This window comes from Neochlamydia sp. AcF65 (assembly GCF_018342435.1).
Classification (GTDB): Bacteria; Chlamydiota; Chlamydiia; order Chlamydiales; family Parachlamydiaceae; genus Neochlamydia.
The window spans coordinates 1-57,671 of the sequence record NZ_JAEMUE010000046.1 but is presented as its reverse complement, the minus strand read 5'-3'; the positions used below and the strand labels follow the sequence as shown (position 1 = coordinate 57,671).

Annotated in this window: 41 protein-coding genes, 2 tRNA genes and 3 pseudogenes; 16 read left to right on the top strand and 30 right to left on the bottom strand. The window is 38.1% G+C overall.

What is annotated here, in order from left to right; genetic code table 11:
* Positions 1-408: 408 nt before the first annotated feature.
* From NEOC65_RS05970 to NEOC65_RS05945, 6 genes are all read right to left on the bottom strand, one after another.
* On the bottom strand, positions 409-4,758 hold the full coding sequence (locus NEOC65_RS05970) for a HEAT repeat domain-containing protein (RefSeq protein ID WP_166157458.1): 4,350 nt from the start codon (positions 4,756-4,758) through the stop codon (positions 409-411).
* A gap of 62 nt (positions 4,759-4,820) precedes the next feature.
* A complete protein-coding gene (locus NEOC65_RS05965) occupies positions 4,821-7,094 on the bottom strand; it encodes a hypothetical protein (RefSeq protein WP_166157455.1) in 2,274 nt (757 codons plus the stop codon).
* Positions 7,095-7,848: 754 nt separating this feature from the next.
* Positions 7,849-8,199: an RNA recognition motif domain-containing protein gene (locus NEOC65_RS05960; RefSeq protein ID WP_166157452.1), complete on the bottom strand. Its 351-nt coding sequence runs from the start codon at positions 8,197-8,199 to the stop codon at positions 7,849-7,851.
* 405 nt (positions 8,200-8,604) lie between these two features.
* Positions 8,605-8,961 (bottom strand): RNA recognition motif domain-containing protein, encoded by a 357-nt coding sequence (locus tag NEOC65_RS05955; protein WP_166157449.1) that lies wholly within the window; start codon positions 8,959-8,961, stop codon positions 8,605-8,607.
* A 386-nt stretch (positions 8,962-9,347) separates the two neighbouring features.
* Entirely contained in the window at positions 9,348-10,037 is a 690-nt protein-coding gene (locus NEOC65_RS05950; RefSeq protein WP_166157446.1) for a hypothetical protein, read from the bottom strand.
* 15 nt (positions 10,038-10,052) lie between these two features.
* Entirely contained in the window at positions 10,053-10,697 is a 645-nt protein-coding gene (locus NEOC65_RS05945) for a DEAD/DEAH box helicase family protein (protein ID WP_213156029.1), read from the bottom strand.
* Between the two features lie 306 nt (positions 10,698-11,003).
* On the opposite strand from NEOC65_RS05945, the gene NEOC65_RS05940 reads away from it, so the two are divergent.
* Positions 11,004-12,593, top strand: a complete 1,590-nt coding sequence (locus NEOC65_RS05940; protein ID WP_213150892.1) for a peptide ABC transporter substrate-binding protein — start codon at positions 11,004-11,006, stop codon at positions 12,591-12,593.
* Positions 12,594-12,733: 140 nt separating this feature from the next.
* Here the strand turns inward: NEOC65_RS05940 and NEOC65_RS05935 are convergent, their stop codons facing one another.
* The 5 genes from NEOC65_RS05935 to NEOC65_RS05915 form a co-directional block, all read right to left on the bottom strand.
* On the bottom strand, positions 12,734-14,380 hold the full coding sequence (locus tag NEOC65_RS05935; RefSeq protein WP_166157437.1) for a diphosphate--fructose-6-phosphate 1-phosphotransferase: 1,647 nt from the start codon (positions 14,378-14,380) through the stop codon (positions 12,734-12,736).
* Between the two features lie 35 nt (positions 14,381-14,415).
* Complete coding sequence (locus tag NEOC65_RS05930) at positions 14,416-15,210, bottom strand: alpha/beta hydrolase family protein (protein WP_166157433.1); 795 nt, start codon at positions 15,208-15,210, stop codon at positions 14,416-14,418.
* Positions 15,211-16,098: 888 nt separating this feature from the next.
* Positions 16,099-16,275, bottom strand: coding sequence for a hypothetical protein (locus NEOC65_RS05925; protein WP_166157430.1), 177 nt, complete (start codon positions 16,273-16,275; stop codon positions 16,099-16,101).
* 16 nt (positions 16,276-16,291) lie between these two features.
* The gene (locus NEOC65_RS05920; protein ID WP_213156028.1) at positions 16,292-17,713 is read right to left on the bottom strand and encodes a lipase maturation factor family protein; all 1,422 of its coding nucleotides are present in this window, start codon (positions 17,711-17,713) and stop codon (positions 16,292-16,294) included.
* Between the two features lie 1,387 nt (positions 17,714-19,100).
* Positions 19,101-19,385: a DUF167 domain-containing protein gene (locus NEOC65_RS05915; RefSeq protein WP_166157424.1), complete on the bottom strand. Its 285-nt coding sequence runs from the start codon at positions 19,383-19,385 to the stop codon at positions 19,101-19,103.
* 95 nt (positions 19,386-19,480) lie between these two features.
* Between NEOC65_RS05915 and NEOC65_RS05910 the strand changes: the two genes are divergently transcribed.
* The 7 genes and pseudogenes from NEOC65_RS05910 to NEOC65_RS05880 form a co-directional block, all read left to right on the top strand.
* Entirely contained in the window at positions 19,481-20,008 is a 528-nt protein-coding gene (locus NEOC65_RS05910; RefSeq protein ID WP_213156027.1) for an HdeD family acid-resistance protein, read from the top strand.
* Between the two features lie 486 nt (positions 20,009-20,494).
* Complete coding sequence (gene mutM / locus NEOC65_RS05905; protein WP_166157418.1) at positions 20,495-21,349, top strand: DNA-formamidopyrimidine glycosylase; 855 nt, start codon at positions 20,495-20,497, stop codon at positions 21,347-21,349.
* Positions 21,330-21,938, top strand: a complete 609-nt coding sequence (locus tag NEOC65_RS05900) for an HAD family hydrolase (RefSeq protein WP_166157415.1) — start codon at positions 21,330-21,332, stop codon at positions 21,936-21,938. Before mutM ends, NEOC65_RS05900 begins: the two co-directional genes overlap by 20 nt.
* Before the next feature lie 201 nt (positions 21,939-22,139).
* Positions 22,140-22,679, top strand: coding sequence for a carboxymuconolactone decarboxylase family protein (locus NEOC65_RS05895; protein WP_166157412.1), 540 nt, complete (start codon positions 22,140-22,142; stop codon positions 22,677-22,679).
* A gap of 631 nt (positions 22,680-23,310) precedes the next feature.
* A complete protein-coding gene (locus tag NEOC65_RS05890; RefSeq protein ID WP_213150899.1) occupies positions 23,311-24,498 on the top strand; it encodes a glycine C-acetyltransferase in 1,188 nt (395 codons plus the stop codon).
* 37 nt (positions 24,499-24,535) lie between these two features.
* Entirely contained in the window at positions 24,536-25,558 is a 1,023-nt protein-coding gene (gene tdh / locus NEOC65_RS05885) for an L-threonine 3-dehydrogenase (protein ID WP_166157406.1), read from the top strand.
* A 444-nt stretch (positions 25,559-26,002) separates the two neighbouring features.
* A pseudogene (locus NEOC65_RS05880) lies at positions 26,003-26,353 on the top strand (IS630 transposase-related protein); the annotation flags it as partial.
* A 281-nt stretch (positions 26,354-26,634) separates the two neighbouring features.
* Here NEOC65_RS05880 and NEOC65_RS05875 read toward each other — a convergent pair.
* The 5 genes and pseudogenes from NEOC65_RS05875 to NEOC65_RS05855 form a co-directional block, all read right to left on the bottom strand.
* A pseudogene (locus tag NEOC65_RS05875) lies at positions 26,635-26,892 on the bottom strand (IS630 transposase-related protein); the annotation flags it as partial.
* A 127-nt stretch (positions 26,893-27,019) separates the two neighbouring features.
* A complete protein-coding gene (locus NEOC65_RS05870) occupies positions 27,020-29,167 on the bottom strand; it encodes a leucine-rich repeat domain-containing protein (RefSeq protein ID WP_213156026.1) in 2,148 nt (715 codons plus the stop codon).
* A gap of 541 nt (positions 29,168-29,708) precedes the next feature.
* Positions 29,709-29,781, bottom strand: a tRNA-Met gene (locus tag NEOC65_RS05865).
* Positions 29,782-29,787: 6 nt separating this feature from the next.
* Positions 29,788-29,860, bottom strand: a tRNA-Met gene (locus tag NEOC65_RS05860).
* A 96-nt stretch (positions 29,861-29,956) separates the two neighbouring features.
* Entirely contained in the window at positions 29,957-31,225 is a 1,269-nt protein-coding gene (locus tag NEOC65_RS05855; protein WP_283248276.1) for a 3-deoxy-D-manno-octulosonic acid transferase, read from the bottom strand.
* 315 nt (positions 31,226-31,540) lie between these two features.
* Here NEOC65_RS05855 and NEOC65_RS05850 point away from each other — a divergent pair, with 315 nt between their 5' ends.
* On the top strand, positions 31,541-31,801 hold the full coding sequence (locus NEOC65_RS05850) for a hypothetical protein (RefSeq protein ID WP_213156025.1): 261 nt from the start codon (positions 31,541-31,543) through the stop codon (positions 31,799-31,801).
* Positions 31,802-32,006: 205 nt separating this feature from the next.
* A pseudogene (locus tag NEOC65_RS05845) lies at positions 32,007-32,210 on the top strand (hypothetical protein); the annotation flags it as partial.
* 283 nt (positions 32,211-32,493) lie between these two features.
* Here NEOC65_RS05845 and NEOC65_RS05840 read toward each other — a convergent pair.
* Both NEOC65_RS05840 and NEOC65_RS05835 read right to left on the bottom strand, forming a co-directional pair.
* On the bottom strand, positions 32,494-34,722 hold the full coding sequence (locus NEOC65_RS05840) for a Tex family protein (RefSeq protein ID WP_213150926.1): 2,229 nt from the start codon (positions 34,720-34,722) through the stop codon (positions 32,494-32,496).
* A 365-nt stretch (positions 34,723-35,087) separates the two neighbouring features.
* A complete protein-coding gene (locus NEOC65_RS05835) occupies positions 35,088-35,444 on the bottom strand; it encodes a globin domain-containing protein (protein ID WP_278248319.1) in 357 nt (118 codons plus the stop codon).
* Between the two features lie 614 nt (positions 35,445-36,058).
* Here NEOC65_RS05835 and NEOC65_RS05830 point away from each other — a divergent pair.
* The 4 genes from NEOC65_RS05830 to NEOC65_RS05815 all read left to right on the top strand — a co-directional run bounded on the left by NEOC65_RS05830 (position 36,059) and on the right by NEOC65_RS05815 (position 39,301).
* The gene (locus NEOC65_RS05830; protein WP_213150924.1) at positions 36,059-36,775 is read left to right on the top strand and encodes a dienelactone hydrolase family protein; all 717 of its coding nucleotides are present in this window, start codon (positions 36,059-36,061) and stop codon (positions 36,773-36,775) included.
* Between the two features lie 5 nt (positions 36,776-36,780).
* Positions 36,781-37,110 (top strand): TMEM14 family protein, encoded by a 330-nt coding sequence (locus NEOC65_RS05825; protein WP_166157375.1) that lies wholly within the window; start codon positions 36,781-36,783, stop codon positions 37,108-37,110.
* Between the two features lie 231 nt (positions 37,111-37,341).
* Positions 37,342-38,760 carry an ATP-binding cassette domain-containing protein gene (locus tag NEOC65_RS05820; RefSeq protein WP_213150922.1) on the top strand — a complete coding sequence of 473 codons (1,419 nt, stop codon included), beginning with the start codon at positions 37,342-37,344 and terminating at the stop codon, positions 38,758-38,760.
* A 46-nt stretch (positions 38,761-38,806) separates the two neighbouring features.
* Positions 38,807-39,301 (top strand): peptidylprolyl isomerase, encoded by a 495-nt coding sequence (locus tag NEOC65_RS05815; protein ID WP_349305233.1) that lies wholly within the window; start codon positions 38,807-38,809, stop codon positions 39,299-39,301.
* Between the two features lie 312 nt (positions 39,302-39,613).
* On the opposite strand, the gene NEOC65_RS05810 is transcribed toward NEOC65_RS05815, so the two are convergent.
* The gene (locus NEOC65_RS05810; protein WP_213150918.1) at positions 39,614-41,650 is read right to left on the bottom strand and encodes an F-box/LRR-repeat protein; all 2,037 of its coding nucleotides are present in this window, start codon (positions 41,648-41,650) and stop codon (positions 39,614-39,616) included.
* A 218-nt stretch (positions 41,651-41,868) separates the two neighbouring features.
* Between NEOC65_RS05810 and acs the strand changes: the two genes are divergently transcribed.
* Complete coding sequence (gene acs, locus NEOC65_RS05805) at positions 41,869-43,851, top strand: acetate--CoA ligase (protein WP_213150916.1); 1,983 nt, start codon at positions 41,869-41,871, stop codon at positions 43,849-43,851.
* A 57-nt stretch (positions 43,852-43,908) separates the two neighbouring features.
* On the opposite strand, the gene NEOC65_RS05800 is transcribed toward acs, so the two are convergent.
* The 11 genes from NEOC65_RS05800 to NEOC65_RS05750 all read right to left on the bottom strand — a co-directional run bounded on the left by NEOC65_RS05800 (position 43,909) and on the right by NEOC65_RS05750 (position 57,042).
* The gene (locus NEOC65_RS05800) at positions 43,909-44,355 is read right to left on the bottom strand and encodes a YtxH domain-containing protein (RefSeq protein WP_213150914.1); all 447 of its coding nucleotides are present in this window, start codon (positions 44,353-44,355) and stop codon (positions 43,909-43,911) included.
* A 3-nt stretch (positions 44,356-44,358) separates the two neighbouring features.
* On the bottom strand, positions 44,359-44,961 hold the full coding sequence (locus NEOC65_RS05795) for a YtxH domain-containing protein (RefSeq protein ID WP_166157360.1): 603 nt from the start codon (positions 44,959-44,961) through the stop codon (positions 44,359-44,361).
* A 2-nt stretch (positions 44,962-44,963) separates the two neighbouring features.
* Positions 44,964-45,398 (bottom strand): DUF948 domain-containing protein, encoded by a 435-nt coding sequence (locus tag NEOC65_RS05790; RefSeq protein ID WP_166157357.1) that lies wholly within the window; start codon positions 45,396-45,398, stop codon positions 44,964-44,966.
* A gap of 73 nt (positions 45,399-45,471) precedes the next feature.
* Positions 45,472-45,981: a BON domain-containing protein gene (locus NEOC65_RS05785; protein WP_213150913.1), complete on the bottom strand. Its 510-nt coding sequence runs from the start codon at positions 45,979-45,981 to the stop codon at positions 45,472-45,474.
* A 135-nt stretch (positions 45,982-46,116) separates the two neighbouring features.
* Positions 46,117-47,187, bottom strand: coding sequence for an AI-2E family transporter (locus tag NEOC65_RS05780; protein ID WP_249270127.1), 1,071 nt, complete (start codon positions 47,185-47,187; stop codon positions 46,117-46,119).
* Positions 47,188-47,600: 413 nt separating this feature from the next.
* Positions 47,601-48,767: a class I SAM-dependent rRNA methyltransferase gene (locus tag NEOC65_RS05775; protein ID WP_213150910.1), complete on the bottom strand. Its 1,167-nt coding sequence runs from the start codon at positions 48,765-48,767 to the stop codon at positions 47,601-47,603.
* Positions 48,768-48,799: 32 nt separating this feature from the next.
* Positions 48,800-49,168, bottom strand: a complete 369-nt coding sequence (locus NEOC65_RS05770) for a DUF423 domain-containing protein (protein WP_166157345.1) — start codon at positions 49,166-49,168, stop codon at positions 48,800-48,802.
* Positions 49,169-49,670: 502 nt separating this feature from the next.
* Positions 49,671-51,068 carry a dihydrolipoyl dehydrogenase gene (lpdA, locus tag NEOC65_RS05765; protein WP_213150909.1) on the bottom strand — a complete coding sequence of 466 codons (1,398 nt, stop codon included), beginning with the start codon at positions 51,066-51,068 and terminating at the stop codon, positions 49,671-49,673.
* Positions 51,069-51,297: 229 nt separating this feature from the next.
* Positions 51,298-52,440 (bottom strand): 2-oxo acid dehydrogenase subunit E2, encoded by a 1,143-nt coding sequence (locus NEOC65_RS05760; RefSeq protein WP_213150908.1) that lies wholly within the window; start codon positions 52,438-52,440, stop codon positions 51,298-51,300.
* Positions 52,441-53,517: 1,077 nt separating this feature from the next.
* Positions 53,518-54,885 (bottom strand): leucine-rich repeat domain-containing protein, encoded by a 1,368-nt coding sequence (locus tag NEOC65_RS05755; protein WP_213150907.1) that lies wholly within the window; start codon positions 54,883-54,885, stop codon positions 53,518-53,520.
* Positions 54,886-55,422: 537 nt separating this feature from the next.
* The gene (locus tag NEOC65_RS05750; RefSeq protein ID WP_213156024.1) at positions 55,423-57,042 is read right to left on the bottom strand and encodes an F-box/LRR-repeat protein; all 1,620 of its coding nucleotides are present in this window, start codon (positions 57,040-57,042) and stop codon (positions 55,423-55,425) included.
* A gap of 440 nt (positions 57,043-57,482) precedes the next feature.
* Here NEOC65_RS05750 and NEOC65_RS05745 point away from each other — a divergent pair.
* Positions 57,483-57,671 (top strand): transposase family protein (locus NEOC65_RS05745; RefSeq protein ID WP_213156023.1); only part of this gene is annotated, 189 nt, incomplete at its 3' end.

The following is a 57,671-nucleotide window of genomic DNA, read 5'->3' as shown; positions in this document are numbered from 1 at the left end:
AGAATTTTTGGTAAGGGGGCGCTAAGCATCTAAGAATGATTGTATGGCGTTCTCTCAAATTTATAAGGGGATATTTTAAAATTCCTCTTTTACTTTCTCAACGCCATCAATCTAATCATCGATAGATGTAATAGCTCAGACGTATAGATCTTACAAAAAGAGTCATCAATAAAATATTAAGTCCTTTTGGCATGCTAGATTTGCTATTGTAAAGCCATGAATGCAGATAACCCACATGCCCTACCATCTATTTCCGGTAAAGAGTTTAGTTCTTTTCCAGCTTCCATTCACATTTGACCTATCCAAAAACCTGTTAAACTAAACGTAAAAAATCCTGGCCATTATCCTTTCAAGGGCACTATATCCTCTAAAGTCTTTCTTGCCTGGCTTCAGCAGCCCTGTTTGATATTAGATTTGATTGGTAAGTCCTGAAGAGCCCTCAATTTGGCTGAGGCTATCTAATCGCCTCCGCCATATAGCAACTTCTGTGGGTAGCTTTTCTTTTAATTCTTCGTAGTTAAGCTTTATTGTTTGTTCGGAGGAATAAATTGTTCTTTTATCAGAAATTTGAAATTGCTGGCTCTTAACTGAAAAACTGCTCTCAGTAAAAAAACAAATTTTAGCAATTAAAGGAAATGCTTGAATGTTCATTTTCAATAAAGCATTTTTATCGATTTCTTTCAAAGCAGCGGCAGCAGACATTTTGGCATCTCGGTCGCCCTTCTCTAGAATTTGGATGAGATCATCTAGCACTCCTTTGGAGAGCTCGCCTCCCTGCTGTACCACTGTGCCTAGGGCACTGATAGCAAAACTTTTGGCACTGTAGTCGCCCTCTAGGAGAATTTGGAAGAGAGCATCTACAACCCTCTTAGTAAGCTTACATTCATACTTTGTCCCTGCTCCTAAGGTCCTGGCAATAAACATTTGCGCCTCAAAATCAACCTCCTGCTCTTGGAAAATTTGGATAAAAGAGTCTAGTGCTTTTTTAGGGAGCTTTCCTCTTCGCTGTGCCACTATTCCTAGGACGTGGGCAGCAGAACTTATGGCAGCAGAATCGCCTTTTTTAAGGATCAGGATGAGAGCATTTATCGCTTTTTTAGGAAGCTTGCTTCCTTGCCATGCCACTGCTCCTAAAACGTGGGCAGCAGAATTTATGGCGACAGAATCGTCCTCGTTGAGGATTCGGCTGAGAGCATCTAGTACTTCTTTCGGAAGCTCGCCTCCTTGATGTACCACTTTTTCTAGAACGTGGGCAGCAGAATTTATAGCGGCAGAATCGCCTTCTTTGAGAATTCGGCTGAGAGCATCTAGTGTTTCTTCAGCAAGCTCGCCTCCTTGGTGTGTCACTTTTCTTAGAGCTTCAACAGCAGACGTTTTAGTATATAAATCGCCTTTTGTGAGAATTTGGATGAGAGCATCTATCGCTTTTTTAGGAAGCTTGCCTCTTTGCTCTGCCACTACTCCTAGAACATAGGCAGCAGAACTTATGGCAGCAGAATCGCCTTGGTGAAAAATCAGGATAAGAGCATCTATAGCTTCTGCAGAAAGCTCGCCTCCATGCTCTACTACTTTTCTTAGTGCATCACTAGCCAACGTTTTAGCATATGAATCGCCTTTATGAAGAATTTGGATGAGAGCATCTATAGCTTCTGCAGAAAGCTCACCTTCATGCTTTACCACTTCTTTTAGAGCCCAGCAAGCAGACCTTTTGGCATCAGTATCGCCTTCTTTGAGGATTTGGCTGAGAGCACTCAGTAACTCCTTAGCAAGCTCGCCTTCTTGCTGCGCGACTTTTCTTAGAGCCCAACAAGCAGACATCTTGACAGCAGAGTCACCTTTTCTGAAAAGTTGAATGAGAGCACTTATCGCTTCTGTAGGAAGCTCGCCTCCATGCTCCACCACTTCCCTTAAAGCATTACTAGCAGACATTTTGGCATCACGCTCGCCATGCTTGAGAAGTTGGGTGAAAGCATTTATTGCTTCTCCAGGAAGCTCGCCTCCATGCTGTGCAATTTCTATTAGAGCCATATCAGCAAACAATTTATGATGTAAATCGCCTTCCTGGAGAATTTGGATGAGGGCATCTAGTGCTTTCTTGAGAAGCCCGCCTCCAAATTTTACATCTTTTCCTAGTCCTTCGATAGCAGACATTTTGGTATCACAATCGCCTTCTTTGAGAATTCGGCTGAGAGCATCTAGCGCTTTTTTAGAAAGCTCACCTTCATGCTGTGAAACTGCTCCTAGGACACCTGCAGCAGACCTTATGGCATCACGATCGTCTCCATGGAGAAGTTGGATGAAAACATTTATTGCTTCTTCATTAAGCTCACCTTTATGATTTACCGCTGCGCATAGAACATAGGTAGCGTAAACTTTGGCATCACGATCGTCTTCCTGGAGAAGTTGGGTGAGAGCTTTTACCGCTTCTCTAGGAAGCTTGCCTCCTTGCTCTACCTCATCTCTTAGAGTCTTAATAGCAGACATTTTTACATCATAATCGCGTTCTTGTAGAAGTTGGGTGAGAGCATCTAGTGCTTCTTCTGGAAGCCTATCTCCTTGCTGTGCCCCTGCTCTTAGAACATAGATAGCGGTATCTTTGGTATCACGATCGCCTTCTTGGAGATCTATGATGAGAGCATTTAGCGATCCCTTAGCAAGCTTGGCTCCTTCTTGTATCACTTCTCTTAAAGCCCTACTAGCAGATACTTTGGCAGCACGATCGCCCTCCTTAATAATTTGAATGAGAGCCTCTACTGCTTTCTTAGCAACCTCGCCTCCTTGTCCTGCCACTTTTTTTAAAAGATAGATAGCGTCTTTAGCACCATAATATTTAACGTGGTCCTTAACAACCCCAGCAATAAATCTCACTATTTCTGGAACTAACCTTTGTCCTGCCCTAATGAGGTTTTCCACGTTCGCTAGCGTATTTTCCGTGGCCTGTGGGTCGGATAATAATCTTTCGATAGTATAAGTTATTTTAGGATGAGTAAGAAGATTTTTATTTCTAAGCAACATTTCAAAGTTTAAGCCTGATAAGGAGAAATGTGTAATATAGTCTTTCACAAGCTCAACGAAGCCTTCGTATTGCCTTACCTGAGCAGGATTTTGGCACTCTTCAAAACAATTTGCAATTAAATTGAGCTCACTTCTGGCAGCTAGATCGCGAGGATCAGCAAAAAGATCATCAAAAAAAGATTGTAGCGGGTTTGAATCTAAATAACGTCGATTACGTGAAGTAGACAAAGAAAGATAGCCGGCAATCATGCGCATAACTAAATTATAACGAGGCTCAAACTTATAATTATGCACAAAATCCTGGCATGCTTGTCGATTTTCTCCTCGTAGATATTGATTGGCAACTTTTGAAGCGGTTAAAAATTCTTGAAAAGTTAAGTGAATAAAGTACCCTTTTTCTTCTGGAATGCGAAGCAGCCCACAATCTATAAGCTCGTTGGCTGTGATTTCTTTACCTCTAAAGTGATCAATTTCTTCCTCCTCCAAATAAAGGGTATTTGTTTTCATGGCAAAATTAGCCATTTCTTCAAAAGCTATGGCTATTTTGGCTACTTCTTGATTATAACGCAGGTTTTTCTCTGCAAGAATTTTCTCCTTGGTTTGATTGGATTTGCCTTGATCAATTCTCCTCAAAAGAAACCATTTATACATCCAATTAACAATCCGTTCGTAAATAGCCGTCATCGTAATGGATTGAGTAGAATCAAAAACCTCTGGATCTTCGTTAAAGAGGCAGCAAAGAAGAGTCAAGTTGATGGGAATTTGCGCAAGACTTAAGACCTGGGGAGAGCTTTGAAATAAGTGGTAAAGTTTTTGTTTTTTATCTTCTGATTGAACTTGTTTGAAAAATCTATCGATATAACGTTCGACCCCTTCTTTATCAAAGCCTAAAAGCTCTAGCTCACAAGAACGGTTAAAAGAGCAGCTTCCAGGTCTTGAGGTAATTAGAATATGGGGAAATAACTCTTTTAGCTCCTTAAAGGCTGTAGCCAGGCTTGTATTTCCTTGAGCTTCTGCAGAAAGCTCGTCATAACCATCTAAAACAAGAAGAGTTTTTTCTCGCAAAGTGGCATCGTTTATACAAGCCTCAATTGCTTTTGAATCAATTTTGCCTGCATATTCCCTAGCAATAAGATCAGCGGGAGTATACTCTTTATCAGCAGGATATTTCTTTAAAGTAAGGTTTCTTAAAGGAATCCAAAAAAGATAAGAAAAAACGCCTTGCCAAAGCTCTTCTTTTGCCCAGCGATAGGCAATATAGTGGCATAAAGTGCTCTTACCAATTCCTGCCGCGCCTTGAATGTAAATTCTTTTAGCGTTTTCTTTTTCAAGGCTTTTGTGCTCGAAAAGCTTTTCAATTTCAATATTCTCTTTAGACTCATAGATAGTTTCAGAAGTTGGGAGGCGTTCATCTTGTATTTGCTCGGAATGTTTATCAAGTGCTTGATCACGCACTCTTCTTTCTTTGCTTTCAATGATCCCTAAGCGCACATAAATTTCTTCTAAAGGAACTTTAAATTCCCACTCTTGCTCTGCTTTGATCCTAAAAATAGAAAGGGTCTTCTGAGAAAGGTAAAGGCTTTGAAGAGAGTTAATGAAAGTTTGTGGATTTAGGGGTACTTGAGACAAAGGCTGCAATGCATGGTATTGAATAGTAGAGCTAATAAGCAGCCTTGCATTCTGCTCTAAGTGGATTTGACTAGCGTTAGCCTGGACATTAAAATGTCCAGGCGTGGCTTGCAAAGCGTTAAGACTGTGCTCACAACCATCTAACCCATCAGCGGAGCGTGGTTCTGATGGGCTGCTTACTTTGGGTGGCTTCCAAACACCCCCTCGGCTAGCACTTGAGCCGTTTTGTCAGAAGGATTTGCCACCACTGCTGAGTAAGAACGAGCTTCTTGATTCACCTGGCTCACCCTTGCTTTTCCTCCTTCTGCACCCATTACTAAGCTTTTTGCATCTTCGCCTATCTGATGATGTTCATCTATAGCGCTCCCTTCCCGGGTTGTTTCCAAAGGTTCAGGAGGCTGCAGAGGGGCTGGAGCGGAAATAACGGAAACTGAACCTTCTAGCTGTTCTTCCTCATCGGCATCTCGCAACGGGCTCAGCAGATTTTGTCCCCATAAATACCCCTTTTGCTCTAATCTAGAAGCGCAAACCAGGCCGATTAATTTAGCACTAATCGATAAATAAAGCTCTTTCTCCTGTTCAAAATAACGCGTTTTTTCTTCTTCGGTAGAAAGAGCACGTAATTGTTGTATTAATTCAAGTGTTTTTCTAGGTTTTTCAGCATCTAAAATCGTAGGGTTTGATTTAATACGCTGGATAATTTTTGCTTGATCATTTAGAAGAGCTAACTCTTTCCGTTTAAAAGTGCTATAAGCATTGTCTCTTACCTGTTTAGCTTTAAGATAGGTAAATTTGGGCAAATCCTTTCCTTTTTTACCTTGGGCTAAACGTTTTATGATCCCATCATCTAATTCTGCATTGCGTCCACTAAAAATAAGGTTAAAAAGTCGCTGTCCATACTTGGCTGTATAATAAGCGATCTCTTCAGGCAAATAATTTTTATGAGTTAATTCTTTACTATGTAAAAGTTTAAAGCCTACTTGCTGGAGAGCCGAGCCTAATAAAGTTTGTTGCGAGATAGGAAGGTCTGCGGCACCGCTTTGCCCATTAACGACATGATACACAGCGGACCGACACACATAAGCTTCATTAGCAAATGTGCTAGCTAGAATTTGACGAAATTGATGCTCTGTTTGCAGCTGAGCTGTTTTTATAATGTTTTGGCGTAGTGAATCTTTTAACTTACGACAACTTTCTTCCAACATAGCGCAGTTCTTTTGCTTTTTTTCAATGATCTCTTGGATATCTGGATCATCACTGCTATCACCTAATCTTTTTAAGGCGGCCAACTCTTTATCTAATGCTTGCTTTTTTGCCTCTAATTCATCCATTAAAGGCTTTCTTTTACTCTTTAAAGCTAGGATTTGTTCATAGCAATCTGTACATTGTTCTAAATGTTCGACATAGAGTCTGTTAAGGGCCGCAATGATAATATCTTGTGCTCGTACTGGTAAAGGATCTAATTGGCTTAGCTGTTGTATTTTAGCATTAAGGGCTTTTAAATGATGGCCGCGTATGTTTTCTACCCCTTGAAAAATGGTATCATAATCCTGCTGGCAAAGTGAGATGTGAGTTCCTTGGGCCTCATTAGGCAATTCTGCCTCAAGAATTTTACCTAACCTTTTTTTAACAAGATCTTTAAATACTTGCCATTCCTCTTGCTCCAAGCTAGCATGCAGGGAGAATAAACTTGCCGCCATTTCTTGAACATGTTTTTGATATTTATATTCTTTAAATATTTTGGTAAATTCTTCTTCAGAAAAAAGCCTCTCCCCTTGAATTAAGGGATTATTTTCTTCATCGTGAAGAAATTTGGGATAGATTTCTTTATCTTTGGCTATGGTATCTGTATAAGCATTAGAATCTCGTTGGGAAGCAGAGGTCATCTTAAATAGCTCTTCCGAGATGCTATAAAAACCATTAATAATAGCGTTGGTAATGTGTCCTTCATAATCGAGCCCTTCCCTTTTAATCCTTGCTTTTGCATGCTCAAAAAAAGAGTTTTCTCCTATAAACGTGGTCAGAATAGAAGTATCAATATCGGAGGTTAATTTGCGACTGCCAGGAGCTTTAATAGCAATCTTGCACTTTTGCGACTTCTCTAATCCTGTAGGCACATGAGCTGTTTTTTGCGTGACTATAAATTCGTACCATTTCGCTGTAAAGGTATACCCATCAGTAGCTGTTCCCGCTATCCTACCTTCTATTCCTGCTGCTAGATTAAAATAAGAAGAAGGAAATATTCTTAAAATGGCTTCTCGGTAGCTGGCATAGTCGACTATATCGCGGTCTTCTATGTGGGCTTGCATCATTTGAGCAGCTTGCTCCTGAGCGCCCGCCTCTAAGCGTAAAGTTGTAACGTAGTGTTTTTTAAGGGTTTCCCAATCGGTGTCTCCTAGTTGTTGAAACCGTTGGATTGCAGAAAAATCTTGTTGAATAGACATAGACATAGTGACCTCTTTGGTTAATTTAATACTATGTTATGAAAAAAATGAGCCTCCTAATAAACTGAGAAGGGGTAATTAATTTCTTCCCATCCTTTGATTTATCCATATTCAAGGGTAGTTAAGAGTTTTAGTTTCATGCAAGTTTTTTTTAATTTGAGCATAGGTCGTAAGTATTAAAAATATTTTTATCGAAGACTTTGATGATCTAGCCACCATCCGGCAAGTTAATTTCATGGAGTATATAATTTTTGAAAAAGGGTCCTCCAACTTGTAACATATGTTTTAAATCAGAATTTAAATTAAGGATTAACCTTTCATACCTTCAGGGGTACATTTTATCAAAAGATAAACAACTCCAAGAACTCGGAAGAGCCGGCACAGGGTAGGCATCTTGGGAGGCTGCCCTAATTGATTAACAATAAAGGTAGATAATCTTTGTAATTGTTGACGCAAGTGACGGTGAGTAAAGATATAGGCCAGCAAGCAAAGACATATAATTACGGCTAAAGCTATAATCCTTTGCTCATTTTTAAATAATGCCCAATAGATTTAGTGACGAGCAGATGCCCTTGCTGCCATCTACAAACACGCCTTGAACTTAAAAAAATGAGCCATTCTTGCTCGGCGGCCCTAGACTGGAAGGTTTTATTAATCTGCTGATGGGCCAATTTTTCTTTTAACTAGGTTTAAAAAATTAAAAACCATGATTTAAACAATCATGGTTTATAAAATTTCTAGTTAGAAATAAGGGCGTCTATTAATCGTAATTTCTATCACGATTAGAACGCTGTCCTCCTCTAGAATAGGAATCTCCACCGTTGCCACGAGGGCTTCTATTATCACGGCCACCACCTGCACCTGGCTGGCGCTCTTGGGCGGGACTTAAATGAAGGTTACGCTCTAAGAAAGGCTTTTCATTAAGCTCGTGAATGCATTTTGCAGCTTCATCATCAGCTTCCATTTCTACAAATCCAAAACCTTTAGATTTGCCTGTATACTGATCTTTAATAATTTTAATGGAGACAACAGTTCCAAAAGCTTCGAAAAGAGGCTTTAAAGTCTCTTCACTTGCTTTCCAGGATAAATTGCCTACAAAAATTTTCTTCATATGGACTCCGTTTTGAAATATTATATTAGTTTTTTACTGTAATTTTTTATTTTTTAAAAGCAAGTATTTAATAAGAAGAGTTAGCATTAGGGTGGTAAGTAACCGCTCTCCTTTGCTAACTTTTACTTAAATGCTTAATTTATAAATTTTTAGATCCTTGTGGCTTACAATCGTAAGGATGTGAAAGAATATTAAAAAAATTTAGCATGAATTCTAGTAATTTAATAAAGTAAGATTATTTTATGTAATTGATAATGCTTTTATTTACCTGTATTTCTAGCTTCTATACTTTATTTAGTAACTAAATCTGCCTACATCATTTTATTCAAGCTGCGAAGTTAAAAAATTGGAAAACCATGGCTTAAAACCATGGTTTTTAGAAATCGTTTAAGATCGATAATCTTATTACTCAGATGCAAAAGATCTATCTCGATTAGAACGTTGACCACCCCGGTGATAGGAGTCCCCACCGTTGCCACGATGACTTCTACCGCCCTGAGGGCTGCCTGCGCCAGCTTGACGTTCTTGGGCGGGGCTCAAGCGCAAATTACGTTCTAAGAAAGGCTTTTCATTAAGCTCATGAATGCATTTTGCAGCTTCATCATCAGTTTCCATCTCAACAAATCCAAAACCTTTAGATTTGCCTGTATACTGATCTTTAATAATTTTGATGGAGACAACAGTTCCAAAAGCTTCGAAAAGAGGCTTTAAAGTCTCTTCACTTGCTTTCCAGGATAAGTTGCCTACAAAAATTTTCTTCATATGGACTCCATTTTGGGTTGGTTAACAACTGCAATATTTAAGTAGAAAAAGAGAGATCTAAAAGAAGTTCTTAAGCGCTAGGAAAGAATGATTTATAAGATAAAGGCTAATTGAAACGAGCCTTTAGACCTTATAAGTAAACTCTGTTGGGAAATCTTGAAAATTTGACATCTAATGAAGCCCAAACATAGTCCCAGAGAAAATTAAAAGATTTAAAATTCTCTAGTTTCATAATTTTTCTTACGACTTTAAATACTTATTAGATACTAGCTCGCCTCATTAAATTGCAGATACTCAAATTATCAGCTTTCTTTAGATTAATGTCTACTGATTTGTAAAATTATAATTTTTAGCCAAGCTGATTTTTTTATAAAAGTTTTATCAGCCTACTGAATTTTATACTTTAATTTTTGAAAATAAAGAAATCTATTCACAAAAGCTTCTGTTAAACCATTAAGGGTTTTAGTTAATAAATCGGAAAAATCTTTTTTTGGTGAAGTAATCAGCTCTTGCTTTTCCCAGGTAATTGCTTGATAAATAATTCCTTTTTCCAAAGAGACACGCTTTAGAATAACAGGTTCAAATAAGCGACATGAACAGCTAGCAGTATAGAACTGGTCGATAGAATCAACTAAAACTAGGACATGAAAGAGAGGTAAGAAAGGCTCGTTAGCTTCAGGCAGGAGTGTTGAGCTAATCCCAATTTTGGCAAGTTTTTCTTGAATATGCGCTTTAACTTCTTCTTCATTAATGTCAAAATTCTTATTTTCACCCTTCACTAGCTCTAAAATTATGTGAATATTAGGTTTTAAGTTATATAAATTATCGCTTCCCACCCACTGATTGTCTTTCCAGCTTACGATCCCTGGCAAGGTAAAAGGGAAGCCCTGACTTAAAATAGGATTTAAAGGCTTTTTAAAAGAAAGAAGAGAAGTTCTTAATGATTCAGAGGCTTGAGCAGTAGAAATAGCCGAAGGAGGATGATTGACTTCAGAAGAAAGGCTTGGTAGATCTGCATAGACCATACTAGCTTTCAACAACACCGCTAAAATAAAAGCATAAGCTATCTTTATCATAGACTTCCTTAAATATTAGTTTTTCATAGAAAAAGACAACAGATTAGAAGAGTTGTCATTATTTATTTTAAAGGATTTAAAGAAATATTCGAATTCTGCGCTAGGCTCCGCCACCGATTTAGACAATACTGATAAAACATACAGTTTATTTTTATCTAAAAAGGCATGTCCCTTAATAGTATAAGACTCATTAGTAATTAAAAATTCTACATTTTTAATGTCCTCTAGGCTTCCTTGCTGAAACTTCTCTAATCTGTTTCCTGGGTTTGATACCACCATATCATCGACAACCTTTTTCAAAACCTTTTCACCATCTCGTATTTTGTTAACGTCTAAAAAGGATATCACGCTAATCATAAAGACATGATCATTATTCTCTGAGACATACATCTCATATTGCTTAGATTCTTTAGTTTTACTATCTAAGGCTCGATCGGTAGCGTGCTGGGGTAAGGTGGGAAACTTTGAAATAAAGCTTTTGGAAGCTGGTATATAATCTATCCACCCTTCAAAGATAGGCTCGGAAACACTGCTATTTTCGTTATAGGAATTTTTCGAAGCTAAAAACATGTGGTCTACAGTATTTTTTCCATATCCATACAAAGTAAAAGCTCCTATTAAACTTACAATAATACTACCCACTAGAAAACTTTTAAACATAGACCATCCCATCCACTTGTTGTACAATTAAATTTTTTTTATAACGGATCCCTCATAATGCTACAACAAAAATTAAGAAAGGAAAAATTTTTGCTATTCTTATCAGCAAGAAATGCTCGCTAAATCTACTTTACGCCTTTAAAAATATTTCATTAGCTTTGAATGAGAAGCAGATAGATTTAAATAAATTAATTAATTGAAAAACAAGATTTTTACCTTTAATTTTAAGCTTGCTAGAAAGAATAGGCGCTTGGCTTGTATTTTAATAAATCTTACATACCGTCACGGAGGAAGAGGACGATCCATATGAAGGAAAATTTTTCTTTAATCACCCTCCTTATATTTTTACTTACAGCTTGCCAGAATGAAAAAGTGCCTATAAAACAAGAAGCTATCCTTAGATTAGCTTGCGAAGAGTCTGCTTCCAGCATGGATCCACGCTATCCAGCCAACCTGATCACTAGAAATCTTTTGCATATGCTTTATGAAGGTTTGATGAAGATAGATCATCAAGGCAAGGTTATCCCCGCGCTAGCTCTATCTGTAGAAGTATCTGCTGATTTAAAAACTTATACTTTTGCCCTCAAAGATACAAAATGGAGTGACGGTACTCCATTAACAGCAAAAGATTTTGAACAATCATGGATGAGTGTTTTACTCCCTTCTTTTCCAAGCAAAAACCTTGACTTACTCTATATAATTAAAGGGGCAAGAGCATTTAAAGAAGGAAATGGCTCTGCAGAAGCAGTAGGCATTCAAGCATTAGATGCTAAGCATCTAAGGATACAGCTAGAAAATCCTACTCCTTATTTTTTAAAGGTAGTAACCACCCATTTATATTTTCCCGTTCACTCTTCTATAAGATGCATGCAGAAAAAGGAAAATTATCCCCTAGTAACTAATGGCCCTTTTAAAGTTAAAGAATGGAAATCTTCAGCAGAAATTATTCTCGCAAAAAATTCCTGTTATTGGGATGCAAAAGTAGTTGCCCTTGACGCGGTTATCCTTTCGAGGATGAATGCAAACCATGCTTACAAAATGTTTGAAAGAGGAAAGGTAGATTACGTAGGCTCTCCTTTAAGCCATTTACCCTCACAGGCTATGCCAGCCTTAAAACACCAAGAATTATTAAAGATTAAGCCTGCAACAATTATGCATGGGCTGCAATTCAATGCCAAAAATACCTTTCTGAGCAATATCAAAATACGTAAAGCTTTTAACATGGCCCTCAATAGAAAAGTTATTGCTGCGCTAGCTACCCAAGGAGCTAACTCACCTGCCACTGGGATACTTCCACCCCTAGCAGATTGGGAAGCTATAAACTACTATCAAGACAATGATCTTCCAGCAGCTTGGCAATTATTCCAAGAAGCTTTGCAAGAAATGAAAATGGATAAAGATTCTCTTCCCCAGCTTACCTTAACTTATGCTAATACGGACACCCAACGCGCAATTGCTCAAGCTGTGCAGCAGCAGTGGAATCATGCATTTGGTTTTACCATTCAACTACAAAAGCAAGAACCTGAAGTTTTCGCCCGAACTACTGATAAAGGAGATTACCAAATTGCTCTAAATTCATGGTATGCAAGGTTTAGTGATCCTCTAAGCTTTTTAGAAAGCTTTAAAGTTTATAATCCCGCTTTTAGCCAGGAAGAACATACCAAATATTTGGGTTTATTAACTTTTTCTTCCATTGAGAATGATAAGGATCAACGTAGAAAATATTTAGAAAAAGCTGAAAGACTTCTTATGAACGCCATGCCTATCGCTCCTTTGCTTTTTGGGTCTTATACTTATGCAGAAAGCGAGAATTTAGGAGGAATAGGCCTATCAGACCTAGGAATTTTAGACATTAAATATGCCTTTTTGAAAGATATAAATGAAGGTCCCCCTTAATTTTTAAGCCCATTTATTAATTGCGTGAACAAAAGGAAAAGACTTTTCCGTCCACTCCCCCTCCATTAAAAGGAGTGGCTTCAAGATGCTTACACAAGCGATTGTTTAAAAACATAAGAGCAATGAAGCTTGCCTATCTGTTATTTTTGGTTCATTAGAGTAAAAGGCTTGCTAGGGGTTATTTCCTCAGGGCCAAAAAACTGCATAGGGCCAGGACTAATATAATCATCATTTAAGCGCCATTTGACTCTCTCTTGCTTAAAATAATTAAATATAGGGCTTGTTAACTCAACTAATGCTTTTTTAATCACCGGCTTAGCTTTGCCATGGCGTTCTTCTAAGTGAATCATAGAAACAAGAGGCACACCAGAAAGTTCCCAATTTTCTATAGGCTCATTCAATTTTTGTATGCATGCCATATAGCCAGTTGCCCCCGCCTGAATCAATAATGTGGCTAGATGACCTAAAGTATAACAATATTGGCTATCAAAATTAGAAGGTAAGCAAGCGCGACCTTCATAACCACAAAAGAGAGGCTGAGGATTAAATTTTACCACGAAAGAATCTTGGGCTAAGCGTTTAGTTAGCTCTTGGCGGACAGTTTCAATAAGAAGACGTTCGGTATCAATTTTAGTTACTTGTACATTGCCATGAGGGTCACGATCCAACAATAGCTGCATTTGAATATCTTCGGGTAAAGTTTGTAAGCTTTGCTGGGCTTTTAAAGAAAGAAAAGATTTAATATAATTAATTTTTTCTTGATTAGGTATTAAAGCTTCAATTTTTTTAGCATATGTTTGCTCTGCGCTTAAAAGTGCATTCAATTCTTTGATTAGGATCTTGCATTCGGGGATAAATTCAATAAGCCCTTCAGGAATCAATATGGCGCCATAGTTTTTACCTATTCTAGCCCGTTCCATTATTAAGTTCGCTATTAGGTGAGTAATATCTTGAAGAGTCCATCCTTGCGCTTCAACTTCTTCTCCAATAAGAGCCAAATTGGGGTGGGTGTTCAGGGCCACTTCCAGCACAATATGGGAAGCTGTTCGCCCCATAAGCTTGATAAAAAATGTATATTTTTCTGCCGATAAAGCATCGATAAGAATATTTCCTACAAATTCAGAATATGTTTTAGTGGCCGAATCAAATCCAAAAGAAAGTTCAATAAATTCATTCTTTAGATCTCCATCAATTGTCTTGGGTACCCCAATTACTTTAGTAGCCATTCCCTGGCTTAAAAAATACTCTGCAAGCAAAGCTGCATTGGTATTAGAGTCATCACCACCCACGATAACCAAACCATCAAGCTTTAACTCTTTTACAGTTTGGGCAGCCGCTAAAAATTGCTCGGAAGTTTCTATCTTTGTTCTACCTGCTCCAATTAAATTAAAGCCTCCTTGATTACGATAAGAAGCTAACATTTCTGCATTAATTTCTATATATTTATTTTTAATAATACCTGCTGGTCCCCCTAAAAAACCAAAGAGCTGGCTATCGACATGTAATTTTTTTAAAGAATCGAATAACCCAGAGGCAATATTATGCCCCCCGGCTGCTTGCCCTCCAGAAAACACAAAGCCTATACGCATAGGAAATTGTTTTTGAATTTGGCTCTTTACGACTTTTAAGGGAGGTTGCTGGTAAGTATGAGGAAAGAGATTAACTAGGGCTGAATCTTTCCCCACTAAATTGCCTGTAGAAACAAGAGCAAGCGAATGGAGGTCATCTAATAAAGGGGGTAACAAAGGTTGATATTCCATGCGGACTTTCTGTAAGGTGCTAGGCATAAAATCTCCTGCTCTATAGATTGCTATTTGTTTCTTCACAAGGTGGCTTTAAACCAATTGACTGTCTCAGCAATAACTGACTCTTGATCATTTTTACGGGTAAAATGATGGTCCCCTTCTGGTATTTTTATAAATTTAGAGGTTGCTCGCGCAGTTGAACGTTTATTTTCGTATAGGCTTGCATGATCTATTTTAACCACGCTATCTTTTAGTCCATGGATATGCAGCAAAGGCACATCGGCTAAGGCCTCTAAGGTAGATGCTAGATTAACATTGAAAAACTCCTCAAAAAATATGGGGCTACCTTGCTGCCCCTCAATGCTTAGCAATTGCTCACGCACCTTTGCAGGTGTATGAACATCATGGAAAATGCGCCAGGCCTCTTGCCACTGTTCGGTGTTATATAGAGGAGCCCATAAAGCAAGGCTTTTAATGTTTTTATGCGAGTGCGCTGCCATGAGAGCTATAGCCGCGCCGAAAGAGCGGCCCAGAACACCTAGACGATAAGGATCAATACGAACATGCTTTTGTAAATAGCTTAAACTTGTGCATGCATCTTTCAACAATCCTTTCACGCTCGCTTCGCAAAAATCTCCATCGCTATCCCCACAACCCCGAAAGTCTATACGAAGGGATGCTATTCCCCTCTTTGCTAATTCTTTAGCTAAAGTGACAGCGGTCCGAAAACGTCCTATCTTATTCCCTGCTAAGCCATGACACATTAAAACACCAGGAACTTTCTCTTCCTGTAAAGGAAGGTGTAAAACACCAAAGAGCTTGTATCCTTCCACTTCAAGAACGATAGCTTCTTTCTCCTCAACTCTTTCCATCGAAATCTTTCCTTTACACTTAAGTCTGTTAAAAGCTAAGCTCCAAAAGCTATGGCTTATATTTCAATTAACTAATTACAGTGCATAGCCCCTATAATAATTTCCTAGCGATATTGGCAGGCAAGATGCAGATGCATAGCCTACCTGTCTATTAGATAGCTTTAGTAAGGCCCCTAACATATTGCCTTTAATGCGTACCAAAGTAATGAAAGGTAGATATGCTTTAGAAGCTAAACCTCTTGCTTCTTCTTAAGCAATCTGATTTAATTTTAATTGCGCGCTTCAACAGCTAGTTCTTTTTCTTTTCTATTCACTTTGGCAATTAAATTGTCTTCAAATGTTTTATATATTACGTCTATAAACCGTGCTGTCAACAAAAAGTTGCAATTATGATCTCTAGCGGATCAAATGGAGAGCTAGAAGCTCTATAAATAAGCATGATAAAAAACTTTGCTGTAACTAGATTTCTTCATTTTAACTATAGATGAGGCCTTAAATCTAGCGAGCTAGAAATAGAAATTGCTTTATTATACGCTTTGAAAAAACTTAGTCTGCATAATCACCCTCTGAAGCATGCCTCTCTACTTAGTTCGAGGGGTTTTTATAAAGTACAGGGCTGCATAAGGAGTATCTCAAAAGCGTATTATTTTTTGTTGTCAATAGAGCACGCTCATCTATAGATATCAGCAAAATCCTATTTGTTCTCCGCCTTGGAAAAAATGGTGCATTAAGGGAGGATTATTCGTTAATTAATCGATTTAGTAAATCTCTGTTTAAAGGACCCGTTAAGCATATTCTTTGGGAGGCTTGTTAACGCTGTTAATACTTTTTACAGCTTAATCTACATCCAGCATGGCTTTGTAAGCCACATCTTCTTTTTTAAAATATTCAAAGCATTTTATGAGTAGTAGAAGAGGCATTTAAGAGCCGATCAAACAATTTTTTTTCAACGGCATAAATTTTTTCCACATTAGTTAGTCTATCTAATCTATTTTTTACGCATGTATCGTGGCTAAAAGTTCTTTTGTTAGTACTACCTATGCTATTTTCTTTTGTATATTCCACGCAGCCTTCCTATATTTTAACTTTTACTCACAGGAGGCAAATAAATGCCTACATACTTACGCTTCCACCAATTGCCTGACTCTTTTTTCTCTTGAGAGGTTGTAAAATGGTATTCATAGAGATTAGCCCGCATATATGTAGGAGGCTTATCAGGAAAAGGATTATTTTTCATCAATTTTACAACTTCTGGTGAATTCTCCATTAACCGATAGATAAAACGTGTAAACCAGGGATTGTGTTTAACTTCTCCATGAGCAGCAAACCAAAGCTGCCAGTCTAATCGCGGCTGATAAGGCGCTGCCTGGCGAGGAGGAATTTTAAGATCCCCAGGCTTCCATTTAAATTCATATGTTTTCCATATCCTACCATCCTCACTTCCTTCCACTTCAATTTCATAACGCTGAGTAGCTATACGTGAAAACAGGCCATATTTATTGACAAGATAAAATGGACTTATTATTGCAAAAACCCGCTCTACGGAAGGTAAAGAGCGAAAAAGCTGGACGAGTTGGAAAAAATTTAGCACGATTAAAGAGATGGCCAAGATAGAGACTAAAAGAGAAGTAGATAGTTCTCTTGGAGAATTAGAAAGCGGAAGGAACGGTTGCAACCAGGGCAAATAATTATCTTCCAAAAGTACAAAACTAAGAGCAATAGTAAGCCCATTAAAAAAAGTAAAATTACCTGTTAAGGTGAGAATCGATTGGAACAACATAAGGATAAGAAAAGTATAAGCCCTTAATTCTGGATGAGTAAAAATAAAGAAAGGTAAAATAATTTCAAATAAAAAGACAGCAAGCGTGGATAGTTGTGCAAACCATTTGGGTTGATGATGAAAGAAATAAGCTATTTTATTAGGAAGCGGCTGTGTTTCATAATGATATTGCATGGCAGATAGATTTCTCCATTCCTGGCTCCCTAATAGAAATTTTGCTATCCCTGAAGAAAACATTATACGAAAAAGAATAATCCACAATAAGAATACAGCAATAGGTAAAGGAGGCGATTGTAAAGATAAGAGGAAACCGGCAAACCCTACTTCTATCAATAAAACATCCCATTGAAAAGACAAAAAATAAAGTGAAGGAGAGACATAAGATAAATATAATAAACAAAGAATAAAGAGCATCCAGCTAACAGCAACCCCACAAAGCACTAAGCTTGCTCCTATTATTCCTACTAAGGCCACCCCCTTTAACATTTTGTCCTCCGTATTTATCCAAAATATGGAAGGTGTTCTTAAGTAGTGCGTATACGTTTTGCTCCTTCGCATCCCGTTGAAAATCTCCTGCATAGGAAGTATGCCTTTAGCGCCATATAAACCTTTCACTTGAATAAACAAGGACCAGAAAGCAAGGAAATAGCATAAGCCTAACAATTTGATAAATACCCACTGCCCTGCTATAAAAGTAGCATTTGACTCTATAAAATTTTGCATATATCAGCTTAAGGTGTTAATTATAAATTATTTATTAGTAAACTTCCTAAATAATCTGCTCTAATAAACAAGTGAATTTTTTGTTAAGTCTTTTTTATATTCTTTAATTTCTTTAAAATTTTATCTTCCTTAGCAGGCTATAGCTCTGCTATCATTCATGAAAGGAGATAATAATTTTAACTTTTCCTTCCCTAGCTAGGTCATTATCCTTATAGAATTTAGGTCTCCTCACAAAGCAGCTTGTTACAACATTTCTAGCTAGCTTTAGCGGCTGTAAATTTGTTGATGCTATTAGCTAATTTTTAAGCAATCATGCCGAATTTCGTCTTTAACCTTCACTCTTACATCCTTTAAAGAATTAAACCTTAATCCTCGTTTTTATAAAGCACAAGCATCCTCCCTCTCATCTCCAAGAGATGCTCTTTTTTTTGTGCAAGCGCTTAATTCAATAAGCTTAAGAAACATCTTTACTATAAAGAGAAAAGCAGCGTTTTTTTCCAGGCAAAAGAAAGTATACTTGAATTTTCTTTAAAAATTCTTATAACACCCCCTACGCTTATGTGCCGAGAGAGTCTAAGAATCTACGCTCGAAGTTCTCGTTAAAAACCATGTTCTTTCTGGCTCAGTTTATGGATGGAGCTGGCCCGCTACTTTTAATCCCCAAGTTTGCTCTTCTTGGATTATTAATCTATAAGAAATACTCTAAGCTTAAATGATTTTCATGTTTACATAGCCTCAAGGGATTAAAAGAGGATGAAAGCATAAAAAGCTAGCAAAACTTAACGCCTATAAATAGCTTTAACAAATCCATAGTTCTAGCAAATTACAGGAGAAGAGAGCTGAGAATCTCATAAGTGCTTTCTTTACTAAGCTCTCCTCTCCCCCTATCCATTCTCGCGTAAAGCTCCCTATATAGAAGGCAAACATTTCAGTTTCCTGCTAAAAATTGATAAGGGGCTGTATAAGTATTACGCCTCCATTGAGCCCAACCTATCATCTTTAATTCATTTGCCATGATATAAGCATGCTTTCTTATCCGTACTGGCTTAAGAAAAATTCTGTAAGCAAGCATAGCTCCACGTTTAGTTCTCTATACACTATATGGCTTAATTGATTGAGTATAATTTTTTTATTCTTTATCCAATTTGTATGTAGAGAAAACAAATTACACCTTAAGTGCTTTATCATGAGCATAATCTAACTAATAAAAAAGCTATAAGTCCTGCGAGAAGCAAGCTGCGCTGAAACAAAAGAAATCAAGCTAATATTAGAATTTAGAAATATTCCTCCATTCTTACCAATTTTATAGATGAAAGTAACATAAGTGCTGATAAGGAAAAATGGTGAAAAATTACCAAGTAAATGCATATCTTGCTAGAGCAAAATATTATTTAAACATTAAAATATGATGAAGCATTTGAGAGGAAAGCCCTTCAATACGAACGATTTTTAGGCGCGCGGTTTTTCCTTGCACAATTTGCAATGAAGTTTTAGGGATGCCTAAAGTTATGGAAAGAAGCCTAAGCAGCTCATCGTTCGCTAGCCCTTTTTCAGGGATAGCGGAAAGACGTATTCTGAGGCGATCATTTTCCCAGCCTGTAATCTCGCTCTTTTTGGCTTTTAAAACGACTTTAATAGGCAGATAGATGTGACTTGAATTATTTTTAAACATATTGAATATATTTTACTTATTATCCGTTTATATATTAATCTTAAAAGATAACCATAATGTTTCTATCATGTTGATAGATAAGGAGGTTTTTTCCCATGAATATTTTACAAAAGTATCGCATAGCTTTTATTGTGGAAAGCATTTGGTTAATTATTTTAGGAACAATAGCTATTACGGCCCCTTTCATAGCAACCTTAAGCATTGAATTGATGGTAGGGGGAATTATCCTTTTAGGAGGGAGTGCTCAGCTTTATAAATCTTTTAAAACTATACATGAACCGGGGGGAGCTTTATCGTTAGCCAGCGCAATTATCTCGATGTTAGTGGGTGCTTTCATGCTTATCTATCCTATGGCAGGTATACAAACCCTTACTCTATTAACTACCATCTTTTTTTTGGCTGAAGGCATCACTAAAATAAGGATTAGCCTTGAAATAAAAGGCACACCCAATTGGGGGTGGTTACTTTCTAGCGGAATTATTGCCCTTTTGATGGCAGGCATTATTCTCTCAGGTTGGCCTGAGACTTCTCTATGGATAATTGGGCCATTGGTAGGAATTAATATGACTTTGTTTGGATTTTCACTCTTAGCCCTTGCTATTCACATTCCTACCAATGAGTGATAAAGCCGTGCTGCTTCTATATTGAGCCGCATTAAAGCAATAAAAATTATAAAGGTGGATTTTAAAAAGAATTTAAAGAATTTTGCCTTCATGCTAGCCCCATGTGCTAGGTCAGCCTAAAATATAAATAAAAAAACTTTGTCCAGTTTTATTAAACTATTTTTAAAAAATAATTTACCCCAGCCGAGTTAAAAAAGTTTAAGAAAACGCCTTTGTTTTTTACCTTTCCATTTGCTTATCTGGCAAAAAGTAATATGATTGCTGATCGAGTAACCCTTAAAAATTTGATTTTATGCCTATTCTTCCTTTATAAATGCTAAAAGCTTCCTTCCTCTTCTAGAGCTTTTAAAAATTCTTAAACCTAATCCTGCTATTTAGCTTGCTTGCCCGTAAATACTCAGCTGCAATAAAAAAAGATTTGCCAGACTATTTAGCCATCTAATATACTCAATTTTTATCCATATCATTCTAGCTTATAGCTTAAATATGCCTGAGCTTCCAGAAGTAGAAACTATCGTACGAGAACTTATCGCGACTGGCTTAGTCGGTAAACAAATTGCAACTGTCTATGTGCAGTGGCCTAAAATAATTGATACCTCGGATGATAAGGTATTTATACATCAAATCCAAGGGCAGTCTATTAATCATTTAGAGAGACGTGGAAAGTATTTGGTATTTACTTTGTCGCAAAGTACTTTGTTCGTACACCTGCGCATGACTGGTAAATTCGAATGGCTCGCCAGCCCGCTACCTATTAAAAAGCATGAACATATACGTATAGTCTTTACGGATGGAACCATCCTACGTTATGAAGACCCCAGAAAATTTGGTCGGTGGTCTCTGTATATTGATCCCCTGGAAAAATTAAGCAGGCTTGGGTTAGAACCTCTCTCCTCTAACTTTACCTGCTCAGCATTAACTTCTATGCTGCAAAAGTATGCTTCTCAAATTAAACCCTTTCTTCTTAATCAAAAGCATATTGTAGGGCTAGGAAATATATATGTTGACGAAGCTTTATGGGAAGCTAAAATAAATCCCCAACGATTGACTAATTCTTTAACTAAAAAGGAGATAAAAGCGTTACACCGAGCCATTCAAAATGTGCTAAACAAAGGGATTAAAAACAAAGGGACAAGTTTAGGTGTAGGAATAGGTAACTACTATAGTGTTAGTGGAAAAAGAGGCGGCCATCAGCATCATTTAAATGTTTTTCGTCAGCAGGGATTAGGCTGCTCAAGATGTGGCACACTTATCATTAAAATGGTGGTAGCTCAACGAGGAACTCATCTTTGCCCCACTTGCCAAAAGAGGGAGATTTTTAATGAAATCCAGCCTTTATAAACAAGTTATTTTTGATTTAGGAGGAGTGCTTTTTTATTGGAATCCTAAAGAAGTTTCACGCCTTCTTAAAGAAAAAGATCCTGATTTTCCTCTTCATATTGAGAAAATTGTTTACACCTCAACGTGGAGTGATTTAGACGCAGGAACCCTTTCTTTAGAGGAAGCTATGCAACAGCTTAGCACTTGCTACCCCCGTCACTATATTGAGCGTTTCGTTAGCCTTTCTTTAGAAAAGCTAGTGCCTCTAGAAAAAGGAATTAGCCTTTTAAAACAAGTTCAAGCCCAAAAAAAGCAAACTTTCATTCTATCTAACATTTCAGGGGAGTTTTTTAAGAAGATATCTATATACAAAAGCCTTTTAGATAGCTTTGATGGCGCCGTCTTCTCTTACGAAATCCATACTCTTAAGCCACAAAAAAAAATTTATCAAACTCTCCTGGATAAATATTTTCTAAAGCCAGAGGAGTGCCTATTTATTGATGATTCTTTAGCAAATGTTGCAGCTGCTCAGAAGATGGGTATGGATGCAATCATCTGTCAAGAGCACCAGTATGTGCATGACGAGCTCCTAAGACTAAAAGTTATTTAAATAAAAGCTCTACCGGTTAATTGTTACCCATGTTTTGTTAAAAGCAAACTTATAATAGCCATTTTGCTAACCAAAACTAACAAAAGCTTCTAGCGTCTAGCTGCTAATGTCTCATTAGCATTATAAGGAGTAAAAAAATCTTGTGTTAAACCTTGAGTTTCGTTAATTCTTTATTTTAACAGTTACCTAGGAGTAAAAGCTATGTTACGCGTCACCCCTGTTCTTCCTGAAAAAGCTGGACCTGAGCTTAAACCATTATATGAAGCCCTACAAAAAAAGATGGGTAGAGTGATTAATATTTTCCAGAATATGGGCAACTCCCCTTTAACCTTAAAAGCTTTTCTAGCTTTAAGCGAAGCTGCAGCCCAGACTCATTTATCTGCAAAAGTTAGAGAAGAGATAGCTTTAACTATTGGCCAAGCTAATCAATGTGAGTATTGCGTATCTGCACATACTCTTTCTGCTAAAGCGCACGGTCTTGCTGAGCAAGAGATATTGCTAGCGCGCAAGGGAGAGGCTCAAGAACCTAAAACAAAAGCCATCCTTAAATTTGTTAAAATAGTAGTAGAAAAAAGAGGTAAGGTTTCCGAAGAAGATGTTGTCGCCTTAAAAAATGAAGGTATTTCCGATCAGGAACTTATAGAAATTGTGCTTAATATTGCTGTTAACATGTTTACCAATTACTTTAATAATATTATCGGCACTCAAGTCGACTTCCCACAAGCTCCGCCTCTAAACTAGATATTCAAGGGCTTTCTAATGCAGAGAAATTATATGCCTTGGAAAGCCAACTTTTATCTAGCTAAACCCTTTAAGGCTCCAAAGCATAAGTATCTTGAGTTCTGCTGATAGGCTTTGATAGGAGTAATTTGAAATTTTTTTTATCTATGGCTAATTTTGCTTATTTTAAAAATATTATATTTAAAAGTACCCATGAGGCGAATTAAAAGCTTTGATATGAAAAAGTTTTTTAAGAAGAAGAGCTATAAATGATAAGCGCTCAAGGGAAGTAGAACTGCTTACTCTCTTGATAATCAGAATTTAATGGAAATTATAAAGTACAGCAAATAGAAAAAACAGCTATTTGCAAGCATTTTTAGCTTTGCAGATATCCGCAGAATTACCTCTAAAGCTGGGCCCACCCCGTGACCGTTTACTATAAAGGTAAGCATCAAAAAATTAGCTTATTAATAAAACGATCTTTTCCACAAGAGTTAAGGAAAGTAAATTTTTAAGCTTTTGACTCAAGTTAAGTATATTCCTGCCAGCCTCGCCTCTTTTTAATCTACCAACCCTCTTTATATTTCCACTTCTACGATCTGCTTGTCAGTAGATATATAGAAATGTTATTCTGTTAAAAACGGAGTACTTTATGAATAAATCTTTTCTAAAAAATCTCAAACAGCAAATTGAACAACTTAAAAACACGGGTCTCTACAAAAAAGAATCTGAAATTATTTCTCCTCAGCAAGCTACCATTACCCTAGCTGATGGGAATAAAGTGCTAAATCTTTGTGCCAATAACTACCTTGGCCTAGCTAATAATCAACAAATCATTAAGGCCGCTCAAGAAAGCTATGATAAATATGGATATGGTTTGTCTTCGGTACGTTTTATTTGTGGCACGCAAAGCGTACATCGTGCGCTGGAAAATAAAATTTCCCATTTTTTGAAAACCGAAGACACCATTCTTTATTCTTCATGTTTTGATGCCAATGGAGGCCTTTTTGAAACTCTTTTAGGTAGTGAAGATGCTGTTATTAGCGATGCTTTAAATCATGCTAGCATTATCGATGGAATAAGGCTTTGTAAAGCCAAACGTTTACGCTATCAAAACAATGATATAGAAGATCTAGAAAGACAATTAATAGAGGCTAAAGAGTGTCGATTTAAAATGATTGCTACCGATGGTGTATTTTCTATGGATGGCAGCATTGCTAACTTAAAAGCAATTTGCGATCTAGCAGACCAATATAATGCTATTGTTATGGTAGATGATTCGCATGCTGTAGGTTTCTTAGGGGAGAAAGGAGGCGGCACACCAGAACATTGCGAAGTTATCGGACGGGTAGATATTATTACCGGTACTTTGGGAAAAGCTTTAGGGGGTGCTTCGGGAGGCTACACTTCAGGACGCAAAGAAATTATTGAATGGTTAAGGCAGCGGTCACGACCTTATCTTTTTTCTAATACCCTAGCACCTGCAATTGCTTATGCTTCTATAAAATGCCTAGAAATCGTAGAAAATGGCCAAAACTTAAGGAGAAAATTAAAAGAGAATAGCCTCTATTTCCGCGAAAAAATGACAAAGTTAGGATTTAAGCTCTTACCTGGTGAACATCCTATTATTCCTGTCATGATAGGCGATGCAGTTTTAGCTCAGCAAATGGCTGCTCGTATGTTAGAGCAGGGCGTATATGTTATAGGGTTTTGCTATCCCGTGGTCCCGCAAGGCCAAGCACGTATACGTACGCAAATGTCAGCAGCTCACCATAAAGAAGAATTAGATATGGCCATACAAGCATTTGAAAATGTTGGCAAAGAATTTAAAATCATCTAACATCTCTGTCTTTTAAATTCATATATGTAAGGTCATCATGAAAGCTTTAGTTAAGAGTTACCGTAAAGAAGGTCTATGGATGGAAGATGTGCCCATCCCGACCATTAAAGAGGATGAGGTATTAATTAAAACACATAAAACTTCCATTTGCGGTACGGATATTCATATTTATAAATGGGACGCCTGGGCGCAGAAGACAATTCCTGTACCTATGGTAGTCGGACATGAGTACATGGGAGAAATCGCAGCGATAGGTAAGAATGTTAAAGGCCTTAAAGTAGGTGATCGGGTGAGCGGAGAGGGACACATTACCTGTAGCAGCTGCATTTCCTGCCTTAAAGGTCAAAAGCATTTATGTATAAACACTTTAGGGGTAGGCGTTCATCGCCATGGCTGTTTTGCTGAATACTTTAATATTCCCGCCGAGAATGTTTTTCCCCTTCCTTCTTCTATTAAAGATAATGTAGCCTCAATTTTCGATCCTTATGGAAATGCAGTCCATACTGCACTTACTTTTGATCTTACCGGCGAAGATGTTCTTATTACTGGTGCCGGGCCTATAGGTATTATGGCAGCTGCCATCGCCGCGAAAGCTGGAGCTCACCAAGTAGTCATTACGGATGTGAATGAATATCGTTTAAAGCTCGCCAAAAAGCTAGGTGCGCAAACAACAGTCAATGTGGCTAATACTTCTTTAAAAGAGATGATGGAAAAGCTAGGTATTCAGAATGGCTTTACGGTGGGTATGGAAATGTCCGGGCACCCTGATGGTTTAAAAACACTTTTGGAAAATGCTCATCATGGTGGAAAGATTGCTTTGCTAGGTATTTTACCTGCCGAATGCTTGATTGACTGGGACCTTGTTATCTTTAAAATGCTGACCATCAAAGGCATTTATGGAAGAGAAATTTTTTCTAGCTGGTTTAAAATGGTTAATTTATTGGAGAGCGGCCTTGAAATAGAACCGCTCATTACTCACCACTACCCTATTGACGAATTTGAAAAGGGTTTTGAGGTGATGATGTCAGGCCAATCCGGAAAAGTTATTTTAGATTGGTGAGATGCTACCTGAAAAAATAAGCTCCCATAACATCTAGGCAAAAAGGGTTCAGATAGATATAGCTTTTAACAATAGTAATTTAGAGCAACCCTTTTTTAAAGCTAGGAAAATTTTTAACAATAATTTTTAAAAGCTTCTGGATAAATAAGATAGCTTTATAAATGACCACGATTCTCCAAGGACCGTTCCAGGGATCTTTCAACAAGGCTTCTAAATGTATGGTGTTAGCTTTTTTAAAAGGCATAGATAGAAAGCTTTTTTAGTGTTAATTGAATAAAAAGGTGAGGGTATGTAAGCCCTTACCTTTTGCCTCTCCTCATCCTAATTAAAGCATAAAATTTTATTTCATAGCTTCTTAGTACTATAGTGGTAAATATAATCATTTAAATTTTATTTTTTTTAAGGATATGTGTATAATTAAATGACAGGGTATATTCACACGATTTAAGAAAAAAAGCTTTGAATTATATAGAGAATGGCGGCCCAATAGCCACAGCTAGTGAAGTGTTTGATGTAACAGCTCGCATGTTAACAAATTGGAGTAAGCGGAAAAAACCAGGTTGTTTAGCTTCTAAAAAAAGACGGCAGAGCCCCAGTAAAATTGATAGTGAAAAGCTAAAATTGTATATAAAGCAAACTCCTGATGCATCCCTTAGAGAAATAACTGAGGCATTCGGAGTGACGATAACTGCAGTTTTTTATGTCTGTAAAAGAGTGAAAATCACTTTAAAAAGAAGACACCCTTCTACAAGGAAAGAGATCAGAATAAACGAGAGGAGTTTAGACAAAAGCTAGAAAATATTCCGGAAGAAAATAGAATTTACATAGATGAAAGCGAGATAAATGCCTATGTACAGCACCAACATGCAAGATTACTTATAGGAGAAAAGATTTATGGCGCTCTAGCAGGCCGTTCATTTGCTAGAGAAAGCTTTATAGCAGCTAGATTGTAATAGATAGGACTTAATCTGATACGGGTGATAAAAATAAAGGCAACAGGATTTATAAGTCGCGAAGCTTGAAGCCCCGTCGCTCATTAAAAGTGATAGGACGAAAGTTGAAGTGAGCGGCTTAAATCAATAAAAAGTGTCAAAATGCCAAAGTTCCTCAGCTATTTCTCTAAGGGATGCATCAGGAGTTTGCTTTATATACAATTTTAGCTTTTCACTATCAATTTTACTGGGGCTCTGCCGTCTTTTTTTAGGAGCTAAACAACCTGGTTTTTTCCGCTTACTCCAATTTGTTAACATGCGAGCTGTTACATCAAACACTTCACTAGCTGTGGCTATTGGGCCGCCATTCTCTATATAATTCAAAGCTTTTTTTCTTAAATCGTGTGAATATACCGTGTCATTTAATTATACGCATCTCCTAGAAAGATAAAATTTGAGCAACTATAAGATAGAATGATTTTCAGCGTATTTCTCATCACCTCAAGAGTTAATTGATCAGTTAATAAGTCTATCTCTGCACGAAAGGGGTGAGCTGGTTGCCGGCTAGGTCAAGCTGTTGCAGCTGAGAAAGCTGCCTTATCTCTGCTGGAATAGAGGTGAGTTGGTTGTGATCTAAGTTAAGTATTTCTAGCTGAGAAAGCCGCCCTATCTCTACTGGAATAGAGGTGAGTTGGTTGTGCTCTAAGTTAAGTATTTCTAGCTGAGAAAGCCGCCCTATCTCTACTGGAATAGAGGTGAGTTGGTTGTGCTCTAAGTTAAGCGTTTGCAGCCGAGGAAGCCGCCCTATCTGTGCTGGAAGAGCGGTAAGCTGGTTGTCGGTTAAGTCAAGCTGTAGCAGCTGAGAAAGCTGCCCTATCTCTGTTGGAAGAGCGGTAAGCTGGTTGTCGGCTAAGCCAAGCTCTTGCAGCTGAGAAAGCTGCCCTATCTCTGTTGGAAGAGCGGTAAGCTGGTTGTCGGCTAAGCCAAGCTCTTGCAGCTGAGAAAGCTGCCCTATCTCTGCTGGAAGAGAGGTGAGCTGGTTGTGCTCTAAGTTAAGCATTCGCAGCAGAGAAAGCTGTCCTATCTGTGCTGGAATAACGGTAAGCTGGTTGCCGGTTAAGTCAAGCTGTTGCAGCTGAGAAAGCTGCCCTATCTCTGCTGGAAGAGAGGTAAGTTGGTTGTTGCCTAGCAAAAGCCATCTTAAGTAAGAAAGCTGTCCTATCTCTGCTGGAAGAGTGGTAAGCTGGTTGTGCTCTAAGCTAAGCCTTTGTAGCTGAGAAAGCTGCCTTATCTCTGCAGGAAGAGTGGTGAGTTGGTTGTAATCTAAGTTAAGCGTTTGTAGCCGATAAAGCCGCCCTATCTCCGCAGGAATAGATGTTAGTTGGTTAACGCTTAAGAAAAGATGCAGCAGCTGATATAGCTGTCCTATTTCTGAAGAAAGAGTGGTGAGCTGGTTGTTATCTAAGCTAAGCCTTTGTAGCTGAGAAAGCTGTCTTATCTCTGCAGGAAGGTTGGTGAGTTGGTTTTGGTTTAAGTAAAGATTCCACAGCTGAGACAATTGTCCAATTTCTGCAGGAAGAGTGGTGAGTTGGTTGTAATCTAAGTTAAGCGTTTGTAGCCGATAAAGCCGCCCTATCTCCGCAGGAAGGAAGGTTAGTTGGTTGTGCCCTAAGTAAAGCGTTTGCAGCTGGGAAAGCTGCCCGATCACTGCATGAATAGTGGTAAGTTGGTTATTGTTTAAGTTAAGTATTTCTAGCTGAGAAAGCTGCCTTATCTCTGCTGGAATAGAGGTGAGTTGGTTGTGATCTAAGTTAAGTATTTCTAGCTGAGAAAGCCGCCCTATCTCTGCTGGAAGAACGGTAAGCTGGTTGTGATCTAAATAAAGACTTTTAAGCTGAGAAAGCTGCCCTATCTCTGCTGGAAGAGTTTTTAGCTGGTTGTCGGCTAAGTCAAGCTGTTGCAGCTGAGAAAGCTGCCCTATCTCTGCTGGAAGAGCGGTGAGTTGGTTGTGATCTAAATAAAGACTTTCAAGCTGAGAAAGCTGCCCTATCTCTGCTGAAAGAGCGGTGAGTTGGTTGTTACCTAGCCGAAGCCATCTTAAAGAAGAAAGCTGCCCTATCTCTTGAGGTAAAAAGGTCAAGCTTATTTCTTGTAAATCTATCATCTCAAGATCTTTTCCATACCTTTCAATCCACTCCTTAAAAGACTCTCCTTTTTTTTCTAAGGGCAAACTCTTGATTTCTTCTTGCTCTAAGTATTCTTTTCCACCAGGTAATTCTTTCCATAATAGGAGACGATTAATATTTAACAGATAAGAGAGATAATTAGCTGATGTGAAATATCTGATTTTCTCAAGGCTATCTTTAAATTCTAAAGGAGAAAGAGCGCTAGCTAGAGTAAAGATTTGCTTAAAAATTGCCTTTACTTTTTGTAGGGGAAAAAGTCCATCTTCTAACTTATAAATTTTATCTAAGATAAGAGCATGCTCGTTAACATTTCCTTGAGGAAAGTGAACTTTAACTATTTGCTTATAAATAGAGGGCATTACCTCACTAGTTAAAAGGTGTTGCCATTTTCCACACACACTAGATAAGGAAGGTGTGGCGCAATATTCTAAAATAGAGGTTAGCACCTCATTAGGCAAGTGCGCAAAAGCAATAGAAACGTTAGTATGCATGTTATAGCCTTGGTTAAGATTTGTCTAAATTCTTAAGTCCCTGCTTAATAGAAAGATACAAAAGAAAACACCAAACATGCAAGATAATAATAGAAATAAATTCTTAGTTTTTAAATATAAAGATAAAAAACCTTTGGTACTTTTATGGATTCAGATTACATTAGACCTCTGTGGAAACTGTAATAATACCCTTTAGAGCCACTCTTTATGTAGTCATACACTTAATAAAAAGCTTGTCTTTACAGAGAGAGCCAGCTTGGAAAAAGTTTAATTTTTTTGGCTATGCAGACGTAGTTTCTTTAAAAAGTATTATTTCGTAAATACTTTTATAATGACCTATATAGTATCTTAGCTACCTAAAATTGCTTATAGGTAAGGAGGATAGCTTGATTTGGTTTCGTACGTTCTATAAAAGTCAGAGAATTTGAAAAAGAGAGGTTTATAGAGGAAATAAGCCAAGCCTTATGCTAGAGCTGCATGCCTGTATAATTAAATAAGAATAATATAATTTAGAAAGTCTGAGGGGTAGATGTAAATGATGTAGCGGCAGCCGGATTTGAACCGACGACACACGGATTATGATTCCGTTGCTCTACCGACTGAGCTATACCGCCATGAAATAGCGGGGGAAGGATTCGAACCTCCGACCTTTGGGTTATGAGCCCAACGAGCTAACCCCTGCTCCACCCCGCGTCATTGAATAAATAGAAAGCTTAACAAAATCGCTATTTTAAAGCAAGGCTTTAGCAAATAAATTGCACAAATAATGGAAAAGCCTTTCTTAAGCTTTCAGAAGGCATCTTTTTTGATAAGAGGCTCAATAAAATTCCAGGTTTTTTGAGTAGCCCCTTTGATATCTTTAAACATACGTACACCATTGGCTCCTATAGATTTCCTTAATTGAGAATCCTTTAGTAGTACCATCATTTCGTCGCTGAGATGATTAATGTCTACTTGACGGCCCGCTTTATAATCCTCCATTAATTCTACCAGCTCAGGTTGTGAATGCATATAAGGTCCATAAATGACGGGAACGCCATACCAAGAAGGCTCTAAGATATTATGCCCACCTACCCTTGCAGTATAGCTCCCTGCCACAATAGCTAAATCAGCAAGTTGATAGCATTTGCGCAATAATCCCATCGCATCGATCAAGATGACTTTAGCATTATTAACAGATTGATCGATCTGGCTAAAACGCACGTAAGGGATAAACTCTTTCTCCAAAAGCCTAGCCACCTCGTTAAATCGCTCGGGATGTCGTGGTACGATGATCAACTTTACATGAGGCAGTTCTTCCCACACTATTTTCATCTGTTCCAATATCATCTTTTCTTCTGGTTCATGCGAGGAACCTAACACGACGATTTGATTTTTCTCCTCAATTTGAAATTGTTTTTTCCAAGCGGCATGTTGCTCAGCTGTGAAACGAGGATATTCATCATCAAATTTCAAATTACCTGTAATCTGCATTTTATGCGGATCTACGCCAAGAGCTTTAAAACGTTCGTAGTAATGCTTGCTTTGCAGACAAAATAACTCGACAAACGAAAAGAGCTTATGAGTGAAATAAGGAATTTTCAAAAAACGATGAAAAGAACGTTCGGAGATTTTACCATTGACTACCACAATTAAAGATCCTAAGCCTTTAGCAGCTTTAAGAAAATTATACCAAAAATCTGTTTCCACTAAGATGACCAAATCAGGAGCAGCTCTTTTCATAATAGGACGGATAATAAAAACAAGATCAACCGGCAAATAGACATGATAATCGGCTTGAGGAATACTTCGCTTAGCTTCAGCATGTCCTGCCTCAGTGACACTTGAAATGACAATAACAGGATCATGAAGCTGCGTCCTCAGGGTTTTAACCAGTGAGGTAGCGGCCTTAGCTTCACCTACCGAGACAGCATGGACCCATACCAACTTACGCTCCCCTTTTGTTATTAAGGGAAAATTAAATCCCAATCTTCTTGCTAAGCTTTGTTGGTACTTTTTTTTGATGAAATAATCATAGCACACTTTAGGTAGGGAAAGTAGGGCTAAGAGACACAACATGGAGTCATATAAGAAAGATAGAATCATAATATCCTAATTATAAATTTTAAATGTATCTTAATCAATTAGGATTAAAGGATGAAGGAGAAAATCGCAAGAAGATGGGTAGAAGCAGGATTCAGAGCAAAATGCACAAGAAGCTTTACCCACTCAGATAAAAAAGACTATCTTTTAATTTAGCCTCTACCTCTGCCACAACAAATTCTTTAAGGTAGTTTAGCTAATCAAAAAGATCTTCAGTGGGTGTAATTAAAAGTGTTGGCAAGATAAGGAAGGATTAATACATACTGAAAGCGTAGCAAAAGGAGGTTGCATATGCTTAACGAAGAAGAAGTTAATAAAGTATTTAATCGCTTAAAGGAGCATCCCGATCTATTAGAATCCATTAAAGATTTATTAGATATTACCGAAGGAGTTAAAGGGATTGAAGTGGCGGATGATGCTGAATTTGCTCTTATTCCCGAAGTTAGGGGTTTAGGGAAAAAATGCCTTGAGGATTGGGCAAAGCAACAAGCAAATGAACAAGAAGCCAAGGCTCAGGAAATGAAATTAAGACAGCATTCCAAAAAAAACTAAGTTGGCATACAACTTTTGGGATAGTAGGTATGGAAGAGAGATGCTTCCTACAAGCAGGAAAATTGATTAGACCCTTTTCCTTTTCTTCCAAGGTTAGATGCAGAGGGTATTCCTTACCATTAGAGCGAGCAATAACCGACTTTGGAGCAGATATTGCTTTTGGAAAAGTAGGAGAAAAGATGAAGGAGCATTACTGAATATGATGAATTATAAAAGCGCTTTAGATAAAGGCTTACCAATTGGTTCAGGCGAAATAGAGAGTAGTCATAGGCATGTAGTGCAAAAGAGGCTGAAAATAGCAGGAACTTGGTGGAAGACAGAAAATGCTAACGCGATGCTGAGCTTAAGAATAGGCAGATTAAATGGTTATTGGGAAGCTTACTGGAATTCCTACAAAGCTGCTGCTTAAAAAAGATTGCCAACACTTTTGTTTACACCCATCTTCAGTCAGCGTTATGCTTATAAGTAAGCAGCAAAAAGGCAAAAAAATTTAACCCCTTCTTATCAAGAGGACAACCACTAAATTACACTAGCGCTTAAGTTTTTATTTAATCATCCAAGAATTGCGTTTTACATATTTTAGTGCCCAGCGCAGGTGCTAGCAATCAAACCCTTTTAATAAAGGGGGGTGCTTTAGGATAAGTGACAAAACCTTCTTAATTTCTTAATAAACGAGCGTCCACAACTTAAATTTATAGATTAGCGAAAGGATTGGAACTAAAGCTTTTCTTTTCCTTCTTCACAGGTTCTTTTTCTTTTTTAGTTCTATTAGCTTCTCCCGTACGAGCAGTTAAAGAAATACGCTTCCGGTCCACTTCAACCGCTAATACTCGAACTTTAAGGCGCTTGCCAACATGCACTACTTCTGAAGGATCTCTAACATATCGATCAGCTAGCTCAGAAATATGTATAAATCCATCCTGATGCACACCTATATCTATAAACACACCAAAGGCAGCAACATTCGTGACTATCCCTTCTAAAATCATGCCATTTTTAAGATCTTGAATAGTTTTAACATCATGACGAAATTGCAATTTCTCAAAGGTTTCGCGCGGATCACGCCCGGGCTTCTGCAACTCAGCTATGATATCTTTAAGCGTAGGCTCCCCAAGAGATCCTGAAATATAACGCTTGATCTCAATTTTATGAATATAGTTTTCATTTCCTATTAAAGCATTTAAGGGCACACCTATATCTTTGGCAATATGCTCTACTACTTCATAACGCTCAGGGTGCACAGCTGAACCATCTAAAGGATGCTCTCCTGCTCGAACACGCAAAAAACCAGCAGACTGCTCAAAAGTACGAGCCCCAAATCCAGGAACGTTTTTGAGGTCTTTACGTCCTTTAAAGGGCCCTTGTGCTTCGCGATGTTTGACAATTTTCAAAGCCATTTGGGGTCCAATGCCAGCCACATAACTTAATAAGGCTGCACTAGCGGTATTTAGCTCTACTCCCACATGGTTTACACAACTTTCTACAACTTCGTGCAATTTATCTTTAAGCAAGGGTTGATTTACATCATGCTGATACTGCCCTACACCGATAGCTTGAGGATCAACTTTGACTAGCTCAGCAAGAGGGTCTTGCAGCCTTCTTGCTATAGAAATAGCCCCCCGTATAGTTACATCAAGCTCAGGAAATTCTTCTCGTGCGATATCAGAGGCGCTGTATACACTAGCGCCTGCCTCATTCACTGCAAGCAAGATAATTTTCGATAAATTGCCTTTGGTAAGCACCTCTTGTACAAAAGCTTCTGTTTCTCGACCTGCCGTACCATTTCCTACACCTATCGCATAAGGTGGATAAGTGTTAATCATTTGCAGGAGAATTTCTCGTGCTTGTTCCTTAGCGGTCGTAGATTGAAAAGGATAAATGGTCTTATAATCAATAAATTTGCCAGTCTTATCAATCACTACGCATTTACATCCTGTACGAAAGCCCGGATCAATTCCAATCACAACTTGAGGGCCTAAGGGAGCATCTAATAATCGATGGCGCAAATTTTCGGCAAAAACCTCTATGGCAGTGCGATCTGATTGCATTTTAAGCTGTACTTTAATTTCGGTCTCTACACTCGGCAAGAGATAGCGTTTAAAAGCTTGTATCGCACCCTTTTCTAAGAGTTCGGCAAAAGGGGACCGAGAGTTATATTTTATGATAGATTTGATGGTATTTTGTAGATTTTCCTCAGGCACTTCTATATGAAAATTTAATATTTCTTCTTTTTCGCCGCGACGAATCGCTAAATAGCGATGGGAAGGAATTTTAGAAACTTTTTCTTGAAAAGCATAATAAACTTCATACTTGCTGGCGGCGCTCTCTTTACCTTCAACAACTCTAGAAACAACTACACCTTCGTTTTCAAAGCACTCGCGTACATAAGCTCTTACTTTAGGAGTTGTTGCTATACTATCGGCCACAATATCCAAAGCGCCTGCTAAAACCTCTTCAATACTGCTTACCCCTTTTTTAGCATCGATATAAGCCGTAGCCTCCTCCAATGGATGTCCTGCTATAGGTTGCTCCATGATACGTAAAGCAAAAGGCTCTAAACCTTTTTCTTTAGCTAAAGCAGCTTTAGTACGTTTTTTAAGCTTATAAGGTAAATAAAGGTCTTCCAAGATAGCTTTAGAAAAACAATTCTGAATCTGAATTTTTAAAGAATCTGTCATCTTGCCTTGTAGCTCTACAGATTCTATTATGGATTTTTTTCGCTCTTCCAGTTCGAGTAAATAATTGTATCGCTCTTGAATAGCTCGAATTTGCACTTCATCTAAATTTCCAGTTACCTCTTTTCTATATCTAGAAATAAAAGGAATAGTATTCCCTTCAGTTAACAGCTTAATGACCGCTTGTATACTTTCTGCTGGTAGGGCAAGTTCCGCTACCAAAAAATTAAAAACATTTATTGCCATACCCATTTACCTGTGTTGATGCCTCTATCAAAAAGCGCAAAAATTGTGATATTTTTTAGACTGCTATCCATTTATTTTTCCTTCATCTATAAGAACTTATAGCTTGCTTTTCTTTAGCTTTTTGCTTTTATCAAAAACGGCTCATTTCCGTGGGCCCAACAATTCCTAGGTTTCTCTTATATTTAAGATATTTGCTGCTTTATAGAATAAAAAAAGCACAAACTAGAAAAACCTATTCAGAATACAGCTAAAAGCTAAATTTAAGCCATTGAAAAAAAACAAACACTTTGCTCTTTCTTTTCTAACAACTGCTTTTTATAGACAAAGAAAATAGGATAAAAAAATTATATTAAGCCATGCGAATATTAAGCTTTTATATTAACCATCCAACTTGAAAATTTATCCAAAAAATTCAAAAATCCTGCCATATGTTGCATTGGAAAATTATATTTTTTATCCGCGCTTTCTAAAATCTTGTGGAAACAACTTAACCATATTTGGCGGGCTGATTCATCAATGGAAAAAGTTAGATGCCTTTTACGCATCATAGGAGCGCCAAAGCGTTGCTGGTATAATGGCGGGCCCCCACAAAGAAATACAAAAAATGCGCCTGATTTTTTTGAAGCTTCTTTCATGTCTGCCGGGAACATCTTTCGAATAGCACTTTTGTCTAGCTCCAAGTAAAAGTCTTCTAGCATTTTGAAAATGTTATGTTCCCCCATTAAATGATAAATCTCATGGCTAGGTGTAACGCTGGGAGGGCCTCCTGGCGGAACGTATATACTTAATCTATTCCTATTCTCTTCCATTATAAACAAGCGCTTTAATTATTTATTCCCCGAACTTATATCATATTTACCTTACTCAGAGCAACAGTTTGAACAACTACGGGATTGTAAAAGAATTTTTTGGGTAAAAACCTTTATCCCCTCTTCTTATTCCTAAGGACCCTAAGTCTTGTCAGTTTTGTTATTAAGGGCTTTTACGTTTGCTATGTTTTTTAAGAGGTACGCTAGAGCGGCTAAATGTTAGGTTATAGTTAGCAAAGATATTTCTCTTCCCTCTCGTTCTGCTTATTACTCTTCCCTTAAAAGTCAATTTTTTTATTATTCTTGTTAACGAGTAGGCTCTCTTACCATTTCTTGAGTTGGCATTCATAATGCTCAAAGTCTTCTTGCAGGGCTTTTAAAGAGTATCCATCGCTACCTTATCCACTAAACATAAAATTCTTGTAATTAGAAGAAGAATGCTTAAAAAAAGCTGTTTTTTATATTAAGAAATTAGACAATCGAGTAATTTAGACTTTAACACATTCAAAAAAAACATTAGGAAAGAAATGAATGTCTCCTATCGAGCTGACGACCTCTGCTGCGAGGGTTACCTTGTCAATCCTAAAGTAATGCATCCTGCTCAACCTGCCGTTCTTATTGCCCATGCATGGTATGGCCAGGACGACTTTGCACGCAAAAAAGCCCATGAACTAGCTGAACTTGGCTATATTGCTTTAGCCATCGATATGTTTGGCCACCGAAAGAATGCAACTTGTGATGAAGAAGCAGCTTCCTTAATCAAACCCCTTTATCTAGATCGTAAGCTTTTGCAAGCAAGAACTAGCGCGGCATTTGAAACTCTACTTAAGCAACCAGGAGTGGACGGCACACGAGTGGGCGCGATTGGATTTTGTTTTGGTGGACTAGCAGTCATCGAGCTGTTACGAAGTGGAGTGCCGGTAAAAAGCGTGGTAAGCTTTCATGCTGTAATTAATTATGCAGGTGTGAAATTTTTTCCCATTGCTAAAAATATTAAAGGTTCTATTCTACTTTTACATGGCTATGAAGATCCCTTATGTCCTCCCCAAGAGATTCACTATCTTCAAAAAGAGCTTAATGATGCTCGTGTGGATTGGCAAATGGATATTTATGGTATGACATCCCATGCCTTTACTAATCCAAAAGTGAACGATAAAAAGAAAGGTTTAATATATAACGAAAAGGCCAGCGCGCGAGCATGGCTAGCGATGAAGAACTTTTTTCAGGAAACATTAGGGAGATAAAAAAGATGAAATTGTCTGCATGGATAACCATTACCTACGCTTTAATCATTATGTCAGGAGGAATGATGGGATTTACACAGGCCCATAGCTATCCTTCCTTGATTGCAGCAACCTTATCAGCCATTTTATTATTGATGGGTGCTATAGGAATGTTTAGAAAAAGTATGTTAGCTTATACATTAGTAGTATTCGTACACCTATTATTAACTTTATTTTTTACTTATCGTTATGCTATTACAACCAAGTTTATGCCAGCAGGCCTAATGATCATCCTGAGCGCCAGCTCTCTTATATTTATTCTTGCTAAAGGCAAAAAGAAAGCTAGATTAATTTAATGTTTTAAGCTATAGGCTAGCAAGAATTTATACCCTATAAATCCGGCCGGTTCCAGACGCTATTAGATAAGATTAATCTTATTGAGTCCCCTCATTAAATCACCTTTATGCTTTTGACTCTCAATATCTAACGTTAAAATTTCCTAGATTGTATAGATAGTCTTTAATTATTTATTCTAGATAAGGCATAATTTGCTCTCTTTTTAATATGACCTTAAAGGTTAAAAACAGATGTTTGATCCCACTTCTTTAAAAGTTCGTAAACAAATCATGGGTTTACTGCTCAATCGCTGGGGATTAACCTGCATGGGAATTTTAACCTTTCAGCAAATTCTCGAAGCTTCTTCTACCCTCTGGCTTGTCAAATTGGTAGAAACTATTGCCTCCCACCAAAATTTTTTACCTTACATGCTGCTTTACTTAACCTCTTTAGCACTCCCCTACATTCCTGGCTGCATTGCCCTAGTAGTCAAAACTCATTGGAAGCAAGAAGCTCAGCGTCATTTTATTCACGCGTTTGTTACCTCTAACAGAAATAATATTGGAGAATGGAATAATAAAGCCATTAAAGAAGAAAAACTATCTATATTAACTTCTGAGGGCCCTTCAGCTCTTCAAGATTTGATCGATTATGTTTGGGAGCTCTCAGGTTATTTATTAAGTGTAATATTAAACATTTTGGCCCTTTCCATAGTTGTTGAGCCCCTTTTTGCTTTGGCTTATAGCTTATCTGTCCTATGCGTCATTGCTATTATGAAAGGACAACGCCGCACTCAACGTCAACTTACTAGAAAAGCTTTAACAGCCCGCGTAGATCTTTCGCAACAATTATTGGCAGCCTGGGATAATGTTTTATTAGGCAATGGCTACAATTTTAAGCTTTGGGACGAAAAAACTTCGCAACGTTTGAAACGATGTTTACAACGTAACATCGATCTGGAAAGATTTGATCAAGTTTTGGCTATATTTGTTGCTTTAATAACTTCTATTCCTTCTCTAGGAGTAGTTATTTACTCAGCTATTCAACATGCCCACGATCCTGTTAAACTTTCTGCCTTTGTAGTTATCCTTCCTCTTCTTTTCCAAATCCTTTCCTACACTTATCAAACCTTGTCTTTAGCTTTTCGATGGGGAATGCATCGCAGCAAGCTTACAGCTATTTATCGATCTATACAGGCATCTAAAGATTCTCCTTCTTCTCTTGAAAAGAAAGTTAATTGGTCTAAAATTAGCGCTAACCATCATTCAACAATACCAGACTATAATTCTATGTCGATAAGCTCTTCCCCTTCTATTGAATCACATAGTAATCTTATGCGCTTGACCCAGCGTAAAGGCCGCCTAACCTTGCGCGGTGAAAATGGCTGTGGCAAATCAACTGCGCTTATGCTCATAAAAGATGCATTGGCAAGCAAAGCCTTTCTTCTTCCTACTCACAATCAATTATCCTTTACCTCTGAAACTAATAAGCATTCAACCGGAGAATCTTTACGCAAGCGACTGCAGGAAATTGCCGATAAAGTGGATGTAGAGGTTTTACTTTTGGATGAATGGGATGCTAATCTTGATAAAGGAAATCAAGAAATTTTATCAGGACTCATTGATCTGTTGGCAGAAAAAAAGTGCGTGATCGAAGTTCGACACCGTTAACCATAACTAATATAAGGACTTAATAATGAATGCAAAAAAAAATCCTATCGTATTACTTACTACCTCTATGGGAAATATTAAACTAGAGCTTTATCCAGAAAAAGCCCCTCTTACTGTGAAAAACTTTGTAGATTATGTAGAGAGCGGCCATTTTAATCAGACAATATTCCATCGGGTTATTGACGGTTTTATGATCCAAGGAGGAGGTTTTAATCAAGAATTTGATCAAAAACCTACAAAAGCTTCGATTAAAAATGAAGCTCATAATGGCTTAAAAAATATTCGAGGTTCTATAGCTATGGCGCGGACTAATGAAATTCATAGCGCTTCCTCTCAATTCTTTATCAATCTGGTAGATAATGATTTTCTTAATTTTAGAAGTCCCGCTGCTCATGAGTATGGTTATTGCGTATTTGGTCAAGTCATAGAAGGACTAGAGGTGGTCGACAAGATAGGGAAAGTCAAAACTGGTTCTAAAGGACCTCACCGTGATGTGCCTTTAGAAACGGTCGAAATCTTATCTGCTACGCAAGCAATTTAATCCCTTCCTGCTAACAAATATTTCTACCTTAAGATCTAAGTATACTTCCAAGAGGAAATAAAGGGAAAAGCTAACGCTTTTTCCTTTACTCTATATGCTACTTTTAAGTTTTATGCATATTTAGATCTTTTCATGGTACCCTGTGTATGAATAAAAGCAAACTAAGAAAGCCTAATTTAATGGCAAGTAGCAGAAAAGATATCAATGCCTTTTGATAAGCCGAAAGGTTTTTTATAATCTTAGAATCGTTTAAGCATAGGATTTGTTCCTTCGCTGAAATGTGTTAACTGATGAATACCCAAGCCTTTTCAGCTACAAGCGAAAACGTTGCGTTATTTCATCTGGAATATTTTCCAGCAGATTTTCTTTCACATGAAGCTTTTGTAGAGCTGGTAGCTGTCCTATCTCAGCAGGAAAGGAGCTAAGCTGGTTATTATTTAAGTTAAGCTCTTCCAGCTGCGATAGCTGCCCTATCTCTGCGGGAAGGAAAGTAAGCTGGTTATTGCTTAAGTCAAGCCATTGCAGCCGAGGTAACTGCCCTATCTCTGCAGGGATGAAAGTGAGGTGATTGTTCTGTAAGTAAAGCCCTCGCAGCTGAGAAAGCTGCCTTATCTCGTTTGGAAGGAAGGTTAGCTGGTTGCTGCTTAAGTCAAGTCCTTGCAGATGAGAGAGGTACCATATCTCTGCAGGAAGGGTTATAAGTTGATTGCTGCTTAAGTCAAGTCCTTGTAGCTGAGAAAGCTGCCTTATCTCCGCGGGAAAGCAAGCAAAATGGCTATCATTTAAGCAAAGCACTTCCAGCTGCGATAATTGCCCTATCTCTGCAGGAACAGAGATATGCTGGTTATTGCTTAAGTTAAGTTCTTGCAGCTGAGATAGCTGCCCTATCTCTACAGGGAGGGAGATAAGTTGGTTGTTGCTTAAGTCAAGTTCTTGCAGCTGAGAAAGCTGTCCTATCTCCGCGGGAAGGAAAGTAAGTTGGTTGCTTTCTAAGCTAAGGGTTTGCAGCTGAGAAAGTTGACCCATCTCAGCTGGAAGGGAGGTAAGCTGGTTATTATTCAAGTTAAGGTATTGCAGCTGAGAAAGCTGTCCTATTTCTAGGGAAAGAAAAGTAAGTTGGTTATTGTTTAAGTTAAGATATTTCAGCTGAGGTAACTGCCCTATTTCTGCAGGGATGAAAGTAAGTTGATTGCTCTGCAAGTAAAGCCCTTGAAGTTGAGACAGCTGTCCTATTTCTGAGAGAAGAGAAGTAAGTTGGTTATTTTCTAAACCAAGCGTTTGCAGTTGAGACAGCTGTCCTATTTCTACGGGAAGAGAAGTAAGTTGGTTATTTTTTAAGTTAAGCGTCTGCAGCTGAGATAGCTGCCCTATCTCGGCAGGGATGAATGTAAGTTGGTTATTTTCTAAGCCAAGCGTTTGCAGCTGAGGCAGCTGTCCTATTTCTAGGGGAAGAGAAGTAAGTTGGTTATTTTTTAAGTTAAGGTATTGTAGCTGAGATAGCTGCCTTATTTCTGCAGGAAGGAAAGCTATCTGGTTGTTGCTTAAGCCAAGTCCTTGCAGATGTGATAGCTGCCCTATCTCCTCGGGAAGGCAAGCAAGCTGGTTATCATCTAAGTAAAGCTCTTCTAGCTGCGATAATTGCCTTATCTCAGCAAGAAGAGAGATAAGTTGATTGCTACTTAAGTCAAGTCCTTGCAGCTGAGAAAGCTGCCCTATCTCAGCGGGAAGGCAAGCAAGCCGGTTATTTCCTAAGTTAAGCGTTTGCAGCTGAGATAGCTGACTTATCTCGGCAGGTAAGAAGGTCAAACCAATTTCTGTTAAATTTAAGCTCGTAATAACTTTGCCATGCCTTTCAATCCAATCTCCAAAAAGCTCTCCTTTTTTTGCTAAAGGCAAATACTTGATTTCTTCTTGGTCTAAGTATTCCTTTCCACCAGGAATTTCTTTCCAAATTAAGAGGCGATTAATATTTACAAGATAAGAAGAGTAGTTAGCTAGGGTAAGATATCTCTTTTCCTCGGTTTTCCATTTAAATTCTAATTCTAACGGCGAGAGAAAACTAGCTAAAGTAAAGATTTGCTTAAAGATTGCATTAACCTTTGCTATTTCAGGAAGTCCACTTTCTAGCTTATAAATCCTATCTATAATAAAAGCCTGTTCGCTATCATTCCCATGAGGAACATGTACTTTACCTATTTGCTTATAAAGAGAAGGCATGACTTCAGTAGCTAGCAAATGGCGCCATCTAGTAGAAACCCTAATTAAGGTAGGCGTAGGACAATACTCTAAAATGGAGGTGAGCACTTCATTAGGTAAATGCTCAATGTTGATAGAAGAGCTAAGATTCATTCGATGTCCTTCTTTAAATTATTCATATTTTCAGTCATTTTTTAGGAGATTATATACACGAACAATCGAAATTGTAAAAAGAATTTTAGAGACAAATTCTTAGCCTTTAAACTTATTATTAACAAAATAAGCCTGGGATATGCATAGATGATAAAAAATTACTTCTCGCTTGGTAGCTCTTTTGGTATATTTACAACCTTAATATTTTAGGACACTATATGCATAATAACAAAACATTGGCCCCCGTAGAGACTTTTTGTCATGATAAACGCAAATTTGCTCCCCCTCACTCATTTGTGAATCAGGCGCATATGAACGATTTATCTCAATATACAGCAATGTATCAAAAATCGATTCAACACCCTAATGAATTTTGGCTTGAACAAGCAAATACCTTGGATTGGTTTAAAACGCCTACTACTGCTGTCCGCTATATCTGGGAATCCAATAATAATCTTATTCATCATACTTGGTTTGAAGATGGCATCCTCAATCTTTGCTATAATTGCTTAGACAGGCACTTAGAAGGGCATCGAAAGCTGAAGCCTGCGATCATCTGGCAAGGTGATGATGAAGAGGAAACAATAACTTGGGATTATCAAACATTGCATATCCAAGTCTGCCGTTTTGCAAATGTGCTTAAGAAATGGGGTGTTAATAAAGGCGATCGAGTATGCATTTATCTGCCGATGATTCCTGAAATCGCGGTCGCCGTACTAGCTTGTGCTCGTATAGGTGCTATTCACTCGGTAGTTTTTGGAGGCTTTAGTGCTGAAGCCCTGAGCCATCGCATGAATGATTGCTCTTGTAAATTGCTAGTAACTGCAAATGCTAGCCTGCGTGGAGGCAAGCCAATCTACTTAAAATCCATTGCCGATGAAGCCCTGGCCTCCACTCCCTCTGTGGAAAAGGTAATCGTAGTTCAAAGAACTCCTGAGCTTTGCTCAATGCAAACAGGGCGTGACATTTGGTATGAAGAGGAAATGGAAAATGCCTCTCAATTTTGCCCTGCAGAGCCGATGAATGCTGAAGATCCGTTGTTTATTCTCTATACCTCAGGCTCCACTGGCAAGCCCAAAGGGGTTGTTCATACTCAAGCCGGTTATTTGCTTTATGCTTCTTTAACCCATAAATATATTTTTGATATTAAAGATTCGGATGTTTATTGGTGCTCTGCAGATTTAGGATGGATTACAGGTCATAGTTATGTATTGTATGGTCCTTTGGCCAATGGGGCTACCACGCTTATGTTTGAAGGTACTCCTTATTACCCTCATCCAGGGCGGTTTTGGCAAATTATTGAAAAATTTCAGGTAAATATCTTTTATACCGCTCCGACAGTCATTAGAGCTTTAATTCGTTATGGGAAATCTTATCTGGAAGGTTATGACCTTAGTTGCTTAAGGCTCTTAGGTACTGTAGGAGAACCTATTAATCCAGAAGCATGGATGTGGTATCATGAAAATATTGGACAAGAAAATTGTCCCATAGTAGATACATGGTGGCAAACAGAAACGGGAGGCATTATGATCTCTCCTCTACCGGGTTGTCATGAAACGAAGCCTGGAAGCGCTTCCAAACCTTTCTTCGGTATCGATCCCATTATTTTACGTGATGATGGAACTCTTTGCGAGGTTGATGAAGGAGGATGTTTATGTATTCGGCAGCCATGGCCAGGAATGATGCGAACTACTTGGGGAGATCATCAACAATTTATTAATACTTACTTTAAAACTTTTCAAAATGTCTATTTCAGTGGGGATGGTTGTTCAATAGACGAGGGGGGCGATTATTGGCTCTTAGGAAGAATTGATGATGTAGTAAATGTATCTGGGCATCGTATGGGTACAGCAGAAGTTGAAAGTTCTTTAGTGAGCCATCCAGCTGTAGCGGAAGCTGCTGTGGTCCCTAAGCCTGATGAGGTCAAAGGACAGTGCTTATATGCCTTTGTCATCCTTAAAGATAATATAGAGAGCCATTCGGACTTAAAGAAAGAACTAGCCCAGCATGTACGCCAAGAGATTGGCCCTATTGCTGTTCCTGACTACATTCGATTTATTGATGCTTTACCTAAAACGCGCTCCGGCAAAATTATGCGTCGAATCTTAAGAAAAGTGGTAGAAGGTAATGTAGATGCATTGGGAGATATAAGCACTTTAGCTGATCCCTCAGTACTTGAATTTTTATTGAAAAGCACCTAGAAAAGGTAAAGCATAAAGCTAAATACTCTTTAACTTTATGCTTTACTTCTTACTTATTCAATGAGATGAAGAACGCTTTTTCTTTTTATTTTCTACCACTTTACTTACTTTTTTAGCTCGCTTTGGAGGCGCTGGGGTGAGCTCAGAAGGAAGTACAAAATCAGGCTTTTTAGTTAGCATACGCTGATATTTATTCCTTAGCTCTTCACGCAGCTGCCTACCACTTTGGGGTGTTAACAGCACAGCACAGCTAACACCTAGCACTAAGCCTATCATTGCTCCTTCAGCAAAGGTCTTAACTGGGGAGGGGCTGGCTACTGCTGTAAAAGGAAAAACTTTATCTAAAGAGGCTTCTTTAGCCTCAGGCTTTCCTTTTATATTCCCCTCTTTTTTTGGATAATTAAGTTTTTTCTTTCCTTGCTGTCGAAAAGGGAGAAGAGCACATGCACTAGCAAGCCCTACGCCCACTAAAGCACCTAAAACTAGGCCCGGGGTATTACGCACAAGCTACCTCCTTTTTTTCATCTCCTGCCAGATATTAAGGCCGGTCATTGCCCAATCCATCATCCGGTGAACAGGGTGATAGTGCCCTTCATTCTCTTCTGAATCATCTTCTTCCTGGCTTTTACTAGAAAATTTGTCGGCAACAAATTTGGCTACATCTAACCAATTGCAGGCTTTTATTTTATCTACCAGCCCTTCTTCCTCTTCTGAAGAGTGTTGGGATAAAGCATATACGGCTGAGGCTCCGATCAAGCCTGCGCCAATAATGCCAAGAACAATATTTCTATTGGTACTATAGCTAGAAAAAGCATTGGAAGCAGCATGGCAAATATGATCGATTGAATCTTTTGCATCGTCATAAATTTTATGCCCTTTTTCCATAGCTTCATGAGCATACTCTTGAGCTGTATCACTGACTTGATCGTACATGGAATCAAGCGCTCTTGTAAACTTATGGCCCTTAGGCTTGGGAGCAAAAAATAAAGCAGCAGCAGCACCTATAAGGCATCCTGCGGCAGCTCCTAAAGCAATGTTAGAGACTTGCTCATTTGTAGAAGGTTCTGGAGGGGTTAAGGGCTTTTTATTGCGGGGCTTAACTTTAACCATAATTATCTCCCTTTTTTTATTTTTTGCCAGGTTTTGACTCCTATTGTAGATAATTTTATCAAATCACCTACAATTTCATTCCAATCATTTTTTTTCTCAACGTGATAAAAATTACATGGGTTTTCATCTTCATTGTCATTAAATGATTGAGTGACTTTATTGACTGCTGCGCTCACATGGTTGATAGAATCTAAAATAGGATTTAAGTCAGAGAGCTTATCTTGCGTTGTTATTACAATCTTATTAGAGTTTTCTAAAAGTCGTAAAGTTTCTTGAACAAGGGGCTCGATTTTATTTTCCATTCGAAATAGGCTGGAATTAACATGTTGAACGGATTCGAGCACGGCTTTAAGAGCTTTAACTAAGAAAAAAGCTATAATACTAAATATTAGTGTAGCTGACACGGCACAAACTATGTAAATCACATGACTATCCATTTATTATTCCTTGATTTCTTTGGAAAAAATGCTGCTAGTTCAAGCATAACTTTCCCTAGCAGCCTATCCCTCATTATTTGCTATTTGCAATTACAAGGTTATTTGAAACACTTTTCACGCCAGGAACTTGACGAGCTATTGAAGCGACATGATTTTTCTCATCTTCGCTATTTACAGAGCCTGCTATAATCACATTCCCATTATTTACACTAACTTCTGCAGTTTTAGCATAGGAAGAAAGTTTTTTATCATCTTTAATCGCCCAACGAATTTTTTGGGAAATATCTCCATCTGTCCAAGCAGCAGTTTTTTTAGTTTCGCTATAACTAATCTTTGCATCGGAGTGTCTTGGAAGATTTGATGGTTGTGTATAAGTTTGGGCAGCAGAAGGTCCTGGAGTTTGAACAACACCTGCATTCCCAGAAGAATTTTTTATTTCTGTTTGGGAAGGAGCAGAGTTAAGGTAAGAGGATTTTTCTAGGTTAGAAAGCCCCTCCTGTGAAGTTACAGCTTGCGCATGCAGCATAGAAGCGCCAGCTAGAACAGTCATAGTAGCTAAAGACAATTTGAAAAGATTATTCATCGAGGTTCTCCTTGATTTATTTAGATTGACATTCATGTTTAATTTGATCTGTATATTAAATGTTAAAAAATATACAGCTCTTTTGCAAATATTATTTAAAAGCATACATAAATGGATGATATCCATTCATTTAAGCTAATCAGCCACTTTTTCGGCTATATTTCTTTCCCAAAGGTCTAAACTCAGCGTTTTGAGGATAGCATAGAGAGGCACAATAAAAAAAAGGCTCCAAAATCCAAACAATGAAGCACTTGTAGCTAAAAGGATAATAATTGTAATAGGATGGATATTCAGGCGCTTTCCTACTATCCGTGGCGAAATTAAGTTTAAATCTATTAAATGGACCATCAAAACAATTGCTAGCACTTTTAAGCCCATGAAAGGAGTGGATGTTAATCCTACAAGTAGAGCAGGTAATGTCGAAAAAAGCGTTCCAAAAAAAGGAATTAAATTAAAAAGACCTGCGATTATAGCAAGTAAAAATGCATAATCTAATCCAATTCCTGTATAACCGATAAAAACTAAAACACCCACGATAAAAGCAATGATTACCTGCCCACTAATATAGCTAGATAATATTTCATCTATATCATTTAGCGCTTTTGAGACTCTTTTTTTATAAATAATAGGAACATGGCTTATAAATTTCTCAGAAGCATGCTGATCATCTTTTAAAAAATAATACAAAATAAAAGGAGTGATAATGAAATAAGAGGCGACCGTGGTTAAAGAGCTTATACTGCTCATGATTCCCCCGCTAGCCCATTGCGTTATTTCTCGAAGATAATGGTAAAATAAATTCCTTAATTGCTCAGGAGAAAGAGAATAAAAATTAAACACATTCATCAAGTCGACAGTTTTATTTTCTACTTCTTTAAGCTTTTGTTGAGGAAAAGATCTGAAAGCTGTGATTTGTCCCTCAATGTAAGGCCATACGATACTAATCAATAGGCTACCGGCTATTATCATGAACAAGTAAATAAAAATGATAACCAAATAACGAGGGATTTTAGTTTGGTCAAGATATCTTACAACAGGGCGGAAGATATAATAAAATAAGCCGGCAATGATTACAGGCAGCAAAAGGGTGGTAACAAACTGAAAAACTAATTCAAAGAAAGGGAAAAGCTGAAAACCTATAAATAATGTTAACAGGATCACCAAACTCGATAGAGCATTACTGAAAAATTTTTGATTATACCACATGGTCAATTCTTCTGTCCTGTCTGATTGCAGTGCGGATTAATAGAAGTAATTTTTCTTATGGTCTCATTATCTACATTGCTGGATATCCCAGCAAGAGTAGAATTACTTATGCTTTAAAAACTCTTCTAGGAAAACTCTTAAAAGTTCGCCTCTTAAAGCCCTCTAAATACCATTTAGCATGAAGGAAACAAAGTTTGAAGAAACTTTCCCGGTTTTAATCCCCAAAAATTAATTATTTCTAGCTCTATACAAACGCTTTTGAGGCCAGGATTGCATAAAAAAAGCCGTTGATCCTATGAAACTATAAGGATGCTCATTCTCTAACATTTAAATTAAATAGATAGCTAATACAGCATAACCTGACTGCCGCTTGTTAGCTCTCCTTTAAAGCTTTTATATTGGCTAGATAAGCTTTATTCCACATATAACCACAGGCTTTTTAAATAATCTCCTTCTGGATGATAAATATTAAGAGGATGATCGATCCCTAAGCGGTGTCTGCCAATAATACGCACTTGGCGCCGGGCTTCAACTGCCGCTTGAAAAACAACTTTTTGAAAGAGTTGTTCGTTAACATAATAAGAACAGGATGATGTTAACAATAAGCTTTGAGAAGGCATTTTTTGCAAGGCTATGCGATTGATATCTTTATACCCTCTACAAGCCGGAATAATATCTTTGCGATGTTTTGCAAAGGCGGGGGGATCTAAGATAATCAAATTGTAGTCTAAAGAGGATTCCCTTAAGAATTGAAAAACGTCTTTAGGATAAAAGTGCATGCAAGAAGTAACATCATTTAACTCTGCATTCTTTTGGGCAAGGTGCAAAGCTACCTTAGAAATATCGACAGAATCTACTTGTTTAGCTCCGCCGGCAGCTGCATAGAGACTAAATCCACCCGTATAGGCAAAACAATTTAAAATACGTTTATCTTTGGACAAATTCTTCACTTGAGCACGCATCTCACGATGATCTAAAAAAAAGCCTGTTTTTTGCCCTTGCACAGGATTTACTAAAAACTTTATTCCATTCTCGCAAATGCTTACTTCTTCTTCTAATTTTCCATACAGCAACTGCTCTGTGGCTTTCAGCCCTTCTTCTTTTCGAGAAGGCAGTAGAGATTTTTCATAGATAAACGTGGGTTGAAAAGTCTCTATAAGATAATCCAATAAGTAAGGCTTCAGATTTTCCATTCCTAAAGTCGAGATCTGCACCACAAATCCCTTCTCATACCGATCGACGATGAGTCCTGGTAGAAAATCCCCTTCACCATTGATTAAACGATAAGCCGTGGTGTCTGGAGAGAAAAACTTGATGCGCAAAGCGGTAGCTAATTCTAAGTTATTTTTAAAAGCTTCTAAGGGAGGTTGGTTGCCAAAAGAGAGCATCCGCCCAAAAATTTTTGCTTTTGAATTGAAATAAGCACTGCCTAGTAAATCCCCCTGATGAGAATAAACAGGAAGAATCTCTCCACGCAAATTTTGAGGCAGATGAGCGACAGCTCCTGAAAAAATCCAGGGATGACGATTTAAAATAGCTTTTTCTTTACCGACTTTCAACGTAACTTTCTTAACAAGCATAAATTAAACTACTAAGGAGAGAGGATTAACTTCTAAAAAGGTGCAAAACAGACACAAAGCCAGGCTATAATCCAAATCAGGCCGCCAAGCGGAGTTATCCGCCCTGCGAATGCATTGCCAGATAAAGCCATATAATACAAACTTCCCGAAAATACAATAATGCCGACCGTAAATAACCAACCAGCCGTTTGTAGTAAAATCCCGGAAAGATGCTGAGGCTCTAAAGCTAATAAAATTAATCCTAAAGCATGGTACATTTGATAACGAACACCTACTTCAAAAGTAACCAACCTTTCTTTAGAAATTTTCTGCTTTAACGCATGAGCCCCAAAAGCACCTAAAATGACTGCAGTCATTGCAAAAAATGCACCTATAGAAAAGAATAAAGAAGAAAAGGCCATATTATAAAGGCTCCAAAAAAGAAGAGCTTAGCTTGGATGGCTACTAAATATCAAAATGAATTTTCAACTTAGCTTTTATTTCTGCTAAAAGCCCCTTAAACATCTTTTAAGGGATATATTTTGATAGTGCCCATTAAAAACGTCCCAATATTTTTTTACTGAGCAGTAGCAATCCTGCGTTGTTTGAATAAAGATAATGAAACTTGTAGAGGGAGTGAACGTCTAGCCTCGAAAAAAAGTTCTTTGAAGCCTGCGCGCTATTTATAAGAAAAGGGTTAGCTTCCAAGCTTTACTTCCCTTTCCAGGCTACACCTACAGAGCCTATTTGAGTAGTACCAGCAAAGCAATTAAAATTTTAGAACAAACTTTGAATAAACAGAAAATAATTATTATTGAATTTTTTTCTATGAAACTATGAATAGCAGCAGGGCAAAATTTCTACCAGGAAAGATTTAAACCTCCTTTTATCTGCAAAAATTTACCGACCTTACTTACTTTTTTGCTAATGCATAGCATACCCTAACGCATCCATGGCAGCTTCCTTGATAGACTCTGTTAAAGTAGGATGGGAATGAGACAAGCGAGCAATATTTTCTAAGGTGGCTTTCTTTTGGATTGCGAGAGCTCCTTCTTCAATCATTTCTGAGGCATGCGAGCCTAATATGTGCAACCCAACCACTCTTTCTGATTTCTTATCTCCAATGATTTTTACTATTCCTTCACTCTCGCCCATACAGCGTGCTCTAGCGTTTCCTTTAAAAAAGGCAGTACCTACCATCACCTCTAATCCAGCTTCTCGTGCTTCTGTCTCGTTGAGCCCCACGGCCGCAGCTTCGGGATGAGTATAAACCACATGAGGAAGAGCCATATAATTAACATAAGCTGCCATTCCAGCTATGATCTCAGCAACAGCCATACCTTCGTCGGAAGCCTTATGCGCTAGCATAGGACCATCCACAATGTCGCCGATGGCAAAAATATGCGGCAGGCTAGTCCTGAAAAAATTATCAATATTTAATGTTCCTCTGTTTGATTTTTTTACATCAATTTGCTCTAAGCCGAGCCCGTCTGTATGAGGCTTTCTTCCTACCGCGACTAGCAAGAGATCGCTATGTAAATTTTTCCTTTCGCCTCCCTCTTCAAATTCAACGGTTACTCCTTCTCTTTCATATTTTGCTGATTGGACTTGAGCCGCGAGATGAAATTCTATTCCTTGCTGTTTTAATCCCCTTAACAAATGTTTTCTAATCGTTGGATCCATAGCTAGGCATATTTCCTCTGCCTTTTCAATGACATGAACTTGAGTGCCTAAGCGACGATAAATTGAGGCCATTTCCACTCCAATCGCTCCCGCCCCAATTACGGCCATTTGTTTGGGCACTTTTTCCAAACTCAAGGCTCCCGTGGAAGAGATAATTTTCTTTTCATCAAAAGCTAAAAAAGGCAATCCTACGGCCTCCGATCCTGTAGCTAAAATAAAATAGTTGCCTTTTATCCTCTCTATTCGGCCATTATTTGTTACTTCAACCACATAAGGATCTACGAATGTGGCTATACCTCTGATGCTTTCCACCTTATTTTTTTTAAATAGTCCCCTTATCCCCTCCGTGAGGCTAAACACCACTTTTGCTTTGCGCTGCATCATCGTTTCAAAATTAACTTTTATTTCATTAGCTTCTATTCCTAAGTCTTTACTTTCTTTTACAAGCCATTCCCAATATCTTGTAGATTGTAATAATGTTTTAGAAGGAATACAGCCGACATTTAAGCATGTACCTCCTAGCGACTGAGCCTTTTCTATACACGCTACCTTCATTCCTAATTGAGCTGCACGTATAGCTGCCACGTAACCGCCCGGTCCCGCTCCTATTACTACTACATCGAATTGTTGTGTTATCATGGTAATCGCCTGCTTTTTTACTTTTATTTCACTAGTAGACTTAATTGGCAATAAAAAGAGCCTTATCAGGAAGAGCGCAGTTGCTAGCTTGCCTGCTAAATCTCCACAAATTTTATTGGAAGCTTTTATAGCTTTTCTACTGTTTTAATGGATAGCTAATGAGAGTTTTACAAAATCTACAAACGCTTTATCTTTAATCCTTCCTTATTGCCTCATTAAAGATCTTAAATTATTTACTTAATAGCCCAAGGAGCATAACCGCTGGGCATTCTATAATGCTCTTCAAATAAGCTAAGAAAGAAGCCGCCTCCTTACTCCTAACAAAACGGTAATCGTAGCTTAAAGCTAAATGCATGATAGGTCGAATGGTGATTTGATCATCAACCACTACAGGATGTTTAATAATGTTATGTAGGGCTAGAATAGCTCTTTGGTTACCGGTAAGAAGAGGTGTAGAAAGCATAGAATCATAAAGGCCAGCATCAGTGATGGCAAAGCTACCTGTATGAAGGTCTCCTACAGAAAGGGAGCCTTCATATGCCTGATGGGTAAGTTTTTCGATAGTCCTTTCAATTTCTGCATAAGAAAGCTTATCACCATGGCAAAGAACAGGTACTACTATACCCTGTGCAGTCTCCACAGCTATACCCATTTCGTAAGAGGAGTCCTGAGCGCTTTGCTCTTCTTTAACGTACGCATGAATGGAGGGAAATTGAGGTAAGGCAGCCACGCAAGCTTTAACAAAGAAAGAGATTAGGCTTAATTCCTTCTCATATTTTTCCTTAAAGACTTTTTGATAATTGTCACATAGGTGGATAATCTGTGACAGATCTACTTCATTGAATGTTGTCAGCATAGTTGCTGTACTTTCTATCTGGGCGGCCTGAGAAGCTGAAGATCTTTGAGTAAAATCCCTATTGCCATGCGATTTATGCGGATGAAAAGACCAAGCAAGAGATTCCTGCTCAGAAAGAGAAGAAAGAGATCTTTTTTGCCCCTCTTCTTTAAGCTCTTTAATAAAATCCTCTTTTTGGTAACGTATGCTTTTAGAAGATTTTTTAGGGTTTTCTACAGAATCTTGTATAGAAGGTAAAAATTGCTGGGGTGGGAAACTAAGTTCTACAGATTTGGCTGCCTCTTCAGTATCAATATACCCTAACACCTGCCCGATGGTAACTTTATCGTGGAGCTGTATGTTAAAATGGATTACCCCCTTTTGAGGAGCATATACCATCTGATTGACTTTATCAGTCTCTAACTCCAGGATTTCATCCTCAACTCCTACTTGTGAACCAGAGGGTCTAATGATACTAACTACAGTTGCTTCGAAAATAGACTCTCCCATAGAAGGAACTTTAAATTCAATTTTCATTATCGATCTCATTCATTATAAGGTTAACCGCAGGTTTAAAATTAGGAAATCTTTTATCTAGAAAAACAAAATTAGCATGATGGCAGCGTGTTCCATTTTATGCAAAACATAATCATCTCTAACAGAAGATGCAATATTTTTTTATTCCTCTATTTATTAGAGAGAGAGCCTAAAAAACTTGTCAACAAGTAAGGAAGAGGAATTATAGCTATTGCTCTTTTTAGACTCCCCTGGCGCTTTTTCTTGCTAGTTTTAAAGCATTTTTGAAATTATTTATTTTATTGTTAAGAACCCTGATAAAGTTCTTTTAGGCTATTGTTTCCCACCCTTAACAGCTTTTTCAGCCACGAATTTCTTTAATCTGCTTCCCAGGCTTCAATGATTGCTTCTAAAATAGATAATGAAGATCGCGCTTTCTTTTAACTTTATCAGCTATGACTTGCTTAGCTCAGTTGCTTTTAATGCTAAAACTTTTAATCCATTTTTAATATTGCTAATAAATTTTGGAGAAAAAAATTGATGATTTAGGGACCTTGTTGCATAAATGATATAATAGCTCATATCCTTAAGTTAGCACCTATTGCCTTGGGCATTCCAAATTTTATCATCTTATTCATAACTAAAAAATTGGCATATAATTCTGCCTGTTAATAGGCTAATTTCCTAGAGCGAAAATTTCCTCCAAAGCTTCTTTTAAAGCGGTACATCGCCGTTTCAGCAAGCGATCTTCTATGATAGCCACAAAGCTTCTTCCAACGCTGCCTGGCCTCCTCATCTTCTCCAAAGCATTGAATAATTTTTAAAGCATCATTTCTTTTTTTTTCATCCAGGACTTGTCCGCCTCTTGGCTTAGCCTTCCTCCTCTTTTTGGAGGTACCAAAGGATCTGCACCCACACATGAGATGATAGGAAGGATGGCAGGCAGGTTGTCACTTAAGTGGAGCTTTTGCAGCTTGGATATCTGGCCGGTTTCTGCTGGCAGAATGGAGAGCTGGTTTTGATTTAAGGGCGGATGATTTGTTTAAAGATAAGTTGGCTAAAAGTTTTTATTTCATTTTAGCCCCTCCCACTCCCAATTTAGAAGTACTTATGGCCATTCGACAATAGAAAACGCTGCCTTATCTTTTCTGCAATATCTTTCAAAGGATTTTCCGCTAATTTAAGCTCGGTAAGCTGAGGCAACTGCCCGATTTCTGCAGGAAGGCTGGTGAGCTGGTTTTGGTTTAAGGAAAGCCATTTTAGCTGAGACAATTGCCCGATTTCTGCAGGAAGGTTGGTGAGCTGGTTTTGATTTAAGTCAAGCCTTTGCAGCGAAGACAATTGCCCGATTTCTGCAGGAAGGCTGGTAAGCTGGTTTTGGTTTAAGGAAAGCCATTTTAGCTGAGACACTTGCCCGATTTCTGCAGGAAGGCTGGTAAGCTGGTTTTGATTTAAGTCAAGCCTTTGCAGCGAAGACAATTGTTCGATTTCTGCAGGCAGGCTGGTAAGCTGGTTTTGCTTTAAGTAAAGCTCTTGCAGCTTAGACAATTGCCCGATTTCTGCAGGCAGAGTGGTGAGTTGGTTTTGGTTTAAGTAAAGCCTTTGCAGCGAAGACAATTGTTCGATTTCTGCAGGAAGGCTGGTAAGCTGGTTTTGGTCTAAGTAAAGCCATTTTAGCTGAGACAATTGCCCGATTTCTGCAGGAAGGCTGGTAAGCTGGTTTTGGTTTAAGTCAAGCCTTTGCAGCGGAGACAATTGCCCGATTTCTGCAGGAAGGCTGGTAAGCTGATTTTGGTCTAAGTAAAGCCCTTGCAGCTGAGACAATTGCCCGATTTCTGCAGGAAGGTTGGTGAGCTGGTTTTCTCTTAAGTCAAGCGTTTGCAGCTTAGATAACTGGCATATTTCTGGGGGTAAATAAGCCAAGCCTGCTTTAGATAAACTTAGCAAAGTTAAGTCTTTACAATTTTCTTCAATCCAATCTCTAAGTAGCTCTCCTTTTTTTTCTAAAGGTAAATACTTGATTTTTTCTTGACTTAAGTATGCCCCTCCACCAGGCAGTGCTTTCCACATTAACAGACGATTAATATTTATAAGATAGGAGGCATAGTTAGCCAGAGTAAAACACCTTTTTTCCTGGGTTTCCCATTTAAATTCTAGCTCTGCAGGAGCAAGGGATTTAGCTAGAGTAAAGACCTTCTTGAAGATCGCCTTAGCTTTTTCTCCTTCAGAAAGCCTATCATCCAGCTTATAAATTCTATCTAAAATAAAAGCCTGCTTGCTAATATCCCCTTGGGAAACATGTACTTTACCTATTTGCTTATAAAGAGAAGGCATCACTTCAGAAACCAGCAGATGATGCCATCTTTTACAGACGCTAAATAAGGGAGGAGCTACGCAAGCCTCTAAGATAGAGAGTAGCAATTCATTGGGCAAGCTTTCAATAGAGGTCGAAGAGATAGGATGCATTTTATTTCCTTGGGTAGCGATGACTTTTCAGCATTTTTATTTATAAAGACAATATAAAAGAATTAAAAAGGCACGTCAAAACAATTCATATCCTTACCAATGAAAAACAACTCCCAAATGTTCTACTGGCGCATTTTTTCCAGATAAATCCAAGAAAAAGAGAGGGGGCCTTCCAAGCATTCAGGAGTAGCCACAGGTTTTGGCGATTAAGTGACCCGACAATTTCAGTTGGCTAAGAGAATGAGATTGATTCTTTGCCTTATTTGAGAAAAACGACTCTTTTTGGCGTAATGTTTTAATTCTTCTATTGAATGATGGAATACAATACGCCTAGCTTCTTCCTGTCAAGAAAGGTTGTTCTCCCAGCCTAGCAATCTGCAGAAAAAGAGAGAAACTTCTTGTCATTATAAATGTGTAGATTAGCTTAAGCTTACTTATTTGCGGGAAGGAAAGCGGATGACTTGTTTAAAAATAAGATGGTTAAAAGTTTTTTGTTTCATTTTAGCTCACTCCATTTAACCAATACTTACGACCATTCTACAATTGAAAACGCTGTCTTATTTTTTTGGTGATATTTTTCAAAGGATTTTCCGCTAATTCAAGCTTGGTAAGCCCAGAAAGCTGTCCTATCCCTGCAGGAAGGCTGGTGAGCTGGTTTTGATTTAAGTAAAACCCTTTCAGCCGAGACAGCTGCCTGATCTCTATGGGTAGAGCGGTGAGTTGGTTTTGATTTAAGTGAAGATATTGCAGCTGTGACAATTGCCCGATTTCTGCAGGCAGAGCGGTGAGTTGGTTTTGGTTTAAGTAAAGCCATCCCAGCCGAGACAATTGCCCGATTTCAGTAGGAAGGCTGGTGAGTTGGTTTTGGTTTAAGTAAAGTCTTTCTAGTTGAGACAGCTGCCAGATTTCTGTAGGCAGAGCGGTGAGCTGGTTTTGATTTAAGTTAAGCAGTGACAGCTGAGACAGCTGCCCGATCTCTGTATGCAAAGCGTTGAGTTGGTTTTGGCTTAAATGAAGCCATTGCAGCTGAGACAATTGCCCTGTTTCAGCAGGAAGGCTGGTGAGCTGGTTTTGACTTAAGTCAAGCCGCGTCAGCCGAGACAATTGCCCGATTTCAGTAGGAAGGCTGGTGAGCTGGTTTTGATTTAATTCAAGCGTATGCAGCTGAGGCAGCTGCCCAATTTCTGCAGGCAGAGCAGTGAGCTGGTTCTGATTTAATTTAAGCGTATGCAGCTCAGACAGCTGCCCGATTTCTGCAGGCAGAGCGGTGAGCTGATTTTGATTTAAGTCAAGCCCTTTCAGCTGAGGCAACCGCCCGATTCCTGCAGGAAGGCTGGTGAGCTGATTTTGATTTAAGCGAAGATATTGCAGCTCAGGCAGCTGCCCGATTTCTGTAGGCAGGCTGGTGAGCTGGTTTTGATTTAAGTAAAGCCGTATCAGATTAGCCAGCTGCCCGATTTCTGCAGGCAGACCGGTGAGCTGGTTTTGATTTAAGTAAAGCCCTTTCAGCTGAGACAATTGACCCATTTCTGTAGGCAGAGAGGTGAGCTGGTTTAGGCTTAAATCAAGCTCTTGCAGCTGAGACAATTGGCCTATTTCTGGGGGTAAATAAGTCAAGCCTGCTTTAGATAAATCTAAAGCCGTGATGTTTTTACAATTTTCTTCAATCCAATCTCTAAGAAGCTCTCCTTTTTTTTCTAAAGGTAAGTGCTTAATTTCTTCTCGGCCCAAGTATTCTTCCCCATCAGGAAGTTTTTTCCAAAGCAAAAGGCGATTAATATTTAAGAGATAAGAAGAGTAATTAGCCAAAGTTAAGCCTCTTATTTCTTCTGTTTTCTCTTTAAATTCTAAAGGAGAAATAGATTTAGCTAAGGTAGAAACTTGTTTAAAAACTTGATAAACTTTTTCAATAGAAGTAAGTCCATGATTGAGTTGATAAACTCTAGCTAACATAAGAGTTCGCGGGGTAGTGGCATCTCCCCTGGGAAAATGAAGCTGGGCTATTTTTTTATAAAGAGAAGGCATCACTTCAGAAGCCAGCAGATGATGCCATCTTTTACAGACGCTAAATAAGGAAGGAACTGCGCAAGCCTCTAAGATAGGGAGCAGCAATTCATTGGGCAAGCTTTCAATAGATGCCGAGGAGATAGGGTGCATTTTATTTCCTTGGGTAGTAATGACCTTTTAGCATTTTATTTATTAGAGACAATATAAAAAAATTAAAAAGGCAAGTCAAAACAATTCATATCCTTACCAATGAAAAACAGCTCACAGATAATCTACCACGCTTTTACTTCAGAGAGATTTAAGGAAAGGGGGGACCTTCCAAGCATTTAGGAGCAACCCCAGGTTTTGGCGATTAAGTGACGCGGCAATTTTGGTGTGGCTAAAAGAATGAGATTGATTCTTTGCCTTATTTGAGAAAAACGACTCTTTTTGGCGCAATTTTTTAATTCTTCTACAGCATGATGGAATGCTATACCCCTAAATTCTTTCTGTCAAGAAAAGTTGTCCTTCCAGCAGGGTTAACGCATTTAATTTTACTTGATAAGTAAAAATATTTTCCTCACAACTTTTTCTTTAATACAGGAGAAGCCATGTCAGAGGATGACACCGTCATTAGGGGATTTTTAAAAATTGTCCCGGACCCAAGAATAGAACGATGCAAAAAATACAGCTTAGAATCCATTTTATTTATAGCTCTAACAGGGATGCTCTGTGGGGCAGATAGCTTTATAGAAATTGTAGATGTAGCGGACGCTAATTTAGAATGGTTAAAAAAATAT

Bases quoted from the DNA above. Each gene is read 5' to 3' on its own strand.
- NEOC65_RS05965 (WP_166157455.1), bottom strand. From the start codon at position 7,094: ATGTCTATGTCTATTCAACAAGATTTTTCTGCAATCCAACGGTTTCAA.
- NEOC65_RS05960 (WP_166157452.1), bottom strand. From the start codon at position 8,199: ATGAAGAAAATTTTTGTAGGCAATTTATCCTGGAAAGCAAGTGAAGAG.
- NEOC65_RS05955 (WP_166157449.1), bottom strand. From the start codon at position 8,961: ATGAAGAAAATTTTTGTAGGCAACTTATCCTGGAAAGCAAGTGAAGAG.
- NEOC65_RS05950 (WP_166157446.1), bottom strand. From the start codon at position 10,037: ATGATAAAGATAGCTTATGCTTTTATTTTAGCGGTGTTGTTGAAAGCT.
- NEOC65_RS05945 (WP_213156029.1), bottom strand. From the start codon at position 10,697: ATGTTTAAAAGTTTTCTAGTGGGTAGTATTATTGTAAGTTTAATAGGA.
- NEOC65_RS05940 (WP_213150892.1), top strand. From the start codon at position 11,004: ATGAAGGAAAATTTTTCTTTAATCACCCTCCTTATATTTTTACTTACA.
- NEOC65_RS05935 (WP_166157437.1), bottom strand. From the start codon at position 14,380: ATGCCTAGCACCTTACAGAAAGTCCGCATGGAATATCAACCTTTGTTA.
- NEOC65_RS05930 (WP_166157433.1), bottom strand. From the start codon at position 15,210: ATGGAAAGAGTTGAGGAGAAAGAAGCTATCGTTCTTGAAGTGGAAGGA.
- NEOC65_RS05920 (WP_213156028.1), bottom strand. From the start codon at position 17,713: ATGCAAAATTTTATAGAGTCAAATGCTACTTTTATAGCAGGGCAGTGG.
- NEOC65_RS05915 (WP_166157424.1), bottom strand. From the start codon at position 19,385: ATGTTTAAAAATAATTCAAGTCACATCTATCTGCCTATTAAAGTCGTT.
- NEOC65_RS05910 (WP_213156027.1), top strand. From the start codon at position 19,481: ATGAATATTTTACAAAAGTATCGCATAGCTTTTATTGTGGAAAGCATT.
- mutM (WP_166157418.1), top strand. From the start codon at position 20,495: ATGCCTGAGCTTCCAGAAGTAGAAACTATCGTACGAGAACTTATCGCG.
- NEOC65_RS05900 (WP_166157415.1), top strand. From the start codon at position 21,330: ATGAAATCCAGCCTTTATAAACAAGTTATTTTTGATTTAGGAGGAGTG.
- NEOC65_RS05895 (WP_166157412.1), top strand. From the start codon at position 22,140: ATGTTACGCGTCACCCCTGTTCTTCCTGAAAAAGCTGGACCTGAGCTT.
- NEOC65_RS05890 (WP_213150899.1), top strand. From the start codon at position 23,311: ATGAATAAATCTTTTCTAAAAAATCTCAAACAGCAAATTGAACAACTT.
- tdh (WP_166157406.1), top strand. From the start codon at position 24,536: ATGAAAGCTTTAGTTAAGAGTTACCGTAAAGAAGGTCTATGGATGGAA.
- NEOC65_RS05870 (WP_213156026.1), bottom strand. From the start codon at position 29,167: ATGCATACTAACGTTTCTATTGCTTTTGCGCACTTGCCTAATGAGGTG.
- NEOC65_RS05855 (WP_283248276.1), bottom strand. From the start codon at position 31,225: ATGTTGTGTCTCTTAGCCCTACTTTCCCTACCTAAAGTGTGCTATGAT.
- NEOC65_RS05850 (WP_213156025.1), top strand. From the start codon at position 31,541: ATGCTTAACGAAGAAGAAGTTAATAAAGTATTTAATCGCTTAAAGGAG.
- NEOC65_RS05840 (WP_213150926.1), bottom strand. From the start codon at position 34,722: ATGGCAATAAATGTTTTTAATTTTTTGGTAGCGGAACTTGCCCTACCA.
- NEOC65_RS05835 (WP_278248319.1), bottom strand. From the start codon at position 35,444: ATGGGGGAACATAACATTTTCAAAATGCTAGAAGACTTTTACTTGGAG.
- NEOC65_RS05830 (WP_213150924.1), top strand. From the start codon at position 36,059: ATGAATGTCTCCTATCGAGCTGACGACCTCTGCTGCGAGGGTTACCTT.
- NEOC65_RS05825 (WP_166157375.1), top strand. From the start codon at position 36,781: ATGAAATTGTCTGCATGGATAACCATTACCTACGCTTTAATCATTATG.
- NEOC65_RS05820 (WP_213150922.1), top strand. From the start codon at position 37,342: ATGTTTGATCCCACTTCTTTAAAAGTTCGTAAACAAATCATGGGTTTA.
- NEOC65_RS05810 (WP_213150918.1), bottom strand. From the start codon at position 41,650: ATGAATCTTAGCTCTTCTATCAACATTGAGCATTTACCTAATGAAGTG.
- acs (WP_213150916.1), top strand. From the start codon at position 41,869: ATGCATAATAACAAAACATTGGCCCCCGTAGAGACTTTTTGTCATGAT.
- NEOC65_RS05795 (WP_166157360.1), bottom strand. From the start codon at position 44,961: ATGGTTAAAGTTAAGCCCCGCAATAAAAAGCCCTTAACCCCTCCAGAA.
- NEOC65_RS05790 (WP_166157357.1), bottom strand. From the start codon at position 45,398: ATGGATAGTCATGTGATTTACATAGTTTGTGCCGTGTCAGCTACACTA.
- NEOC65_RS05785 (WP_213150913.1), bottom strand. From the start codon at position 45,981: ATGAATAATCTTTTCAAATTGTCTTTAGCTACTATGACTGTTCTAGCT.
- NEOC65_RS05780 (WP_249270127.1), bottom strand. From the start codon at position 47,187: ATGTGGTATAATCAAAAATTTTTCAGTAATGCTCTATCGAGTTTGGTG.
- NEOC65_RS05775 (WP_213150910.1), bottom strand. From the start codon at position 48,767: ATGCTTGTTAAGAAAGTTACGTTGAAAGTCGGTAAAGAAAAAGCTATT.
- NEOC65_RS05770 (WP_166157345.1), bottom strand. From the start codon at position 49,168: ATGGCCTTTTCTTCTTTATTCTTTTCTATAGGTGCATTTTTTGCAATG.
- lpdA (WP_213150909.1), bottom strand. From the start codon at position 51,068: ATGATAACACAACAATTCGATGTAGTAGTAATAGGAGCGGGACCGGGC.
- NEOC65_RS05760 (WP_213150908.1), bottom strand. From the start codon at position 52,440: ATGAAAATTGAATTTAAAGTTCCTTCTATGGGAGAGTCTATTTTCGAA.
- NEOC65_RS05755 (WP_213150907.1), bottom strand. From the start codon at position 54,885: ATGCATCCTATCTCTTCGACCTCTATTGAAAGCTTGCCCAATGAATTG.
- NEOC65_RS05750 (WP_213156024.1), bottom strand. From the start codon at position 57,042: ATGCACCCTATCTCCTCGGCATCTATTGAAAGCTTGCCCAATGAATTG.